The organism is Shewanella sp. SP1S1-7, assembly GCF_031932105.1.
Classification (GTDB): Bacteria; Pseudomonadota; Gammaproteobacteria; order Enterobacterales; family Shewanellaceae; genus Shewanella; species Shewanella baltica.
The window spans coordinates 1-57671 of record NZ_JAUOEU010000021.1 but is presented as its reverse complement, the minus strand read 5'-3'; the positions used below and the strand labels follow the sequence as shown (position 1 = coordinate 57671).

Here is a 57671-nt window from a genome sequence, read left to right as displayed (position 1 = left end):
CGCTTGCAACAGATGGCGGGTCGCGCCGTACAGCCCGATGCTTTTACCCACGGCAGTTCGGCGCAGCGGATGAAATGGTTTAAGACAGGGTTTGATTCGGGTAATCTCGCCAGTTGTAATACCTTTGCGACGAAGTGATTTTATTTGATATCTCAAATGCATACCGAACATAAATGCAAGGATAACTGAGTGGCCTTTAACGATACCTTTAGACTGAGCAGCCACGCGGTTATCACTAATGCGCAGGGGAAAGTGCTGTTGCTTAAGGCCAATTACGGTAACTTTGCTTGGGGCTTGCCCGGTGGCGCACTCGAGCCTGGTGAGACGATTCACGAGGCCTTGGTGCGCGAATGCCAAGAGGAATTAGGCTTAAGTGTGCGGGTTAACTATTTGAGCGGCGTGTATTATCACAGTGCCTATCAATCCCAAGCCTTTATCTTTCGTTGTGAACTGGTGTTGCCTGAGTTGCCTGATGGGCCTGAGGTGGCAAAAAATGGGGCAGAAGGTGAGCTACTGCCGATCCACTTAAGCCACGAACATTCAGAGTTTGCCTTCCTCGATATCGACACCCTTAGCGCGGTGCAGCAGCAAAGAATTAAAGATTGCCTCAATTTCAACGGCGTTGTGATGAGTGCAAAGTTTTAATGCTTTGCCAGTAAACCGCCGGCCGTTAATCGGCTTGGGTTTGCGCGAGCAAGGTTTCTAAGCAATGTTCCTTGATCCCGTAATAGGCTTTAATGTCAGCAATTTGCGCGAGGATTGCGGCGCTGTCTTTCTGATTATGTTGTGGCTTTTTAACGGCCAAAATCATCTTATTTTTATTGGTATGTTCTAGGCTGATAAATTCAAACACCTTAGTCGCATAACCATTGGCTTCCAAAAATAGCGCACGTAATGAATCCGTCACCATTTCAGCCTGTTGGCCCATGTGCACCCCATATTGCAGCATAGGTTTAAACAATTCTGGGCTGTGCATCTGCGGGCGAATTTGTTTATGGCAGCAAGGCGAGCACATGATGATGTCGGCATTGGCGCGAATACCATAATGAATCGCATAGTCAGTGGCGATATCGCAGGCGTGCAGGGCGATCATCACATCGGTTTGCTTAGGCGCATGGGTTCTCACATCGCCGCAGACAAATGACAGCCCTTGATGATCCAGCGTTGCCGCCGTTTCATTACATAAATCGGCCAAGGCTTGGCGTAATTCCACCCCAGTCACCTGAGCATCATTGTGAAGGCTGTGGCGCAGGTAATCATGGATTGCAAAGGTGAGATAACCTTTACCAGACCCAAAATCGACCACATTGATCGGTTGGTCATTCTTGTGGGGCGACGCTTCGAGCGCTTGGCTGAAAACCTCAATAAATTTATTGATTTGCTTCCATTTACGCGACATCGCAGGGATAAGATTATGCTGGCTGTCCGTCACGCCTAGCTTGGTCAGGAAGGGCCGTTCGATATCCACAAAACGTTTTTTCTCACGGTCATGTTCTAACGGCGCAGCGACGGTTTGTTTAACATTATGTGTGCTGATTTGGACTTTGCCTTTTTTGCTGATCTCAAGCTGAACTTCTGCCTCTGCCGTAGCTAAGTGGGCACTCTTAAAATCGCTACCGAGTAACAGTTTTATGCTGGCTAAGCCTTCGTCATAACTCAGGTTTTTAGTGATGTGATTCGTCTGGTGTTGATACACAAACGACAGCATAGGCTCATTTTGCAAACTAATCGGCCGAATCGTAATGCGCTGCAGGCTTTTATCTGCCCCTCGGTACTTACTCAACAATAGTTTGATCAGACTATTCTTCGCCAAGCTGTCAGCCAAAAGCTGGTAAAAATCATCAAAAGAATTAAGCGCTGAATGGGACATTATTGTTTCCGAAAAAGTAACCAAGAAAAACAGGGTGAGTATTCTAACCGCGATCCGCCGCTACCTAAAGTTATTCTCATTGAAAGGAGGGTTTGGGTCTAAAGCATTGCCCATGTCTGGCTATGTTATTGCCCCTACATCTTCAAGCTAAATACTAAGCCGTAAAGGATAAAGGTGCTTTGGATAGTGAACCAAGGCGCTCCCGTATCGCGATTGCCCGTTTTTGCGAGAGTAAGCGATTAAACAACAGGGTGAGATAAAGCTAAAAAAAGCGTCGGACTGCTTGCACTTACACAGTCCGACAAAGTGGAAGATCTATTTCGTTAAGGTTGAGTTGGTGTTAGCTCTACTTGCCAAAGGGAGAGGTTATTGGCGGTGTCAGTGATGCTGACTAATGCCCTTTGATTCCCTTGACAGGATTTGCCGAGCAAAGGACTAATGGTCATAGTTTGGGTGTTGCTGTAACTAAAGGTTGCTGTACCTGCGGTTGTTACTGAAAAATTGGTATTGATTTGAGTATTACTAGTCACCTCAGTTAAGTTCACATCACCTATGGTGTCGCCAATATCATTCTCTGCAAGATTTTGAACCAACATAGTGTAACGCGCGCCGCAACGATTATTACCGAAACTCGTTATACAGCGATTCTCTGTGTCGCTCGTGTATTCCAAGTCAAATTGCAGCGGTTTATTGACTATGTCAGCACTGATAAAGCCTGAAATATCTCGCACTGAGGTAATTCTACCTAGGCTTGTTCCTGCAGCCGAGCTTGGTTTATCCACAAGTTCTGAGACAAAGCCACCAATATAATCGAGTGAAAAAGTGCCGCCATCAGCACCATTTTCAACTGCGATCATTTCTCCCCAAGCAGTGGTCTTGATTGATGAAAATAGGTAGTTATCCGATGAATCAGCATCATAGAGTCCATTTGGGCCATCTGATTCGACTGTGGCAGTAAATTTATAGCCGCTAGCATCTTTGATATAACGGCCAAACTCACCAGACTGTGGCTGCGGTGATTTACCTTCGTAACTATCGGTATTTGCTGTATGGCTAATGGCATATTGTTGATTGGGCAGGAAAGTGACAAAACTTTCATTATCGGTTTCTGGATCCAGCACGTGCCAAGTACCAACCAGCGGATCGCTGCTATCTTCAATGCGTGTGAGGGTAATGTCTCCTTCAGTGTTATCGATAAAGCTCACCGTCAGTTTGTCTAAATTCACGGTCGCGTTATTGACTGTGCTTCCTTCATCATAAAATCCTCCAGAACCATCGGATTGCGCAATGATGCTGACACTAAAGCTGCCTGTTTGTGAATCCCAGGAGTAATGACCATATTCCACCGATGCAGCGCTTTGACCACCGTCACTTTCATGCTCGTGGATCATGATGTAGCTAGAATGGTCTTTAAATGTCAGCACAGTCCGTTGCCCTTCACCTTCGGTGAATAACCAGCTGCCTAAAAGTAAGTTACGATTTGAACTGTCAAAGTGTGTTAAGGCTTGAGTCTCGCTGATTAACGTCAAGCCTGAGTTCTTGGTCGTAAAGGCTGCATTGATGTTGGCATCGAAATCAGCACTGGTGATATCGAGCACGGTATCGGCTAACAGTTCGTGGCTTGTATCCCTCACTTGAATCCCATTTTCAACATCGCAATCCTTATCTAAGGTTTGTAATAGCTGCAGGATATTAACTTTGGTGACTTGGTTACCTGCGGCAATTTCTGTGGGTGTGATCAAGTTTGCTGCCGCCGTTGCAGGAAACATTATCGCACCCACGGAGAAGGTGACATGCTCACCTTTAAGGTATTGATATTCACCGATATCACTCGTGATTCCTGCTTCTTTGGTTTCGGTTTGGTAGTTAATGCCCGCGACTGGGCTGTCCCTCAGTATTCCGGTTAGCTCAGCATTGGGGTTATCTTCGCAGGTGACTAAAGTGGCGACCGCTGTTGTCGCATTTAAAGTGCCACTGCCATTAGTTACGCTGCAAGTTTGTGCCGCAGGTTGAGTGCTAACAGTAATCGCAAAGCTAATGCCTTCGTCTTGCATGGTGGGAAATGTAAAGGCCTTATCTGTGCCATCACTTTGAATCGACAGTGTTTCTACTGCTTGACCATTTTTTTGTAATTCGAGCTTAACTGTGTCAGAAAGCCCTTTCACATTGCCTTTGATAGCAAGCTGTGGAGTCGGGGGCGGTGTCGGTGTGACTTCATCATCGTCATTGTCGTCACCACCACAGGCAGTCAGTATTAGTCCTGCGAGTAGCGGAATAGCAAGGAGGTAGGTCGGCTTCATTATATCAATTCCTTTTATGAAACTTAGGTAGACGTATTGAGTTACGGAGCTAAATCCACAGGCGCTTTCATTGCTTTACTGCGGTTTATGCTGAGCAATCGATATACCGAAGGCATAGAACAGTTATCGATAGAAAAGGTATATAACGGCTATCTTAAATCTGTCTTTGAAATCTATTGATTAAATTTGAATGTTATAATTATCAATTAGTTACTCGATAGCTTTAGATGATGGCTAATCTGCTGAGTGCAGGGCTAGTGTGGGGACGACTCTAAATCAAAGGAGTCAATAAGCGGGGTCAAGTGTTGATATAAATCTTCTGCTTCGACGGCAATGTCATTAGCGCCATGATCGCGGGCTTTTTGCCTTAACGCTTCAGAGGGCATAATGGTATATAAGTAAATGGGAGTTGGTATGCCAAGTTCCCTGATCATCCGTATCATTTTTAGGCCCGCCAAAGGATCGGCTTCCCGTCCCATATCGGTAATAATGGCATCGTAGCGATAGAGACCTAGTAGCGTGAGGGCGTCTTGGGTTGTTTGTGTGGTGTACACCCCAATCTGTCGTTCTTCGAGGTATTGCCGTTCAGTTTGATTATTCTCAGGATGGTCATCCACCCAAAGGATCCTTGCTTTGACATTATTGGGTTCTGCTAACACTAAGGGATTGGCACGCTGAGTTTGCTGGTGGCTAGCCACTGCAAGCGTTATCGCAACGGACGCGATAAATAGCCACAGATAACGCAAGTTAACTCGTTTGTAGCTTGGCTGGGTTTGATTTGGGCTTTGTTGCTGATTACTGTCAGATTGCTGTGTTTTACTCGAGTCGAGATTGACTGTCGGGGTGTTGGTATTCAGGGGCGCTGTTGTTTGTGCATTATCGTTCTGTGAATTGAGGATGGCGGCAATATCATGGGATAAGCGGTAACCTCTGCCGTGGAGTGTTTGGATTATCGGAATTTCTAATCCTGCTGAAGCGAACAATTTACGAGTATCTGAAATTAGCCTAGCTACTGACCAACTGCTCACGATTGTGTTAGGCCAAATTTTTTCGAGTAAAAATGCTTGGTCACAGTGTGCCGGATAGGCTTCAATCAAGAGACTAATCAGTAGGATAACGCGTTCATCACAGTTAATGCGTTCACTATTGCAGTGCAGAGTGTGGTTTTGAACATCCAGCATAAACGTTCGAAAAGTGTAATGCATTCATGTCCTTTTGCGTTTCTAAGTCTAAGTCAGCTTAAAGTTGTTCTAAATGTTAATTATTTGTTGTGCCCTAATTCAAGCGAAACTTAGCTGTTTAGTCAACTTGATTTGTGCTTATGTGGCGGGCAAAACTCGTGGCGTGTCATGGTGAGTTCTTCTGTTATAATGCCCCCTCGATTTTTTGGAGGCGAGAATGGACGTATCTTCTTTACTAGACGGCCTGAATGATAAGCAGCGCGAGGCTGTCGCGGCACCGCAATCTAGTATGTTAGTGTTGGCGGGCGCAGGCAGTGGTAAAACTCGGGTGTTGACCCACCGCATTGCGTGGCTGATGCAGGTTGAACAGCAGAGTCCTTACTCGATTCTTGCGGTGACATTTACCAATAAAGCCGCGGCTGAGATGCGCGAGCGAGTTGAAAAAGTCGCTGGCACCAATATGGGCCGCATGTGGATTGGCACTTTCCACGGCTTGGCGCATCGCTTATTACGCACTCACTTCCAAGATGCGGGTTTACCGCAAAGCTTCCAAATCCTCGATTCTGACGATCAAGTGCGTTTGATCAAACGTATTCTTAAAAGCCTGAATTTGGATGAAAAACAATATCCTCCACGCCAAGCTCAGGGTTATATCAATGGTAAAAAAGACCAAGGATTACGCCCTAAACATATCGATGCGGGCGGTTTTCCGCTTGAGCAAAATCTGTTAAAAATCTATCAGGTTTACCAAGAGTCTTGTGATCGCGCTGGTTTAGTCGATTTTGCCGAAATTCTATTACGCGCCCATGAGTTATGGCTCAATAAGCCGCACTTGTTGGCCCATTATCAGGACAGATTTAAGCATATTTTGGTGGACGAGTTTCAAGATACCAACGCGATCCAATATGCGTGGATCCGTGTGCTCGCCGGTCAAACTGCCAATGTGATGATAGTCGGTGATGACGACCAATCGATTTACGGCTGGCGCGGCGCTCAGGTTGAAAACTTACATAGATTCTTAAAAGATTTCCCGAGTGCGACTACGATTCGTCTCGAGCAAAACTATCGCTCTAAGGGCAATATTCTTAAAGCTTCCAACGCCTTAATCGCTAATAACCCAGAACGTATGGGCAAAGAGTTGTGGACGGATGAAGCCGATGGCGATCCAATTTCGCTCTATTGCGCCTTTAATGAAATGGACGAGGCGCGCTTTATTGTCGGTCGAATTAATGATTGGCACGAAAAGGGTGGCAATCTCAGCGATTGTGCGATTTTATATCGTTCTAACGCTCAGTCGCGGGTATTGGAAGAAGCCTTATTACACAAAGGTTTAGCCTATCGTATCTACGGTGGTTTACGCTTCTTCGAGCGCCAAGAAATTAAAGATGCCATGGGTTACCTGCGGTTGATTAATAACAAAGACGACGATGCGGCGTTTGAGCGTGTGGTTAACACGCCGCCCCGTGGCATTGGCGATCGCACTTTGGATATTTTGCGCTCCACGGCGCGCCAGCATGAGTTAACCCTGTGGCAGGCGAGTGTGCGTTTGCTCGACGAGAAAGTGCTCGCGGGCCGCGCGGCGAATTCTGTGCGTGGTTTCATGGACTTAATCATGACGATGCGTGAAGACACCCAAGATATGGTGCTGTATCGCATGGCCGATACAGTGATCCAAGCTTCGGGTCTTAAGGCCATGTATGAAGCCGAAAAGGGTGAAAAAGCCCACGCTAGAATCGAAAACTTAGAAGAATTAGTTACAGCGGCGCGTACCTTCGAAATGCCAGAAGAGCTGGAGGACATGGGCGAACTTAATGGTTTTCTCTCCCACGCGGCGCTCGAAGCAGGCGAAGGCCAAGCCGATGCCTTTACCGATGCGGTGCAGCTAATGACGCTGCATTCTGCCAAAGGGCTAGAGTTCACTATGGTGTTCATGGCGGGGGTCGAAGAAGGGATCTTCCCGAGTAAAATGGCACTCGAAGAGGGCGATAGACTCGATGAAGAACGCCGCCTCTGCTATGTGGGCATGACCCGCGCGATGGAAAAACTCTACATTACCTATGCGGAATCGCGCCGTATTTATGGCCGAGAAGATTATGCCCGGCCATCGCGTTTTATCAAAGAGATCCCACCGCAATATGTGGATGAAATCCGCCTCAAGGCGCAGGTTTCAACCCCAATGGCGAATAATCGTTTTAGCACCCAAAAGTCAGCTGCCACAAACGATACCGGTTTTAACGTCGGCCAACGAGTCAATCACCCTAAATTTGGTGAAGGCAAGGTGACCAACTTTGAGGGCAGCGGTGCCCAAGGGCGCGTGCAAGTCAGCTTTACTGACTTTGGCAGCAAGTGGTTAGTCGTGGCTTACGCTCGTTTAGAAGCGCTGTGATTACTGCCATCATCGCGATAAATGTCAGCTTTTTGTGACACGCTTTTAGGGGATGAATTCGCATCGGGAGAAGCATGGGTATATGATGCTAAGCCTGAAAACGAGTGGAAACTTGAGGGTATTGGGAGTACCTAGTTAATGAATTTAAAGCAAAAGTGGGATGTGTATTCCCGTCTTACTCGAATCGACCGCCCCATAGGTACGCTATTATTGCTGTGGCCATGTTTGATGGCGCTAATGTTAGCTGCGGGTGGCATGCCGGATCTTAAGGTCTTGGTTATCTTCATTATTGGCGTAGTGATCATGCGTGCCTGTGGCTGCATTATTAACGACTATGCTGATCGCGATCTCGATTCTTTTGTTGAACGCACTCGATCACGCCCGCTAGCCAGTGGCGAAATCAGCACCAAAGAAGCGCTGATACTGTTCGTCATTTTAGGTTTATCCGCTTTTGGTTTAGTTTTATTACTCAATGGATTAGTCGTTAAATTATCCGTTGTCGGTATTATCCTCACTATTATTTATCCATTCACTAAACGCATCACCAACATGCCACAGATGTTTTTAGGCATAGTGTGGAGTTGGTCTATCCCTATGGCTTACGCCGCACAGACGGGTGAAGTACCCATCGAGGCTTGGTGGTTATTTGCCGCCAATTGGTGTTGGACTGTCGCCTACGATACCATGTATGCCATGGTCGATAGGGACGATGATCTCAAAGTGGGTATTAAATCTACTGCGATTTTGTTTGGTAAATATGATCGCCAAATCATAGGCTTATTTCAGCTTGCCGCCTTGGCTTGCTTTATCGCCGCAGGTTGGAGCGCCGACCGTGGTTTGCTGTATGGTTTAGGCATACTGACTTTTGTTGGCTTTAGCACTTACCAACAAATGCTGATCTTTGGTCGCGAGCGAGCCCCTTGTTTTAAAGCCTTCCTCAATAATAACTGGGCAGGTTTAGCCTTATTTGTTGGGTTGGGTGCGGATTATTTGATTTAACGAGCATCGTTTACGCTGGGCAGATCTTGATGGATCATCCATTGATTTTCCGGCGCTAATATCTGTTCTAAATCGATTTGGTGGATGTTGTCTTGGGAGATGACCTTGATAACTGGGCTCACTCTGCGGGGATAGGGCGAACCTTCGAGTGCGCGCACCGCCAGATCGATAGCAATTCGAGCCTGCAATACCGGTGAGTCGCTGACCGTTGCGAGTAGCTGCTTTTTCTGTACTAATTCTATAGTTTGCGCATTAGAGTAAAATGCGATGACTTTGCCGGTTTGATTCCGGCGTCCATCTAAAAAGCGCGCCGCGAACGTGGCCGCCACCGCATTGGCAATTACATAATCTACGCTTTGTTTTGCAAGTACTTTTCGCACCAAATCCGCTTGAACAAATAACTCCGTCGTACCGTAACCGCCTTCAATTGTGTCGAACTCTTGTTTAGCTGCCGCTTGTCTAAACCCTTGTTCCGCCGCCATCACCCAAGATGCACCCTTAGGCCCAGGAAACCACGCCACCTTAAGCTTAGGTGACTCCTGATTGATAGCTTCTCGCTGCTGCGCCGCAATATATTCTGTCGCCGCAACGGACATATCTTCAAAGCTGACTAAGGAGCGACTCGTGAGTTTGTCGGTCGCGATACCATTGACTAAATCGATAACCGGAATGCCAGCAGCGCTGAGTTGTTCAATATCCGCAATCAGTCCGTCAGCGGTATTGGCGGCAATAATATAAGCTTGAGCCTTGAGTGCATAACAATCATGGAGTTGCTGTTTTTGCTGCTCAATCTTGTCATATCCACCAGCATCATAAATGCCAAGCGTTACGCCTTGGCGCTCGGCTTCTTGTGATAATCCAAAAGCGACGCCCCACCAATATTGATCTTTCCCGTGGGGAAGTAAGGCGCAGATCCGCCATGCTTGATTGGCCTTAGTGAGTGGCGTGTAAAGGGTCTTTTGACCGTCGGCAATGACATCGGCGGGATACCAAGCTGCCTGCACTGCAAAGACGAAACAGCTAAGGATTAAGAGGAGGCATATCCTGAGGGAACGGGCGAAGAATGCAGTCAAGTGCATAGGCTCATCATGGTAAGTGAACAGTGAACTAAGCATAGAACAAGGATCCGTAGTTGCTTAATCATAGTTAAATAAAGCTAATTTATTGTTTAATAACAAGCGTAAAGCAGTACTGTTATGGTTTGGCCGCAAAGATATAAAATGACTTAAACGCCGTGGGGCAACGCATCCGCAGGCTTTACGCTTTGACTCGTTCACTGAATGTTTAAGTTTACATTTTACGTTGAAGGCTTAATGGCCGCAGGCTAGTTTTCGCCCTCGTGCTTGGTCTATAGTGCATGACTTATAGTGGCTTTCTATTGTCAACATCATGCTTGGGTAACAAGGAGTCGTTATGTTTATTCCGCCAGGATTTTCACGGGTTAGCCCGTATATGATTATCAACAATGCCGATAGTTTAGTGGCCTTTATGCGAAAAGCCTTTGATGCTAAAGCGCTACATATTTCCCATCGATTGGATGGCAAAATAGCCAATGCGCAGATGCAAATCGGCGACTGCCTATTTATGTTAAGCGAGGCGAGTGAAGCGTTTCCGCCAATGCCTGCATCCTACTATTTGTATGTGGAAGATGCCGATAAATCGGTGGCTCAGGCGCTCGCGGCTGAGGGCGAGTTAATCATGGAAGTGGCGGATAAACCCTATGGCGATCGCCAAGGTGGAGTGCGTGATCCCGTGGGTAATTTGTGGTGGATCTCCCAGCGTTTAGCCGCAGGGCCATATCAGGATTGATCGTCAAGTGATAACCAGTCAAAGGAGGTGATGTATGCCGTGCCAGTTAACCCGATTATTTGGAATCGAATTGCCAATTATTCAAGCGCCGATGGCGGGTGTTCAGGGCAGTGCCTTAGCGATAGCTGTGTCGCAAGCGGGTGCGTTGGGATCTTTGCCCTGCGCCATGTTATCCCTTGAAGCATTAGATGCCGCGTTGACACAGATCCGCGCCCAAACGACTAAGCCCATCAATGTAAACTTCTTTTGTCATCACGAGCCCGAACCGCAAGCGGCGAAACAAGCTGCATGGCTCAAGCAACTCGCGCCTTATTTTGCTGAGCTGGGTATCCATCCTGATACCCACGCTGCGGGAGCACAACGCGCGCCCTACACGAGTGCTCAGGCTGAAGTATTAGCCAAATTCAAACCTGAGGTTGTGAGTTTTCACTTTGGTTTACCCAATGAAGACTTGTTGCTGGAGATAAAATCTTGGGGATCTAAGATCATCTCGACGGCGACAACAGTAGAAGAGGCGCTCTGGTTAGAAGCGCGTGGCGTAGATGCCATTATTGCGCAGGGTTTAGAAGCTGGCGGCCATAGAGGACATTTCTTATCCGATGATTTGACTGAGCAGCTCGGCACTTTTAGTTTATTGCCGCAAATCATTGCTGCCGTTGATGTGCCCGTTATCGCAGCGGGTGGCATAGTCGATGCCAAAACCGTGCGCGCCGCCATGGCGATGGGCGCTTCGGCGGTGCAAGTTGGGACGGCCTATTTACTTTGCCCTGAATGCACCACCAGTGAGATCCATCGCGCCGCACTGCAAAGCGAGGCGGCGCAGCATACGGCTCTGACTAACTTATTTTCTGGTCGCCCCGCACGCGGCATAGTGAATCGTTTTATGGCTGAACTTGGACCTATCAATAACGCAGTACCGGATTTTCCGCTCGCCTCCAGTGCCGTCGCAGGATTGCGAAGCGCTGCCGAGCAACAAGGGTTCGGCGATTTTAGCCCACTTTGGTGCGGCCAAAATGCAACCGGCTGTCAGGCTATTCCCGCCGCAGAGCTAACAAGACAATTGGCGTTAGGCTTGATAGTTTAAGATGTTGTATTAATAGACGATTAATACTCATTGATACACTCACCAAGGCTTACATTTTATATGGCTAAATTAGCGGCTTGTTAGTTTATACTCACTGTTTAAAGGTTGGCTGCTGGGTTGACTGTCGCTCCCTTTAATTATGTATTTTCTGTGTAAATGGCTGCAAATCACTGGCCCCATAGTCGTGGATGCGAGTGATCTATCAATTTAAGGAAAACACTATGTTGTTACGTCAAATCATTGTTATGTGCCTTGCCGTCGTGAGTTTTGCTACGTTTGCGGGCGACAAAGCCTATCAAGATATCGCACTTAAAACCTATCCCGATCAGCAGCAAGTGACCTTAGGCAGCGTTGCGGGTAACAAGCCGATATACCTAAAGTTTTGGGCAACTTGGTGTCAGCCCTGTATGGAACAAATGCCGCATTTTGAAGCCCTGCAGAAGAAGTATCAGGACAAGATTAATATCGTCGCGGTGAACATCAATATTAATGAAGAGCAGCCTAAGATAGCTGATGTTATCGCGCGCTTCGGGCTTACTATGCCCGTGTGGTTGGATAATGAAGGTGAGTTGGGTGTGGCTTTAGGCTTGGTCGGCACGCCCTATAGTGTATTGATCAATCGTGGTGGTGATGTGGTTTACACTAGCCATGAGTCAGACGCTAATTTAGACAAATTTATCGATATGTTGGCGAATGGCCAAGAGTTGACCGCGCAGACAACAGAGGCGCCCAGTGCCGAGCAAACGGCTAAGTTACTCAAGCCTTGGGAACAAGGTGAGCATTTACTCTTTTTCACTGCAACTTGGTGTGATTGGTACTTGGCTGAGAGCCGTCCAGAAATGTCGAAAGAGTGTATTGCCGTCCAAAAAGGTTTAAATAATCTCGCGAAAAAAGTGCCGAATAAAGCGTGGCATGGTGTGGTCAATCACCTGTGGACAGACGATAAAGCACTCGAAGATTTTAAGCAGCTTTATCAGACTAAAATCGATTTTAGTATCGATGAGTTAGGCGTGTTATTTAATCATTTTAAAATCCGCAATATCCCGACGTTACTGTGGGTTAAGGACGGGAAAGTCATTCAGCGCATTACCGATTTTAGCCAGCCAGAGCAACTCGTTAAGCAACTCTCGGCGCAATAAGCTCATTTCAACTGTTAGGCCTTTGATAGATAGCAAAAGGCCTTTTTCTTAAAAGATTGAATCGATACACAACGCAATATTCGGTATTAAAGTGATTGCCCATGGGAAGCACAGCGCAATAAACTGACTCGCAGAACGGGTTGAACTCAAACGTTAACGGTTGGCACAATGCCGAGTGTTTTCCATATTATCGTTGGATTGTATTGTGGGGAGTGTTAGCACTATGACGCCGATTTTCAGTAATGCCGCGATTGGTCGTAGTTTGTTGATTTTGCTCTTATGTGCTGGCGTGTTCTTTTTTATCGACTTTTTAGTGCCTGCCTTAGCCGCCTTGATTGTGTGTTTTTCGAGTTGGCCTCTTTATCAAAAACTATTGGCAAAATGCGGTGGTCGTTCGGCGTTGGCGGCAACCATTGCCCTATGTTGTATTGTGCTCGGGTTGATTATCCCGCTGGTGTTTGTATTTTCCTATGCGTTACAAGAGATAAGAACTTGGGTTGATTGGTTGGTGTTTACTAACCAACATGGTTCGCCCGTGCCCTTGTGGATCAAAGATTTACCTTGGATGGGTGAATGGTTAACCCTGCAATGGCAGCAATTTATCGGTGAACCCCACGAGCTAGGCAAAATAATCAGTGCCATCAGTGGTCAGAACCTGAGTGGCATTTCTCGCTGGGTGCTGCAATTAGGCTGGAACACACTAGGCCTGCTACTGACCTTACTCTTTATGCTTATTACGTTGTTTTTCCTCTATAAAGATGGCGAGCAAGTGGCCAAACAGTTAGATATTGTCGGCGAGCGAGTATTGCCAGCCCGCTGGCATAGCTTCTCCCGAGTGGTGCCTGCGACGGTCAGTTCGACGGTGATCGGTATGACGCTTATCGCGATTGGTGAGGGCATAGTGCTGGGGATTGCCTATTGGATTGCGGGTGTGCCATCGGCCGTGGCTTTTGGGGTGTTAACCGCCTTTATGGCCTTGGTTCCCGGCGGCGCGCCAACCATGTTTACCTTGATTTCACTCTATCTTGTCGGCACGGGCGATATGACGGCGGGCGTCGGCTTGTTCCTTTGGGGCAGCATAGAGCTGTTTATTGTTGATAAAACCCTGCGCCCCAATCTTGTCGGCGGGCCGATTAAATTGCCTTTCTTACCGACTTTTTTCGGTTTGATCGGCGGCGTGAAAACCATGGGTTTTGTCGGATTGTTTGTCGGCCCAGTATTGATGGCCTTGCTGGTGGCAATTTGGCGGGAATGGTTAAGGGAAGAACCTGAAATTATACAAAGTGATAAACAGGCGGGAAGCTAAAAGCTAAGGTTTAGTCTGCCCTAAGGTATTTTTGCGCTCATCGGTGTAAAACCACCAAGGTTTAGCATCTTCGCCCACCATAAAACGGGTGATGGAGATAAATACATCGATCATGCACGGGTCGTGTGTTTTTCCGGTCAAACGATTGAGTGCTTGATATAGGTCGTAGGGATTTTGCCCCAGCAGTTGCTCAGGTTTATCTATACCAAGCAAACGTAAATCCGCCGCACAGGCTTTGCCAATATTCGGTAAATCAGTTAATTGCTTAACCTCGGCACGCACTACTTTCGCAGGATTCATACGGATTGCCTCGTTAAAACACACGCTGAAAAGTCATTACTGCTGGATAATCGCTTAGGTGAGATAATTACCTTGGCGAAATAAGAGCCTGTAAATAACAGGCTCTAAACAAAGTTACAAAACTTAGGCTTTAACCAGCTTAGTGAGATCCGCTGGGCGGTAGTATACCGATTTTAGTACCTTGCCTTGGCGAACCACTTTACCCGCCATTTCCACATCTTTAGCACATTTGGCTATGATGAAGTCGCCTTGTTGACTACCAACTATTTCAACACCTTGCTTAGCATAAAAGGCAACTGTCTCAGCCAGTTCTTGCTCGTTGCGGCACACTTTGCTCATATTGCTCGAATGCACTTCGTCCCAGCAGGCGATAAAGTCAATTTCACGGTTTTTTGCCACACACAGCAGTAAGTCAATCAGGTAGCTGATTTCGAGTCTGTCGGTCATGGCCTGTGCGCCTAAATGCACTAAACGCCCCATTAACACATACACAGAATCGACGATGGCATCGGCTTGCTCGATACGGCTATCGGCTTCTGCTAGCTCAGTTAACTCTTCAATAATCAGTGAAGTATGTAAAGTGTCGGCCTTGTCATCCAAAGAATCAACATCATTAACGGGTAAGTCGAAGGTGTTACGAAACTCACTGATATCACGATATAAGTGGTCATAAATAGGTTGAGTTAAGCTGGTGAGTTTCATCTGGATAGCCTTGGGATCAATAAACAATAAGTAGTTGGCGGCAATTTTAAAGAAATGCGCCGCAGAATACAAAGTTCAGGCTGCCTCAGTAGACTGGCTCAAAATGTTTGCATTAACTTTTTATCATAAAAAGTGGCTTTGTTTTACTTCTTCATTCAGTGCCAGTTACACTGCAAAACCTAATCATCACAAGATAAATACAATAATAAAAGAAAGAGGAGCCATTCATGTCGGACCGTCTTATTCCCGTGCTGTTACTGTCAACTTCAGTACTGGCTGGGCTCACTGCTTGCAGTGATAACACCACAGAAAACACCGTAAAAACCAGTGAAAACGCGCCAAAAAGTCAAGACGTTGCGGCTCAAATGCCGATTGGCATTAATGTCGCGGCTATGACGCCAACGGTAAAACCAGGGGATGATTTTTATATCTACGCCAATGGCGAGTGGATGAAAACGACTATGATCCCCGCCGATCGCTCCAGCACTGGCGCTTTCCTCGTTGCCTTTGAAGCAACCGAAAAGCATAAAACCAGTTTGATTGCCGATCTGGTGAAAGCGCAACATGCGGCGGGAAGCGACGAAGCGCGTATCGCCGATTTCTACAAGGCTTACACAGATACCGCCGCTATTGATGCCGCAGGAATGAAGCCTGCCGAGGCGGATATTGCCCGTTATGAGGCCATTGCGAGCAAGCAGGATTTATCTGCGGCATTAGGTGGAAATCTGCGCGCCGATGTCGATCCTCTCAACGCGACTGACTTTTATACCGAAAACCTATTTGGGATCTTCGTAACCCAAGGTTTAGCCACGCCGGGCGAAGTTTTGCCTTACTTTTTGCAGGGCGGTTTAGGCTTACCTGAGCGCGAATATTACCTGTCTGCGGATCCTAAAATGGTCGACATTCGCACCGCTTACCGCGCTTACATTGAAACCTTGCTCAAAGATGCGGGTGTGAGCGATGCCGCTGTCCGTGCCGAGCGTATTTTTACCCTTGAAAACAAGATTGCCGCAGCCCACGCCAGCCGTGAAGCAAGCGAAGATTTTACTCAGTCTTCGGGGGTATGGAGCCGTGCTGACTTTGATGCCAAAGCACCGGGTATCGACTGGACTGCCTTCCTCGCGGCAGCGCAATTGGGCAATCAGCCTAAATTTGCGGCTTACCATGCGACGGCGATTACGGGACTTTCTGCGCTGGTGGCCTCTGAGCCTTTAGAAGCCTGGAAAGATTGGCTCGTGTTCCACCATATCAACAGCCATGCTGATGTGTTGCCATCGGCAATCGACAACGCTTCGTTTGCCTTTAATGGCACTAAGCTTTCTGGCACGCCAGAACAGCGCGGCCGCGATAAACGTGCTTTAGCGGCACTTGATCAATACCTAGGTGATGCCGTAGGCCATGCCTATGCCGAGCAATATTTCCCTGCTTCGGCCAAGGCTGAAGTCAGCACTATGGTGGATAACATAGTGGCCGCTTTTGGTCAGCGAGTGGACAAACTCGATTGGATGGACCCTTCCACTAAGAAAGAAGCCCTAGCGAAAGTGGCGACTATGGCAGTGGGCGTGGGTTATCCCGACAAATGGCGCAACTACGACAGCTATGCTGTGACGGCGACCAATGCCTACGCGAATGCCATCAATGGTGAAAAAGTAGAGTACAGCCATCAGCTCGCCAAGATTGGCAAACCAATGGATAAAGGCGAGTGGTGGATGACACCGCAAGTGGTGAATGCGGTGAACTTGCCCGTGCAAAATGCGCTTAACTTCCCTGCGGGTATTTTACAGCCACCATTCTTCGATGCTAAGGCCGATGCCGCTTACAACTATGGTGCGATTGGTGCTGTGATTGGCCATGAAATCAGCCATAGCTTTGATAACAATGGTGCGGCATTTGACTCTACTGGCGCTATGCGTAACTGGTGGACGCCGGCTGACTTTGCGCAGTTTGCTAAGCAAGGCGATGCGTTAGCAGGGCAGTTTGATACCTATGCACCATTCCCTGATTTACACGTGAATGGCAAGCTGACCTTAGGTGAAAACATTGCCGATGTGGCGGGTTTAGCCGCGGCACTTGATGCGTACCATGCCTCGCTTAACGGTAAAGAAGCCCCAGTGATTGAAGGCTTTTCGGGCGATCAACGCTTCTTTATCGGCTTTGCGCAAACCTGGGCCACTAAGATGCGTGATGAAGCGCTGCGGGCTCGCGTAGCCACCGATGGCCATGCACCCGGCATGTACCGCGCGCTGACAGTGCGTAACTTAGATGCTTGGTATAGCGCATTCGATGTTAAGCCTGGCGACAAGCTGTATTTAGCGCCAGAAGATCGCGTTAAGATCTGGTAAGTTTACTGGGTTGATTTGAAAGCAAGGGGAACGCTAGCGTTCCCCTTTTTATTAACGATTTTGCAGGCGGTTATAATCCAGCCAACCACTTTCTATCGGGTGATTGTCGAAAAAGATCTGATTGAGTTTGTCACTAAAGGCCCAAAAGGTGGGATCGCTACGGCGTACAGCCGCAACATCGAGCAGTGCCTCATAGTCTTTTTCGGTTTGCATTTGCTCTACCGCCGCGACGATTTTAGGTAAGTCCTGTTCTTTCACCAGCCAGAAGGCTTCTGGGTAACTGCCCAATAAACCATGCACTAAGGTGACATCATCCTTTGCGGGTTCGCGGTTACTGGCCTCATTAAACAGGCTCGAAATATTACGATGGGCACTATTGCGAACTAAGGTAAAGACCTCAGCTTTACCTGCTTTTTCGGGCTCGACCATGATCATCGTCAGCTCAGATAACAGGGTCGCTTGGGTGCCTTTTAATCGACCTAAAGCCTGCAACAGTGCCTTGCTGTTGGCTTGCAAGTGACTGTTTTCTATTTGATATCTATTTGGCTGTACCTTAGCGACTTTCTGCCCGAGTTTTTGATACAGTTCGCCCTTGAGGTCATCGCTATAGTAGAGCACGCCCGTGGGCTGATTAAAGGTGTTGATATCCCCCGCGATAAACGCTGTGAGTTGAGTGCCAGCCCCTTGATACCAATCACTAAACTGTTTGCGCCTTTCCTCCTGCGGTAACAAAGTTAGGAAATTTGATTCCCCCTCCATGCGTAAAAAATCCATGTATAAGCGAGTTAATAGCTGGTGGCCGTAGTTACCATACACATCGAAACCTGCGACCAGCAAATAGTGGATACGCTCCAGTAAGGCATAATCGATAATCCAAGCGGTTTTGGGCGGCTCGCCAACTAAACCTTTGACTACAGTGGCATTATCAAAGTGGCGAAACACTGTCAGGCTAGCATTATCATTGTTGTCGTCGCCATCCCAGAGCCCGTCTATGGTGAGGTGTTGGCCGTTTTTAAACTTCTCATTCAAGAACTGATTACGCGCCCGCATGTACTTGCCTTGCTTGGCGGCATATTTCACCCAAGTTACGGCGAGTGTAGTGCTTTCTTCCTCCGCAGGCATACGTAGGTTTTCAATCTGGGACTGATAGAAGGTCCTAAAATCCGTGTCGTCCATATAATCTGGGGTAACAAAGTACACCCAGAATCTGTCGTTAATCACATTGAGCGCCACCTGACCACGGCACACTGGGCCTTTAATAAAGCCCATAATGGTGTCTTGGGCGCGGGTCAGCATAAAGCGATAGCGCGCACCGGCAGGAATTTGAATAAAGGCTTCGAAGGGATTGGCCGCAATGCTCGGCTGGTAGCTCGGCAGCTGAGTCACTGAGTAATCTGCATCGATAAACCATTGCTGCCAGTCGTGCAGCAAGCCGGTATTCAAGGCGTAGGGGATATGAGTTTTATCGACTATGGTCGCCCGATAAGGTCGAAAACGGTAATAGACACGTTCCACCTTAGGATCGTCGAAGGGACGACGGGAGGCGATAATATCCAGTGCTTGCCCCGGCGGTGTCCTCGAACGCACTAACTCGAAAAACAGAGGCTGGGCGTTCGGCTGATTTAAAGATTCAAAATATAAGTGGAAGGCAAACAAATGCTCGTAGATGTAGCGTGCGCTTAATTGGCTTTTTAAGCTGTCGCCGTTTAAGAATTGCTCCCAATGAGTGATTTCCGTTATAAATTCAGGGGCTAGCGATGGCGCGAACGGCAATGGCGCACCTTGTTCGAGCCAATGCATCAACACTTGATGTTCATTCGCATTCAACGCTGGTAAGCCATAGGGCATACCGGCAAACGGTTGGCTTTGCTCGTATTTGTCCATTTCCTCTAGGCTAGCGCATTGCTGAACTCTGTCGAGACTGAAATCAAAACGCTTATCTAAAATCTTATCTTCGGGCAGGGGATGCATTTGCTTAAGTGTGAGCATTCTGGCCAATACCGAGGCTTGGGTATTGGCTTCTGGAGTTTGATTACGCTCGTTCAACATGGGGTAAAACCCGCGTTGACGCCAAGCTTCTGGGGTAAAGGCATCGACAAATAAGCGATTGGGCGTGGCGGCGACTAAACGTGTGCCTTGATAGACTTTTTCCTTACTCGCTCCGCGTTCTATGCCTTCGCTTGAGGTCATTTTGAGCTGGCAGGGAGCATCGTAGCAGGCATGGCACACCACGCAGCGGCTATTGAGGATCGGTTCAACTTCTTTGTGCACAAATTCGGCCTGTTGAACAAATTGGTTGTTAAGCTGTGCATTCTCGACGCGCTTTTGCGGTGAGCTAGTGCCAAACAGACTATTGAAATCGATTTGCGCTACGCTGGCACAACCCGTCGCCAACAGCACTGTGGCCAATAACAACCTTTTCCATATTCTTTTTATCGCGTCCATTCACGACTCCTTTATTTGCCACCTAGCAGAGTTAGCCATTTAGCCTACTGATCAGCATCACTTTAACAGAAGAGTATATTGGATCTAAAATTTGCAGCCTGATTTTATCCTCGCTCTCGCTTAACTTATGCCGCAGAGTTTTGGCGACATCCAAGGAACTTAGGTAAGATAGCGACCATAAAAGTGTGCTAGTGATGGCTGTGTGAATCGCTCACGTCATGGTTGTGGTAATACCCATATGGCGATCACAATGTGGCAATAACAAAAGGATCAAGTATGACCGCTGATAACCGCTATTTTTACGAACCGAGCAAAGGCCATGGTCTTGCACACGATCCTTTAAATGCAATTGTGGGGCCTCGACCGATCGGCTGGATTTCATCACGCAATGCCGAGGGGCAACGCAATCTCGCCCCTTACAGCTTTTTTAATTGTTTCAATTACAAACCGCCCATCATTGGCTTTGCCAGCACAGGTTGGAAAGACAGTGTCGCCAATATCGTCGAAACAGGCGAATTTGTGTGGAACCTCACCACTCGCGGCTTAGCCGAGCAGATGAATCAAACCTCCGCCATGTTGCCACGCGGTCAAGATGAGTTTAGCTTTGCTGGACTCACTGCCAAGGCGGGCACGATTGTTAAGGCCGATTTAGTGGCTGAAAGTCCAGTGAATTTTGAATGTAAGTTGTCGCAATGTATTCAACTCACCGCTGCCAATGGCGACAAGATTGATACTTGGTTAGTACTAGGTGAAGTGGTGGCCGTGCATATTGCCAAGCATTTACTCAATGCCGAGGGGATTTATCAAACCGCCCTCGCCGAACCCGTATTACGTGCCGGCGGCCCATCGGCCTATTATGGGATCACCGAAGCGTTACGTTTCGATCTACATAGACCACAAGTGTAAGGGGGGGGCTCAGGCGCCGCAGGGCTGGGTGTTTAAACTTCGTTTGAGTTTTGGGCATTATTTTAGCTTTTAACTTTTTAAATCAAAATCTAAATCTAAGTCGTGGGGCTTCACATCTGATTTTTAACAAAGTGTCTTGCATAGGTAAGTTAATATTGTGATTCCGTCTGACGGGTATTAAAGTCAAGCGCACAACGCGCTTAAAAAATAGTAGAGCACATTTGAATATTCAACGAGTTAAAGCATTTGTATTGACGACTCAACTAGGCTCTGTCTCAGCCGCCGCTCGCGCACTGGGCAAACGTCAGCCGCAAGTGAGTCAGTGGATTGCCGAGCTAGAAGTCGACATAGGTGTGGATTTATTTGAGCGTAGTGCAAATCAAGTGGCACTCACTGCGGGAGGCGAGCATTTACTACCTAAGGCTATTTTAGCCTTGGCCCAATGGGAACAATTTACTCAATCGGCGACCCATTATGCCGAGCTTGGTAAAGGTCGGTTAGTGTTGGGGGTTGAAAATTACATTCCTTTAGAAGTCTTACGTTCGACAATTCAGCGCTATTTAATGCAGTTTCCAACGCTGGATTTTGTCTTAAAAGTGGATACTTTCGATGCATTACACAGTGCATTTCTATCCGATAATATCGACCTTTTACTGTTACATGAAACGGTTGAATTACATCAATCTCAATCGGGTTACTGCCGCCTTGGCGAATATCAAGAGGTAATGTTGATATCTGGACAGCATACATTAGCTTCACAGCAGGTAATCGACCCCGCACAATTAGCGCCCTATCGTGAATATATTTGGGCAGGAGGGCAGACTGAAAGTGATGATCTCGAAGTCGGCTTTAGTGGCCATTATTGCCAAATCCCCGATCTTGCTTTGTTAAAGTCCTTACTTGCCGAAGGGGATGGATATAGTTTTTTGCCGTTATCTTTAGCGCAGACAGAAATCGACAGTGGAAGATTAAAAGTTGTCCAATTGAGTAGTGAATTTGCGCCTATGAAGCGGCGGCTCGAAATGCGCTGGCATCATGGGTTTGAGGCCAGCACCTTAGGGTCTTCTTTGCTGACGTTAATAAAAGAGCAACTCAGCAAATAATTAGATTGATACGGGATTGCTATTGATCATTGAGATCGAACACTAGCTCCCCCTCTAACCACGTCATTAAAATTTGAGTGTCAGCAATTTGTTTTGCTGTGGCTTGGGTAATGTCTCGCTCTAATACAACAAAATCGGCAGATTTCCCTAGCGCGATAGAACCAGTAATGTCACTTATGCCCAAGGCGTTAGCGGGATTTATTGTATAGGCTGCAATAGCACTGTGAATATCAGCGATGCCTGCATTTTGCAGATAGACTGCGTTAGCAATACCAACGAGTGGATTGATATCATTCACATTCCAGTCACTACTTAAAGTTACATTCGCGCCAGTCTTGAAAATAGGGTTAATAGGTAATAAAGCATTAGCTCGTTGCTTACCGATAAAAGGGATCGCCCACTCATGATCCTGCGCGGCAATGTAATCGCTACCCAATTGGAAATCGGCATCGACTTTGAGTGAGGCAAAGCGCTTGATATCTTGGGGAGATACCATTTCTAAATGCGTCATGGCATAAGGGCGAGTAGCTCCCTGAGATCGTAAAGTTTCAATGGCATCTAAGGTGTTGCGTACCCCTGCATCACCTATTGCATGAATATGTGCCCCGTATCCAATTTTGTTGAGTTCAGTAAGCCACCACGCCATTTTACTGGCAGGAACATACTCGAGTCCCCTAGGAAGTTCGGGGGTGTAGCTCCAATCATAGGGGGCTAATGTACTGGCAGTACCGTTTATGATGATGCCATCACTGTAGATTTTGACCTGATTGATGAGCAGCAGACGTTGTTTATCATCAGAATGAATTTTTTTAAAGAAATCAAGCTGTGCTTGGGGTTCATCGGCAGGATAAATCCAAGGGCGTAGACTGACTCTGGCGGTTAATTCATCATGACTTTCGACGGCTAGCCATGTTTCTAACCAGTCACGTTTCCAATAGAGTCGTCCATCACCGATAGTCGTTATCCCGTGCTCGGCAGCAGCTGCCAGACCATTTAATAAACCTTGATAATTGGCTTGTTGTAGATTGGGTTGTGATTTCCATGCTTGTTCCATCACAAGATCGCCAGCATTATCGAATAAAATACCGAGAAGTTTACCGCTCTCTTCATCTTTGAGGATCTTGCCGCCTTGCGGATCGGCTGTATGAGCGCTTATCTTAGCTTTGGCTAATGCGAGGGAGTTGACCCACATAGAATGGGATGTTTGCTCCATAATAACGACAGGATTATCGGGGAAGATTTTGTCTAATATTGCCAAAGGAGTGGGGCCATTCTCTTGCATTACTACACTGAGTTGATGGCCATAGCCGAGTAACCACTCTCCCGTTTCCAACTGATTTTTACAGGCGGTTAATGTGCGGATATAGCCGTTGAGATTAGTGTCATCATCCAGTAAACAGTCGCTACCTATTTCACTCGCGGCTTCAAACACATGATTATGGTTATCAATAAAACCAGGTAATAAGTAATGACCTTTTAAATCGATGACTTTGGTTTGATTGCTCACGTGATCCATGGCGTTAATGCTATTCCCAATGTAGACAATTTTGCCATCCTTAATGGCTAAACTAGTCGCTTGATCATGGCCATAGACGTGGGTATTGGTGAGTAAAGTATCTGCAAGTTCGTCGTTTGCACAGGCAGATAGGGTGAATAATCCCGTTAAGGCTAAGCATTTAACGAGTTTGTGTGGCGTCTTAGTCTGTTTCATTTGTACTTGAATCCCATATTGCGTCAGCTATTGACTCATTATGGGATAATTCCACAATAGTGAAAGTTAGTGACTATCAAGAAAATGAGATACCCATGGGAAAAGACTGATAAGCCATATTTTTGTTGGTACAATGTGACTGATTACTATGGTTTTTTGTGAAAAAGAAAGAGCGGACAGGCATACATTTTATGTTAAAGGTTACGCCAATTTCCCTGCGAAAGTAAAAAGATAGGACAGGCAAAACTCTTTTGGGGTAAACAGCCGACACCGAGATTACAGTTGTTCACCTCCCACTGCGAAGTTGCTGAAGGGCGTTGAAGAAAATAGCGTGACGCAGACAGGACGTCTGCGTAGCTTTCGGGGGGAAGGGACGCCCCATCGGAAGCGTTAGCCATTTTCGAGTAAGCACGAAGCCAGTCACTAATGCATGTAACTTCGCTAGGGGCGTCTTGGAGCATCCAAGGAGGATAGGACGAGCAGTCCTCCTTGGTCGGGTGTGGGGTGAAGCCCCACGACTTTAATCCAAACGAAGTTTGGGTAAACTCAATTGACTGCCATCTGCAAGATAGAAAAACAAAACCCCAGTAAAAACTGGGGTTTATTATTTAAGCCTTAGCTGGCAAAGGTTAGCCAGCTAAGCTAACCAATTATCGCGTTATTTGATAAACGCGAACGCATCACCGTAGAGATGCGCTTCCTCTACACCAATCTCACGGAAGATTTCCCGTGCTGCACCCACCATGTCGAAACGGCCGGCGATGTAGATGTCGTAGCCATTTAAGCTGACAAAATCTTGCTTAATTTGCGCTAACAGATTGGCGGTTTTACCTTGCCAATTGGCTGGGGCTTCTTCGATCACTGGGACGAAGTTCAACCAAGGGTGGGCATTGTGCCATTGGCGGGCTATGGCTTCAAAATACATGGCATCTTGGGTGCGACAACCCCAATACAGGGTGGTTTTAACCTGTTGGCCAATGGCGATTTGGTGCTCGACGATACTCTTAATGTAAGAGAAACCAGTGCCGCCGGCGATTAACAGGCGAGGGCGTTGGCTTTCGTGACGCAGGTGGGCTTCGCCGCCTGGGGCTTCGATATCGATAGTGCTGCCATCAATGGCGCAGGCTTTCAGGCGCTCGACCACTTGCATTGGGTAGCTTTCACTGACAGCGGCGCCAATATGTAATTCGATCAGCTCGGCGTTTGGCGCTGATGCGATAGAGAAGGGACGTTTATCTTTTTCACCCATGACAACACATAAGTATTGCCCCGCTTGGAAATCGAAGGCGGTTTCTGGTCTTAACAATACTTGATATACGGCATCGTTAAATGGGTTAACTTTCTCTATCTTACAACGTATGGTTTTCATCAAACTTCCTTTGCACCTTTCTTCAACAGTATGTGTCTAGGTGTCGCTTTAGCGGCCTGTTATTGGCCTATTCTCTTGGCTTGAGCCGATACTTGAGTAATGGCTTAAGCTGAATTATAGGGTTGGGCTGTCGTCTATGCCTAACTCATCCCAGATTGAGTCGATCTTTTGTTTTACTTTTGGATCCATCACGATTGGCGTGCCCCATTCGCGGTTGGTTTCACCTTCCCACTTATTGGTGGCATCGAGTCCCATTTTTGAGCCTAAGCCCGCAACGGGTGAAGCAAAATCGAGGTAGTCGATCGGGGTGTTTTCGATCATCACAGTATCGCGTTTAGGGTCCATGCGGGTGGTGATCGCCCAGATCACATCCTGCCAGTCACGGCAGTTCACATCTTCATCCACTATGACAATAAACTTAGTGTACATAAATTGGCGCAGGAAAGACCAAGCGCCCATCATCACTCGTTTGGCATGTCCCGGATATTGTTTGCGAATTGAGATCACTGCCATGCGGTACGAACAACCCTCTGGTGGCAGATAAAAATCAACGATCTCAGGATATTGCTTACGCAAAATCGGCACAAACACTTCGTTTAATGCAACCCCCAGCATGGCAGGCTCATCCGGTGGACGGCCAGTGTAAGTGCTGTGGTAGATGGCATCTTTACGCTGAGTGATGTGGGTAACGGTAAATACTGGAAACTTATCGGTTTCGTTGTAGTAACCCGTGTGATCGCCGTAGGGCCCTTCTTCCGCCAGTTCCTCAGGATCGATATAACCTTCGAGGATGATTTCACTGGTGGCGGGCACTTCTAAATCGCAGCTTAATGCCTTACAGACTTCGGTACGTTCACCGCGCAGTAAACCGGCAAAAGCGTATTCGCTCATGGAATCGGGGACTGGGGTGACGGCGCCTAAAATGGTCACAGGATCGGCGCCGAGTGCGACCACAACCGGATAACGCTCACCGGGGAATTGTTGTTTAAAATCAGCAAAATCTAACGCGCCGCCACGGTGGGATAACCAACGCATGATCAGCTTGTTTTTACCCAGTAGTTGTTGGCGATAAATGCCTAAATTCTGACGACTCTTGCGCGGGCCTTTGGTGATGGTTAAGCCCCATGTCACCAGTGGTGCGACATCGCCCGGCCAGCAATGCTGAATAGGCAATTGGGTTAAGTCGACTTCATCGCCGGTTTTGATCACTTGTTGGCAAGGGGGATTGCGCACTGTCTTTGGCGGCATATTCAAGGCTTGCTTGAACATAGGGATCTTAGCGATCGCGTCTTTAAAGCCCCGTGGTGGTTCGGGTTCTTTTAAAAAGGCTAACAGTTCGCCCACTTCTCGCAACGCTAAGGGATCGTCTTTACCGAGCGCCATGGCCACACGTTTTGGCGTACCGAACAGGTTTACCAACACGGGCATGTGATGATCTTTGGGATTTTCAAATAATAGCGCAGGGCCCTTAGCGCGTAATACGCGATCGGCGATCTCTGTCATTTCTAAATGAGGATCAACTGGGTAGCTAATGCGTTTGAGTTCGCCATTGGCTTCCAGATGATCAATAAAGCTGCGTAAATCCTTAAAACTCATGTGGAAATAGCCTCTGCAATGAAAATCCGTGTGGCGCGCACTATAGCATTTTTCTGTTTTAGGGTTAACCAATTCAGTGATCTTCAAGCTTAGGAAGCGTAAAATGGATGCCAGTAAGTCACGATTGATCTCGCTTACGCCCTTTATTTCGAGGTTTATATGAATATCCCAGTAACGTTTACTCAAGGAAAGTGTGTTCAAAGTCAATCACATGGCGTGCATAAGCGGCCGCTAAAGTGCTTGGTTTTGTCGCTGGCGGTGGGGATATCGCTCTTGGGCGCGCTCAGTATGTCGACTGCGGCGGTTGCCGGAAATCGGGACCATTCGGAGCAAGGTGAGCGCCAAGGTCATCGTGATAGCCACAGCCGTGGAGAAAGTCATTACAACAATCGTCATGACAACCATTACGACAACCGCCATGTGCGCAACGATAATCGCCACTATCGTCCCTATTATCGACCTTATTACCGTCCCTATTACCCTTGGGGTTTAGGACTGGGTTTAGGGCTTGCAACAGGTTGGGGCTCTGGCTGGAATGTCGGTTATGGTGTGAGCAATCAATGGAACAATGATTGGGGCTGGAATACTTCGCGTGACGTTTACGCTCGAAATTACTGGAACTCGCCCTATTCGGGCATAGGCCTGTCGATTCCTATGGCCTACGACGATGAACCCGTGGCCATTTCTGCACCTGTACGAGTGACAACCAGTATGCAATATTCTGCGAGTGAAGGCCGTATGGTGTCGAGTATGCCTGTAAATATGGCCGGAAAAACGACTGGGCAACTGGTGTCGCAAACTAGTAATGCTGCAAGCAAAACAGCTGCAACTCCGCGTCCACGCGCAGCGCACAGTGTGTCTAGTTTGCCGAGCAATGCTAGGGTTGTGCAGCAGGATGGCCGTACACTTTATGAGTGGCAAGGCACGCTTTACGCCTACGACTGGAACAGTCAAACCTATCAAGAACAGTTAGTCCGATAGATTTACATTAGGTAAATGACTGAGAAATTGGAGCCCCTTAGTGGGCTCCAATTTATTTATCATCTTTTATTATCTATTTATCAGCTAGTTGTCGTTTTATAGCATAGCGGAGAAAAAGTTTGAAAACCGTTCAACATCAGGTTAAAAATCCATCTGTCCAAAATCAGCATAAGGGCGCCAGTACACTATGGGTGTTGCTCGCCTTAGCGCTTGGCACATTTGCCTTAGGTACCACAGAATTTGCTTCCATGACTCTAGTGCCCTATATCGCCAGCGATTTAGGCGTAGATGTCGCCCACGTGAGTTATGCCATTAGCGCCTATGCACTAGGGGTTGTGGTCGGCTCCCCCATTATCATGGTGCTGGCGGTTAGGGTCAGACGGCGAACACTCTTGATTGCTTTAGCTGCCTTAATGGCGGTGGCCAATGGCTTAAGTGCGTTAGCGCCATCATTGAATTGGTTAATCTTTTTTCGTTTTCTCAGTGGCTTGCCCCACGGTGCTTATTTCGGCGTGGCTATGTTGCTCGCCGCCTCTTTAGTACCGCCAGAAATGAAGGCCCGCGCCGTATCGCGGGTGATTATTGGCCTTACACTGGCGACGATTATCGGTGTGCCGTTTGCGACTTGGATGGGGCAAACTGTGGGCTGGCGCTCAGGCATTGGCATAGTGGCGATTTTGGCGACTATTACCGCTGTGATGGTGTATTTTTTAGCGCCTAATCAAGCCGTGGCCGCTGATGCGAGTCCAAGGAAAGAGCTACAAACCCTGAAAAATCGTGAAGTCTGGTTGACGCTCGGTATCGCGGCCATTGGCTTTGGCGGTATCTTCTGCGTGTATACCTATCTGGCCGAAACCTTAATCCAAGTGACACAAGTCGAGCCGTTTAAGATCCCGATCATGATGGCGGTATTTGGTATTGGCGCAACATTGGGCACCTTAGTTTGCGGCTGGGCGGCGGATAAGTCGGCCTTAGCGGCTGCGTTTTGGTCGTTAGTGTTAAGCACTGTGGTATTGGCGATTTACCCGAGTTTGACCGGACATTATTGGGCGCTGATGCCTGTAGTATTCTTTGTCGGTTGTGGCTTGGGACTTGCCACCATAGTGCAAGCAAGATTGATGGATGTGGCGCCCGATGGGCAGGCCATGACAGGTGCGTTAGTGCAATGTGCCTTTAATCTCGCCAATGCGATTGGTCCTTGGGTGGGCAGTTTAGTGATACTGTCAGGACAAGGGATTGCCGCGACAGGTTATGCGGCGTCTTTGTTGTCATTAGGAGGACTTGTGATGTGGTGGCTGACCCACAGGGAGAGTCGCCGCGCGGTGAGCTTAAACACAGCCAATTGCGCTGACTAGCAAGCGGATTACTCAGGTTCGAGGTGCTGCTATCCTGCGTCTCGAACCTGTTTTGTGCTCAATCTGCTAGCCTCCGTTTTGGCTAGAGCTAGGCTCTTTGTATGGTGATATCGGCGATATAACCATGCTGGGTGGCAACTAAGGCTTGTTTGAGCATACCTGCCGCTTCATCGGCGGACATAAAGCTTGAGGTATCTAATGTTTTACCACTACTTGGCCAAAAGCCTGTGTCCATACCGCCGGGATACACGGCAATCAACTTCATTGGGCTTTGTTTAAGCTCTAATCGCAGCGACTCGATAAATCCCCGCACTGCCCATTTTGCCGCGCAGTAAGTGGATTCTCCCGCTTTGGCGGCAAGCGCTGCGGTGGACATGACCACAACCACAGTGACCGCTTGATCTTTATAGCGTTTCACTAGCTCGCGCACTAACAAAATCGTTGAGGTGACATTGTTATTGAGCAGGCTGTGGATATCACTGGCAGTTTGGGTTTCAATCGCCCCAAAGTAGCCGCTGCCCGCACAGTGGATCACGGTTTTAGGGGCTTGAGTCAGGCCATCGAACAGGGCTTCTAGACTCGATTCACTTGCGAGATCGGCGGTGATCGCGGCGATAGGCTTGTTGGAGAAGGGCGTTAATGCATTGGCGACGGTTTGTAGACGCTCGGCATGGCGGCCTGTGAGTGTTAGCGGTTCATTTTCTTTGGCGTAGAGCGATGCTAGCGCTGCGCCTAAACCACTGCTGGCGCCGGTAATTAATATCATAGTGACCTCGGTTAATGCTGCCTTTGCTTGAAAACCGCAGCTTAAACTCAAGTGCGCTTCAATTCATGATAAGGCGAGCGGTTAGATTAAGGTAAATAGCGGTTGATCGAATGCCACTTCATCGCCGTCTTTGGCCCAAATAGCGCTGACCACGCCATCGCGCTCGGCTTGGATGGGATTCATCATTCTCATCGCTTCGATAATGCAGACAACTTCACCTTGGCTCACCTTTTGGCCGACTTTAACTAGCGGCACATCATCGAGTTCTGCCGCCGCGTAAAAAGTGCCGACCATAGGTGAGACTTGTACAAAACCTTCTGTACTTGGCGAAATGCCTGTTTGCTTTGCCTGTTCACTCAAAGGCGTGACGCGTGCTCTGGGTAGCGTTTGCTGTGATTGCATATTGGCTGGCATAGGGCTGTAACGGGTGATGCGAATTGATTCTTCACCTTCGGTGATCGCCAGTTCTGCTATGTCAGATTCTTGTACTAACTCAATGAGTTTTTTAATTTTACGAAGATCCATTGCCATTTATCTGCCCTTGCAAAGCACGCTATTGAATGGGATTACTGTGGCTGGTTGAGCCGTTTAATGGCCGCTGCCAGCGCAAACTCATAACCCTGTGAACCGAAACCGCAAATCACACCTATCGCCTTATCGGAAAAATAGGAATGGTGGCGAAAGGCTTCACGGGCGTGCACATTGGATAAATGCACTTCAAAGAACGGAATTGCGACGCCAAGTAAGGCATCACGCAGGGCGACGCTAGTGTGGGTAAAGGCGGCGGGGTTGATAATGATCATCTTGGCATCAGTCGCATGAATCGCGTTGATTAGCTCAAATTCGGCGTTGGACTGAATATGCTCAAGCTCAACTCCCGCCAATTTTGCCTGCTGGTTTAACTCCGCCACTATGTCGGCCAAGGTTTGATGACCGTAAACGCTGGGCTCGCGGCGACCTAAGAGGTTGAGATTGGGGCCATTGACGAGCAAAATTTTGTGACTCATTGCGCTTTCCTTTACGACATGCCTTGGGATTAAAGCTGGGAGGCATTTTTTAGTTTTGTTGATAGGCCACTAACTTAACCTGTTCAAATCGATTTTGCATTATCCGTTAGTCGATTGTGTGCGAGCTGATCATGTGCGAGCCGACTATGCCATTGAAATCCAGCGCCATTGTCGGCCGATTTCAACTGCGGCCTAACTTCTATCTAAGCTAGTAGCGCGACTAATTATTAAAGCTAATAGTCAGTCTTTTGCTGACGCATGGCTTTAGTGGCGCCTTTTTGTTTCTTGGACTCTAATCGCCGCGTTTGGCTGCCTTTGGTGGCGCGGGTAGGGATGCGTTTTTTCTGCACTTCACCGACACTGGCGACTAAGGCGATAAATTGCTCCAACGCCGTTTGGCGGTTGGCATCTTGGCTACGGCTCGCTTGGCATTTAATGATGATTTTGCCGCTTTTAGTGATGCGGTGATCGGCCTTGTTGAGCAAGCGTTCTTGGTAATACTCGGGTAATGATGAGCTTTTAATATCGAAAATTAGCTGCGCAGCGGTGGACACTTTATTTAAGTGCTGACCGCCTGCGCCACTCGAACGGATAAATTGCCACTCGATTTCATTTTCCTGAAGTTCCACACGGTTTGAGATTTTTATCATGGCAAACTTAGGCATTTTTCAGCATGGATTGAGAAGCCATCAATAATCACTTATGGCTTTTCAATAGATTTGTTATCATCGGGCGCATTCTTTGCCATTGCATTGGTCAAGGCCATTGCTTGCAAAAGTGTTCTCGATTCGGAGTGCCTCTATGTTATGCCAAATCCCCGATATTGCTAAGGGTGTTATCAGTCTTTTTGCCAGTGGCCGACTATCCTCCACCGATTATCGGACCCGTTTACAGCCGGCGATTAAGAGTTATCGTAAGGATTGGGGCCAAGTTTGCCTGTATATTGAGGCAGATGTGTTACTCGAGGGCTGGGAATTTGAGTCACTCACAGGTAGTGGTGAAGTCCAATTACCTAATTTTGAAGCCTTAGTATTTGTGGGCGGACCTGATTGGGTGGGAAATGCGGTGCGCTTACTTGGTCCTTTTATGCAGGGCGAAGTGGCATGGTTTCCCCTAGAACAGAAAACCAAAGCGATTGCTTGGATCACTAAGCGTTCGAATATCTAATGGTCTAATGTAGACCGTATTTACAAGGAATGAAGTATGTCTTTATTTAAATCACGCGCTTTTTCTAAGCAAAATGTTTCAAAAATCAGTGCCATTGCGTTGGTGCTGGCGTTTACCGCTGGGCTGAGTGCCTGCGCGCCAGAAGTCGGTAGTGATGCTTGGTGTAAGCAGATGAAAGATAAGCCGTCTGGTGATTGGACTGCTAATGAAGCCGCTGATTATGCTAAGCACTGCGTATTTAAATAAGTGTTGCGTGTTTAAATAAGCACTGAGTATTTAAGTCAGCGTTAGCCTTTAGAGATCACAGCTTGAAAGACTTTGCTTGCGAGCTGTGAACTTATGTTTATCATACGGGTCAGATGTTCCGTTATCCGTTATCCGTTATCCGTTATCCGTTATTTGCTATAGGTGATATTTGAATTCTACCGCTAAGCCATTTTTTAGTCGAATGGTGACCTTACTGATAGCCATTATCGTGCTGCAATTTGCTGGCGCGAATTTGGGTGCGCATCAGTTACATGCGGGCAATGGCGCGGAAGAAGCCGATAATCATCCCCATCTGCAATTTAGTGCCCAAGTGACCACTTTGGCCCAATGTGTCGATTGCATTTGCCCAAGCGAACAAGCCTTAGGCTTTGCTGATATTGATGCGAGTACAGATGTGTTAGGCAATAACGCGGGTGAAAATCATGCCAGCGAATTGCATTCCCACTTAGTGAAAACCACCGAATTACAAGATTTTGACCTGTGCCTCGATTGCCAATGCCATGGCGGCCATGTGGCGCTGTTATCTCCTGGGCTAAGCCAGCCTGTGCAAGCGTTAGAAAGCGTCTTTCTCGCTGCTAATGTATCCTATTTTCAGCCCGATAATTTACCTAAGTACCGTCCTCCAATAGCTTAATCCCCCAATATCCAGCTTATTCCTCGGTCTAAAGATCTTGATTCATCTTCTTGGATCTCAATCTATTTCGCCGCGCGATAAGCCTTTTATATTCATTCCCCAAATGCAATTTAACTGATGCTCAGCAGCGTGAGTTGTTGTGCCGGCCATCGGCCTTAGCCATGCGATGTGTTGGTTATGCATAGCTTAAGTTACGCATAGTGTTAGCTATGTATTGCTTGGCGGGATGATTCGATCGGCGCTTATTTGCCATGCTCAGAACGATAGGATTGCTTTGCATTGAGCTATTTCAAATGAAGCTCAAATCTAGCTGTCTCACATTGGGCGCAAAAGTCAGCCGATCCACATTCGATATTGTTAGGATTTGCGATGAACAAAACGACTCTCGCCCGTACCTTGGCTTGCCTGTTTCGATCGGGCTTGCTGAGCTGCGGATTAGTATTGGCTGCCGGATTGTTAGCCTTTGCCCTCGCGGCAGAAAATGACACTCTTGAAGTCTTCCTTGAAACCAATGCGCTTGAAACCAAAGCCCCTGAAGCCGAGGTGTTTAAAGCTCAATCACTGGGCTTACCCGCCAAAGAAACCGACACGCCATATGTCGCTTTTGGCCAATGGTTGCCCGCGTTACTCACACAGTTCAATCAGTTGCCTGAAGTGCAGGCGCAGCTTACACGGCAGCAACAAGCAGAGCTTGCCATTCAGGCGGCGGATCGCGCCGTGTATAACCCTGAGCTTGGGCTTAACTATCAAAATGCCGACACAGATTCTTACAGCTTAGGCCTGAGTCAAACCTTAGATTGGGGAGATAAGCGCAGCGTGGCGACAAAACGTGCCGAGCTTGAAGCGCAAATCCTGTTAGCAGATATAGGGTTAGAGCGTAACCAAATGTTGGCCGAACGCTTACTGGCGTTGGCAGAACAGGCGCAAAGTCGTAAGGCGCTGACCTTTGCCGAGCAGCAACTCAGGTTTACTAAGGCGCAGCTCGGTATTGCCAAGCAGCGGTTGGCGGCAGGAGATTTGTCTAACGTCGAGCTGCAATTGATGCAACTCGAGTTAGCAACCAATACCGCCGATTATGCCTTAGCCGAGCAGGTAGCTTTAGTGGCCGACGGCAAAGTGATTGAGTTGCTTGGGGATAATAATCTCGCCTTTAGTGAGTTCATCAAGGAGATCCATGTCTTCGTGACTCAGGCTAAGCAAGCGCCAGCGCCCGAGTTGGGCCCCTTAACATCCACTTTGCCGGCTCTGGCGAGTGCCTATCAGCAAGTGCTGCTGGCACGAGTCAATGCCATGCAAGTCAAGGCTGATACGTCAGCGGACCCGACCATTAGTCTAGGCGCTGAAAAGGAAGGTACGGACAATAAGCTCGGTGTCGGTATATCGATTCCCCTGCAAGTTCGCAATAACTACAGTGAGTTACAAGCAGTGGCCGATAAGGGCATCGCTATCGCGGAGCAAGGCTATCTTGCCCGTGAGCGAGTACTTACCGCTAAGCAGAAACACGTCCTCTATGCGTTACCGCGTTTGCTTGAGCGTTACCAAGACTGGCGCGAGTTAGTACAAGTGTCCGGTGCCAAAGCCGCTAAATCCTTAAGCCAACAATGGCAGGCGGGCGATGTGAGTACCAGCGAGTACTTGCAGAGTCGCCGTCAGTTGGCCGCCAGTTATTTGGTGGGCTTGAATCTAGAAACGGCCATTTATCAGAGCTGGTTAACGTGGATGGGCGAAAGCGGTCAGCTTATGCCCTTTTTGAATGGTACGGCTGAACAGATCAGCCAAGCACCTTCACAGATACCAAATGCCGCCGCGCGCACAGTAAACCCATGAGGTCACAATAATGAATTCAAATACTCACTACGAAAATGTCCTTCAACTGGATGCTGTCACGTCCCCTGAAAAGCGTCGGTTTAACCTATCAACAATCGCGCTCGCATTCTTAGTGCTGAGCACGTTGGTATTTAACGCTCAGCCTGTATTGGCTGGCGGTGATCACGCACCCGCGGCTAAGGAAAGCGGTGATTCGGTAACGCAAACGGCGCCGACGGATGAACACGGTGCACAGTCGCTTAAGTTGACCCAAGTGCAGCAAGCATTGGCGGGCATTAGCTTGTTACCCCTGTCGAGCGATAGCTTGAATATCGCCAATTTGAATCTGGATATCAGGGCGACGGCCACCTTAGTGGTGGATCGCGATAGAACTGCCACCCTTGCGCCACAGCTCGATGTGCGCGTGTTAGCGCGTCATGTGGTGCCGGGGCAAGAAGTCAAAAAAGGTGAGCCTTTACTGACCTTGGGCGGCGCAGCCGTTGCGCAGGCGCAGGCGGACTACATCAATGCTGCTGCTGAATGGAGCCGAGTTAAGCGCATGAGTGAAGGTGCGGTTAGCGTTAGTCGGCGGATGCAGGCTCAGGTGGATGCCGAACTTAAACGGGCAATTTTAGAGGCGATTAAGATGACGCCCGCGCAAATTCGCGCTCTGGAATCGACGCCCGAAGCCATCGGCAGTTATCAACTTTTAGCGCCGATTGACGGACGAGTGCAGCAAGATATCGCCATGTTAGGCCAAGTATTTAGTGCGGGCACGCCGTTAATGCAGCTGACCGATGAGTCCTATCTGTGGGTTGAGGCGCAGTTAACGCCCACCCAAACCGCGCATATCACTGTCGGCAGTGCGGCCTTAGTGCAAGTGGGGGATAAAACGCTGGCGGGCAAGATCATAGGCCGTTCCCATGAACTCGATAGCGTGACGCGCACCGAGCAAGTGCTGGTGAGTATGCCTAATCCTGATCATGTGCTGCATGCGGGGCAATTTGCCGAACTCTACTTTGCCAATACTGTCGCCAACTCTGCTGATAAGGCTGGTGGAATCGTGCTGCCCGATGCGGCGCTTACCCGCAGCGGCGATGGCGACTGGCAGATTTTTATTCAAGATGAAGATGGCTTCGAGTCCATTGAGGTAGAAGTGGTGCAGCGTCAGCGCGGCTTGAGTCTAGTGCGCGGCGCTGAGCTTGAAAAAGCCCAGCTGGCAAAGCTCAAGGTGGTGGTAGCTGGCGCATTTTTCTTGGCGTCCGAGCAGGCGAAAGCAGGCTTTGATATCCATAACCATTAATGTCGCCACTGAACGCTTGAGGAATTTTCTATGTTGCAAAAAGTGATCGAAGCCGCGATTAAAAATCGGCTGTTAGTGGTGTTGGCCTTGTTCGCCATGATAGTGGCAAGCGTGGTGATGCTGCCTAAATTGAATCTCGATGCCTTTCCCGATGTGACTAACGTGCAAGTGACTATCAATACTGCGGCCGAAGGGTTAGCCGCAGAAGAGGTGGAAAAACTTATCAGTTATCCGGTGGAATCGGCCATGTACGCCTTGCCGGCGGTGACAGAGGTACGTTCCTTGTCGCGTACCGGCTTGTCGATTGTGACTGTGGTATTTGCCGAAGGGACGGATATTTACTTCGCCCGTCAGCAAGTGTTTGAACAGTTGCAAGCGGCGCGGGAGATGATCCCAAGCGGTGTCGGTGTGCCGGAAATCGGCCCGAATACTTCGGGATTAGGGCAGATTTATCAGTATATTCTGCGCGCCGAACCTAACTCAGGTATCGATGCCGCCGAGCTGCGCAGTTTGAATGATTATCTTGTGAAACTCATCATGATGCCCGTTGGCGGCGTGACTGAAGTCTTGTCTTTTGGTGGCGATGTGCGCCAATACCAAGTGCAGGTCGACCCGAATAAACTGCGCGCCTATGGCTTGTCGATGGCGCAAGTTACCGAGGCATTAGAGAGCAATAACCGCAACGCTGGCGGTTGGTTTATGGACCAAGGCCAAGAGCAACTTGTGGTACGCGGTTACGGCATGTTGCCCGCAGGAGTACAAGGCTTAGCGGCGATCGCGCAGATCCCTCTTACGGAGGATAAAGGCACACCCGTGCGGGTGGGCGATATCGCTCAGGTGGATTTTGGCAGTGAAATCCGTGTCGGCGCTGTGACTATGACTCGCCGCGATGAATCTGGCAAAGTACAAAACCTCGGCGAAGTGGTGGCGGGGGTCGTGCTCAAACGCATGGGGGCAAACACTAAGGCGACGATTGACGATATCGGCGCGCGGGTGAGTCTTATCGAACAGGCTTTGCCCGATGGCGTGTCTTTTGAAGTGTTTTACGATCAAGCAGATCTGGTCGATAAGGCCGTGACCACAGTGCGCGATGCGTTGTTAATGGCCTTTGTGTTTATCGTAGTGATCTTGGCGCTGTTCCTCGTCAATATCCGTGCGACCTTGCTGGTGCTGCTGTCTATTCCTGTGTCTATCGGGCTCGCACTTATGGTGATGTCCTATTATGGCTTGTCGGCAAACCTGATGTCGCTCGGCGGTTTAGCCGTGGCCATTGGTATGTTGGTTGACGGTTCTGTGGTGATGGTAGAGAACATTTTCAAACATTTAACTCAACCAGACCGCCGCCACTTAGCCCAGGCGAGAAGCCGCGCGGATGGCGAAGTCGACCCATACCATAGCGATGAGGACGGCAGTGCTCACACCGTTGAAGCGGATAACAGCATGGCCGTGCGCATCATGCTCGCGGCGAAAGAGGTTTGCAGCCCAATCTTCTTCGCGACGGCGATCATCATAGTGGTATTTGCACCCTTATTTGCCCTCGAAGGCGTTGAAGGCAAGCTGTTCCAGCCGATGGCGGTCAGTATCATTCTGGCAATGATATCAGCGCTGCTGGTGGCCTTGATTGCCGTGCCAGCCCTTGCTGTGTATCTGTTTAAGCGCGGTGTGGTACTCAAACAAAGCGTGATCTTAGCGCCGCTGGATGCCGCTTATCGCAAGCTACTGACGGCAACACTTGCTAGGCCAAAGGTGGTGATGCTCAGTGCCTTATTGATGTTTGCTTTGAGTTTATTGTTACTGCCAAGGCTGGGCACCGAATTTGTGCCTGAGCTGGAGGAAGGCACGATTAACCTCAGGGTCACGCTGGCGCCAACCGCGAGTTTAGGCACGTCTTTGGCGGTCGCGCCCAAGCTTGAAGCCATTTTGCTGGAGTTTCCCGAGGTGGGATATGCCCTGAGCCGCATTGGTGCGCCTGAGCTTGGCGGCGATCCTGAGCCTGTGAGTAATATCGAGGTTTATATTGGACTTAAGCCAATATCTGAATGGCAATCGGCAAGCTCGCGCTTAGAGTTGCAACGTTTGATGGAGGAAAAACTCAGTGTGTTCCCCGGACTCTTGCTGACTTTCTCGCAGCCGATAGCAACTCGGGTAGATGAATTACTCTCGGGGGTAAAAGCCCAGTTAGCGATCAAAATTTTCGGCCCAGATTTAGCCGTGTTATCGGAGAGAGGCCAAGCGCTCACCGATCTTGTCGCGAAAATTCCCGGTGCCGTGGATGTGTCATTAGAGCAAGTGAGCGGCGAGGCGCAATTGGTTGTGCGGCCAAAGCGCGAGTTATTGGCGCGCTACGGGATTAGTGTCGATCAAGTGATGAGCCTTGTCAGCCAAGGCATTGGCGGCGCGAGTGCAGGTCAAGTGATCGACGGCAACGCCAGATACGACATCAATGTGCGTCTCGCGGCCGAGTTTCGCACAAGTCCTGATGCGATTAAGGACTTATTACTCAGCGGCACGAATGGCGCCACTGTTCGCTTAGGCGAAGTGGCTAGCGTCGAAGTGGAAATGGCGCCGCCGAATATTCGCCGTGACGACGTGCAGCGCCGAGTGGTAGTGCAGGCCAACGTGGCGGGGCGTGATATGGGCTCGGTTGTAAAAGATATTTATGCCCTAGTGCCAAAGGCGGATTTACCGGCGGGATATACAGTGATCATTGGCGGCCAGTATGAGAATCAGCAGCGAGCGCAGCAAAAGCTGATGCTAGTGGTGCCGATTTCTATCGCCTTGATTGCCTTGCTGTTGTACTTCTCCTTTGGGTCATTCAAGCAAGTGTTACTCATCATGGCGAACGTGCCCTTAGCCTTGATTGGCGGCATAGTGGCCCTGTATGTCAGTGGCACTTATTTGTCAGTGCCTAGCTCAATTGGTTTTATCACCTTATTTGGCGTGGCTGTGCTCAACGGTGTGGTGTTAGTGGATTCGATTAATCAGCGCAGGCAAAGCGGCGAAGCACTCTATGATTGTGTTTATGAGGGCACAGTTGGGCGTTTGCGCCCTGTGTTGATGACGGCACTGACCTCGGCCTTAGGCTTGATCCCGATTTTATTGTCATCGGGGGTTGGCAGTGAGATCCAAAAGCCGCTGGCAGTGGTGATTATTGGTGGCTTGTTTAGCTCGACGGCGCTGACCTTGCTAGTGTTGCCGACCTTATATCGTTGGCTATATCGCGGCGATAAGCGCATCGATGAGCTCGATTAACCTCAAGTAAGCCGTCATCGTGGGCAATAACTTGTTATATTTCGGGTTATTGCCCACATTGTAGACAGAGTTATCACATTGACTAAAAGTCTAAAAATCAGCGAGCTATCGCGCCGTGGTTGGGCTAATCTTAAAGTCGACATTTAAGGACGTTAATTTCTGGAGAGCGTTATGATCGCTGTAATTTTTGAAGTCATCCCGACACAAGAAGGGAAGGAAGAGTATCTGCACGTGGCGGCTGAAATGCGCCAATATTTAGAAGGCCGTAAGGGATTAATTTCGATCGAACGTTTTCAGAGTTTAACCGACGATGGCAAAGTACTGAGCCTGTCGTTTTGGGAAGACCAAGCTTCTATCACCCAATGGCGCAATCAGATGGCCCACAGTATTGCCGAGCAAACGGGTATAGTGCCGTGTTTGTTTAACTCTTACCGCATTCGAGTGGCTGAAGTGGTGCAAGATTACAGTGAAACTGTGCACATTGAAGCTGAGTAATCGCTTATCTGCTTTATGTGAAACATCGCCGATATAAAAACAAAACCCATCGAGTTCGATGGGTTTTTTATGATCTGCGTTTTAGCTTAGGCTTACTTTTCTTGCTGAGCTTTCAGTAGATCGCGGATCTCAGACAGCAGTTCTTGATCTTTAGTCGGTGCAGCGGGTGCTTTAGGCGCGACTTCTTCTTTGCGCTTTAAGCGATTGATTGCTTTGACGCCCATAAAAATAGCGAAGGCGATAATCGTAAAGTCGATAATGGTTTGAATGAATTTACCATAGGCAATCACCACAGAAGGTGCATCGCCTTGAGCTGCCTGCAGCACTATGCTCAAATCACTAAAATTCACTCCGCCTAAGATGATACCAATCGGTGGCATTATGATATCGGCCACAAAGGACGAGACTATCTTGCCGAATGCGGCACCTATGATGATACCAACGGCCATGTCGATCACATTGCCACGGGACGCAAAAGCCTTGAACTCTTTAATTAAGCTCATTAGGTTTCCTCCAAAATTGAGATTAAATGTTAAATTTTATTATGCAAACTGTATCAGGAAAACCTAAGGTCTTTTGCTGCCTGTTACCTTGCCAAGCTTATAGAGGCTTAAGGATTAAGGCAATTATGACATAGCGGATTTATCCCTATGGCTGCGATTTAAGCTTTACAAAGTTATAGTTGTTACTGTTTTGATCGTTTTATTTTTTCGATTTTGTTTATTCGCCCTGATCGGCTTGGCCGATAAAATCGGGCACTTCTAATACTTGCGATCCCCAACGTTTAAATAATGCGGAATAGATGAACTCGATAAAGACGCGGTATTTTCGGGGTAAGTAGGCACGCTGTGGATAGCTAAGCACGACCTTAGTTTGGACCATAGGATAGTCATCAAGCAGCGGGATTAAGTAGCCTTTTTCTAATGCCACTTGGGCAATGATGGAGGGCACCGCTGTGATCCCTAGCCCCGCAATGGCGGCCTCGCGGGCTAAAGTGACATTGTTTACTGTCAGTTGAGTCATGGGCTCGGAGACAATCCAAGTTTTGCCATCGAATAACTTCCATGCTCCTTCAATATGCGCCGACTGTAAGCGGATCGCTTTATGTTTGGCTAAATCCTGTGGCACTTTTGGGGTGCTGTGCTCGGCCAAATAAGCAGGGCTTGCCATTAACGATTTATGGGCGTTGACTAAGGCATAGCTTTGCAAGCGAGTGTCGCCAGAATCGGCAATTTGAAATAACAGATCGATACCTTCTTCTATGACATCAACCTTACGATTGGTGAGTTCGGCCTCTATGGTGATATCGGGGTAAAGCGTTAAAAACTGAGCAAAAATTGGCCCTAAAAACAATTGGCCTAATTCAATCGGGCAGACAATTTTTAGATTGCCTTTGATCAATTGCTGTTGGGCGCTGAGCTGATTTTCGGCGCTCTGTAGATCGGTGAGGATCTTATTGATCCTGTTGTAATAACTCGATCCCGCCTCGGTGAGTTTTAGGGCTCTGGTGGTGCGAAATAACAGTTGTGTACCGGTATCAGCTTCGAGTTCGGCTATCTTGCGACTGACCGTTGCCTTAGTGATCCCAAGGGCTTTGGCGGCACCCGTAAAGCTGCCTTGCTCGACCACTTGAGCGAAAATTTGCACGCGATTGAGATCCATCATTGTTACACCTGTGAAACAGTGGGTTGATTTTTTACTGGCTAATAAACTTAGTGAGACAGTAGTACACTAGATATCACTAATCAAGGAGTCATTTATGTCCAAAAGTAAACTCATTATCGCCGTTCCACTGTTACTCGCTGCGGTTGCGGGAGGCGGTTATTACTGGTGGACACAGGTACGTTTTATCGAAACCACTGATAACGCTTATGTTGAGGCCGATATTTCCCATATCAGCGTTAAAGTGCCCGGCTACGTCGTGTTAAGCGATGTGACCGATAACCAGCATGTGCAAAAGGGTGAGCTATTAGCTCAGCTCGAAGATAACCAATTTAGCGCCAAAGTGAGCCAAGCCGAAGCCTCACTGGCAAGTTCGAAGGCGGACTTGCAAACCTTAGCCGCTAAGGTTGAGTTACAACGGGCGTTAATCACCCAAGCCAGTGCCGGTGTCGTGGCGGCTGAGTCAGATAAAATACGTGCACAGCAACAATTGAGCCGCTCGAAAAAGCTTAAAGTCAGTAATTACAGCTCTCAAGATGATGTCGATCAACTGCAAGCGGGATTCGATTCTGCCGCCGCCCGTCTCGATGAAGCCAAAGCCGTGTTAGTGGCAAAGCAACGCGAGTTAGCGGTGTTTAATGCCCAATTAGATCAGGCGGGTTCTGTGGTAGAACAGGCTGATGCGACCTTAGAATTAGCGAAAATTCAATTAAATGATACCCGTGTGACCGCACCTTTTTCTGGGGTGATTGGTAAACGTGGCGCTATGGTGGGGCAGTACGTGCAGCCCGGCCAAGCACTTTATAGTTTGGTTCCGGATGGGGCAGTGTGGATCACGGCGAACTTTAAAGAGACCCAAATCCAACACATGCAACCAGGACAGTCGGTGCAGGTCAGTCTCGATGCGTTTCCCGACAAAACCTTTATAGGTGTTATCGATAGTCTGTCACCGGCGTCCGGAGCCAAATTCAGTCTACTGCCGGCGGAAAACGCCACAGGTAACTTCACTAAAATCGTGCAACGTATTCCCGTGCGTATTCGCTTAGATTTGTCTGAGGAAGAAGCACACATGCTACCGGGCTTAAGTGCAGTCGTAAAAGTGGATACGGCGTCGGGTCCGGCTACATCGGCAATCGCTGCAAATACAGGTCGTTAGTATGAGCGCAACTGGCTCTATCACTGCGTCTGCCGATATGGAGGCGCAGGGCATCAGTGTCCCTAACAAGCCTACTGATTATGAGCGTGGCAGTCGCCGCTCATGGATCGCCGTATTTGGTGGGTTGATCGGCGCCTTTATGGCGATCCTCGATATTCAAATCACCAATGCATCGATGAAGGAGATTCAAGGCAGCCTTGGGGCAACGCTCGAAGAGGGCAGTTGGATTTCAACCGCGTATCTGGTTGCCGAGATGATCGCTATTCCACTCTCTGGTTGGCTCAGCACGGGATTGTCGGTCAGGCGTTATCTGTTATGGACTACAGCAGCCTTTATCTTTGCTTCTGTGCTTTGCTCAATCGCGTGGAACTTAGAGGCCATGATCGCCTTTCGGGCGCTACAGGGCTTCTTTGGCGGCGCGCTGATCCCGCTGGCCTTTAGGCTTATTCTTGAGTTTTTACCCGATAACAAACGTGCCGTTGGCATGGCATTATTTGGCGTGACGGCGACCTTTGCGCCTTCAATCGGCCCGACCTTAGGCGGTTGGTTGACTGAGCAATTTAGCTGGCATTATCTGTTCTATATCAACGTGCCACCGGGCTTGTTGGTGATGGCGATGTTGGCCTACGGTTTAGAAAAGCAGCCGGTCGTTTGGGATAAGCTGAAGAATGTCGATCTGGCGGGCATAGTCACTATGGCGCTGGGCATGGGTTGCCTTGAAGTGGTGCTTGAAGAAGGTAACCGCAAGGACTGGTTTGGCTCGGAGCTCATTCGTAATCTGGCCATTATTGCCGCCGTGAATTTGGTGTTGTTTGTTTGGCTCCAGCTAAGGCGTAAAGAGCCGTTAGTCAATTTGCGCCTGCTCGGTAAGCGTGATTTTGTGCTCTCAACAGTTGCGTACTTTTTACTGGGGATGGCACTCTTTGGCGCGATTTATTTGATCCCGCTTTATCTATCGCAAGTCCATGATTACACACCGTTAGAAATTGGTGGTGTGATTATGTGGATGGGATTTCCGCAGCTATTAGTCTTGCCTTTAGTACCAAAATTAATGGAGCGCTTCGATAGTCGATATCTCGCCGCCTTTGGTTTTTTAATGTTCGCCATTAGCTATTACATGAATAGCCAGATGACCGCAGATTATGCCGGACCGCAGATGATCGCCTCGCAAGTGGTGCGTGCCTTAGGTCAGCCGTTTATTTTGGTGCCTATTGGTATGCTCGCGACTATGCATTTGAAACCCCATGAAAATGCTTCGGCGTCGACGGTATTAAACGTAATGCGTAATTTAGGCGGCGCCTTTGGTATTGCGCTGGTCGCGACCCTATCAGACACGCTGGCGCGCGGGCATTTGGCCCATATTAAGGAATCCTTACCCGCAGTGAGCACGCAAGCGCAGGACTATTTAGCCCAAAGCGCAAGCATGTTGCAGGCGGGTGGTTCAGATCCCTATACCGCGGCCGCGCAGGCGAAAGCTTTGCTGGGTAAAACCATGAGTCAGCAAGCCTATATTCAGGCCTATAACGATGTGTTTTACATCATGGGCGCTCTGCTACTTATCGCTGTATTTGCCGTGCTGTTGATCCGTAAACCGACTGGGCCTGTGGCCCACGATGCCATGGTCGAGTAATAACGTTTTTCGTTATCCTGTTGTCGCCATAGATTTCCCCAGATCTATTGGTTTGCGCAACAGCTTTGCGCCTTAGTCCTCGCGGATTAAGGCGCTTTTTTATGGTCTTTATGCTGTGGTAGACTCAAAGCTCTTTTTCGATGATTTACAGAGGGATAATCGTTTGCAGTGGCAAAATTTTACATTTAATCAATTAAATGCCAATACCCTATACGACATATTGAAGTTAAGAGTCGATGTGTTTGTGGTTGAGCAGACCTGCGCTTATCCTGAGCTTGACGATAAGGATAGGCACCCAGAAACCCAGCATTTAATTGGCTTATCGCCAGACGGAGAACTGCTTGCCTACGCGCGTATTTTACCGCCGGGCTTAAGTTATCCTGAGGCGAGTATCGGCCGCGTGGTGGTATCGCCAGCGGGACGGGGCAAAGGGCTAGCCATGCCTTTAATGCAGCACGCCATCGAATCGGCATTGACGACTTGGCCCGATGTGGGGATCCAAATTGGCGCTCAAGATTACCTTAAAGCTTTCTATCAAAAGCTCGGTTTTGTCGCCTGCTCTGAGATGTATTTAGAAGATGGAATTCCCCATTTAGATATGCGCTATCAGCCAGCGTAAGCGGCTATCAATATAAGCAATGCGTGTAAGCATCCAAATTAAGCCAATTAAGGAACCGAAATGACGACTGCAACGGACTATAAAATCAATCAACAACAAATTGCCTGCGTGGCAAGTTTTCTGGCTAAAGAGGGCAAAACTGAAGCGCTCATCGCCGCGCTTACGAGCCTTATTCCTGACACGCGCCGCGAAGCGGGTTGTATTCGTTACGAACTCAATGTGAGCCGTGATGAACCGCGCCGCGTGACGTTTGTAGAGAAGTTTGTTGATATCGCCGCCTTCGATGAGCATTGCGCTAAAGATGCGATTCAACATTATTTCCACCAAGTGATGCCCGAATTGGTAGAGTCATTTCATGTGGAAACTTATCACCAAATCATTGTTTAACCGTGAGACCAATTATTAGGAGCTTGCAGTGTTGATTAACTATATCGAGCCAGTATTTAGACCGCCATCTGAATGGAAGTCATTGATACTGCAAGTGACTAATGGTTGCAGTTGGAACCAGTGCAGCTTTTGCGACATGTATACCCAACCGCAAAAAGCCTTTAGGGCACAAAAGCTCGACAAGGTTGAGCAGGATATTTTGGCCGTTGCTCAGTCTGGCGTCCCCGTTTCTCGGGTATTTTTGGCCGATGGCGATGCCATGAGTTTGCCCTTTGCGCGCCTCGAAGCGATTTGTGAGCTGATCAACCGCCACTTGCCGCAGGTGACTCGCATCAGCAGTTATTGTTTGCCGCGCAATCTGAATAATAAAACCCCAGAGCAACTCGCACGTCTGCGCGAACTCGGGCTGTCTTTACTCTATGTGGGTTGCGAAAGTGGCGATGACGAAGTGCTCGCCAAAATCCAAAAGGGCGAAACCTTCGAATCATCCTTAGCGGCACTGCTTAAAATCCGTGCGGCGGGGATGAAGTCATCTGTGATGATCCTTAATGGTTTAGGCGGTGTCGCGCTATCCCATCAACATGCGGTTAATTCGGCCACGCTAATGAATGCCGCCCAGCCGGATTATTTATCCACATTGGTAGTCACTTTACCGCTAGGCACAGAGCGAATGGACGCGGTATTTGGCGGGCAATTTCAGTTGCCGGATCAAATGGGCTTGTTCCAAGAAATGCATACCTTGTTGGATCATTTGGAATTAGAGCAAACGATATTTAGATCCGATCATGCCTCTAATTACCTTGTGCTAAAAGGAGTATTAGGTAAGGACAAGGCCAAATTGCTGGCACAGGTTGCACTCGCCATCAATGCGCCGCGAAGCATTCCCTTAAGGCAAGAATGGCAGCGCGGACTCTGATTGTGTCATGTGTGAGTGATGAGTCGTTAAGCTTCCACTCGGAATTGTAAGCTCATTTTATTCGGGCTTCGTGGCTTAGGTGGTTTCGGGTTGGCATAAGGAGAGGGCCTCTTCTAACCAGTTGAAGAACGCCAATTCATTGTTGCCAAGCCTTTCCGTATGACTCAACAACACATAATGATGCCCTGATGGGATAAAGCCAAATGGCGCGATGAGCCTGCCGCTTGTTAGGTCGTCAACAATCAGGGGATACGAGCCTATGGCGCCTCCGAGTCCATCAACCGCTGCCTGCAGGCAGAAATAGAAATGTTCGAAGGATTTCGACTTGTTGGTTGAGAAGTTGTGCCCCGAACGCTGTGACCAATCCGACCATGCAGAGGGCCGAGAGTCGCTATGCAGCAGGACAATATCGTCCCAGTTTTGCTGAATTTGCCGCCAATATTCAGGCGAAAACACCGGTCCAACCCACTCATTAACTAAATTGTGCTTGCTGTATTCAGGGGGGATATGAAAATCGTCTCGCCGAATGGCTAAAGATAATCCGGATTCTGCCAGTTTGACTGGCCCGCCAGCCGTCGATAACCGAACGTCTATGCCTGTTAGTTGGAAAAAACTAGCTAGCCGCGGCATTAACCAGCGCATGGTGAGTGTGGGTTCACAGGAGACCTCAAGATAATGATGGCTCTCCCGAGTCAGCTGCTTTACCCCACTATCTAAGGTGTTAAAGGCTATATCTGTGTAGCGCTTGAGCAATTCTCCTTCTTGAGTGAGACACATCCCTCGGCCTTGCTTATAAAACAATATTTGCGATAAGTGGTTTTCCAAGAGTTTTATTTGCTTACTGACCGCGCCGTGAGTGATATGCAATTTCTCTGCGGCCTGGCTGTAACTCGAGGACTCGGCCGTAATGTGAAATACATAGAATGCTTTTAAATGTCTCATATGTGACTTTTTCTCACGGTTTTAGTGCCTTCTTTTCGATTATAACTTACCAGCGACTCGATACAATTACCGCTTGCTAATAAACCCTTAGGAGCGGAAATGGAGTTATTGAGTATTGTGATATTTGGGCTGCTGATTGTGGTTAGCCCAGGTGCCGATTTTGTGTTGGTCTTTAAAAATAGTGCCATGTATGGCAGAAAAGCGGGGATGTTGACGGCCCTTGGAATTGGCGCGGGAGTTTGTGTCCATATTAGCTATTCAATCATTGGGATCAGTCAGTTAATTGCCAACAATGCCGGATTATTTAGCCTAGTGAAATATGTGGGAGCAGCGTATTTAATCTATCTTGGGATCACAGGTTTATTGACTGCCAAGCTCACCTTAGATTATGGGACTCAGCTTGTTAAACCGGTAGAAAATCGAAAGTACATTATGCAAGGATTTTTATGTAATGTACTGAATCCTAAAACGATGATTTTCTTTTTAAGTGTATTTAGCCAGCTGATTTCATCCCATAGTGACGGCTTAGGATTCGTCATCAGCTATGGTGTTTATATCGCAGTGTTACACGGGATCTGGTTCTGCATCGTTGCATATTTAGTGACATCAGCCAAAGCCACTCGAGTATTGAAACGTTTTGGTCATAGGATTAATCAGGCCTGTGGTGTGGGTCTTATAACCTTTGGTGCGATATTATCAACTAACGCTTGAAGCTGATTTCTTCCCCCCTGAGGTGATAGGTTTTAGTCCAGTTTTTAACTCGGTCTAAAGTTGACTTAAACTCACAGTTAATTCGAATGGCCTCAGGGGAGGAAGATATATTCGCTAGGGTTCCCTTAAGCCAGCATCACATGTCTATTATGGATTGCTCAGAATGTTGAGCCAATTCATGCCACTGTGCTGGCTATCTCAAGGTTAATGGAAAGGTTAAGGAAAAAACCTAGCCAACCAATGGACGGCAAAATAAGGGCTAGCGAAACAGTGGGGCTAAAAAGGAGGGGGGATTGAGATAAGAGTGCTGTTGCTCCAAGCACTATAAGTGATATCTCCAATTTTTTATCAGGCTACAAAGTTTCACTTCAAGATCTGCTCAATCGGTCCTCTCCATCTAAATACTGCAAAAAATCACTTAACATATATGTTTTTTCATATATGCTTTATTCCATATGTAATCTGATCATTTTGGGAGCACTCGATGCAACCTGTCGCATTTTTTAAGGCACTTGCCGATGAGACTCGGCTTAAATGCCTACTGCTAATCCAGCGTGAAGGTGAATTATGTGTGTGTGAGCTGATGGCTGCGCTGTCTGAGAGTCAGCCTAAGGTCTCGCGCCACTTGGCTCAGTTGAAAAAGGCTGGGTTGTTGGTCGATAGACGCCAAGGTCAATGGGTGTTTTATCGGATCAATGCTGAGATCGCGCCTTGGTGCCAGCAGGTGCTTGGCCAAACCTGTGATGATAACGACAGCTTTTTGCAGGAGAACGTGCGTAATCTTTGTCAGATGGGCGGTCGACCCGATCGCCTTAAGGCTTGCTGCTAAGTTGAAAATAGGTGTGTGATATTTTCTATTAGGATAAGAGTTATTTGAGGCAGTTATGGGAATTTTTGAGCGTTATTTAAGTGTTTGGGTAGGGCTGAGTATTCTTGCTGGAGTTGTATTAGGGAATGTTGCACCTAGCGTATTTGCGGCCGTTGCTGCGCTAGAATTTGCTCATGTTAACTTAGTGATAGCCCTGTTTATCTGGATCATGATTTATCCCATGATGGTGCAAATTGATTTTTCCGCAGTGAAAAATGTCGGTAAGGCACCGAAAGGACTGGTGTTAACACTCATCATCAACTGGTTAGTCAAACCTTTTACTATGGCATTGTTAGGCTGGTTATTTTTAAAGTTAGTATTTGTCGATTTAGTTGACCCTCAAACTGCCAGTGAATATATCGCGGGAATGATACTGCTTGGAGTAGCTCCTTGTACTGCTATGGTGTTTGTGTGGAGCCAATTGACTAAAGGTGATCCTAATTACACGTTAGCGCAAGTCTCTGTAAACGATATCATTATGGTGTTTCTATTCGCGCCACTCTCTGCATTATTGTTAGGTGTGAGTGATATCCAAGTGCCGTGGGAAACCCTACTACTTTCCGTTGTACTTTATGTGTTATTGCCTTTGATTGCGGGTGTCGCGACTCGCAAGCGACTAGAGGCTCGCCATGATGCGAGTGCCGTGCCGCAGTTGCTGACAAAGCTGAAACCTTGGTCTGTGATCGGTTTATTAGCCACTGTCGTGTTGTTATTTGGCTTTCAGGCTGAAACGATTATCTCCCAGCCACAGAACATACTGTTAATCGCTATTCCTTTGATTATTCAAAGTTATGGCATTTTTATTTTAACCTATTGGTTGGCCTTAAAACTGAAACTAACCCATGCGATTGCCGCACCTGCGAGCATGATAGGTTCTTCTAACTTTTTTGAGCTGGCGGTCGCCGTAGCCATTTCATTATTTGGTCTGCACTCTGGAGCTGCCTTAGCGACTGTGGTTGGGGTGTTGGTTGAAGTGCCTGTGATGTTGTCGCTGGTGTATTTTGCTAATCGTACGCGGCACTGGTTTTAATCTTAAGTAATAGCATGATGTAAGTCGATATTTCATTAAGGATCAATATGTTCCAAATATTTACTGATTTTTCGACTTGGCTAGTGTATGGCGTATTTGGCCTAGAGGCGGGTTCGGCCTTGGGCGGAGCTGTGCATTTTTTTGTTGAAGATGTCAGTAAAATTTTCGTATTGCTGGTGGTGATGATTTATTTCATCGCCTTGCTGCGGGCTTCCTTAGATGTTGAGCGAGTTCGAGATTATTTAGCGGGTAAGAATAAGGGAGTAGGTTACTTACTGGGGTCGATTTTTGGCGCCATTACGCCTTTTTGTTCTTGCTCGAGTATCCCTGTCTTTTTAGGTTTTACCTCGGCGGGGATCCCCCTTGGGATCACTATGGCCTTTTTGATCACTTCACCTTTGATCAATGAAGTCGCCGTCCTGCTGCTCATGAGTTTACTCGGCTGGAAATTTACCTTGCTATATGTGGCTGTGGGCATGACAGTGGGTATGCTCGGTGGATTATTACTCGATGCGATTAAGGCCGAGCGTTGGTTGCAGTCCTTCGCCGCCGAAGCCCTCGTTCGTGGACGCCAGATGGCGGTATCTGATACCGTTTCTACCGCTGCGCGGGTCTTATCTTTTTCTGAACGGCATCAATTTGCCAAAGCTGAGGCGGTTGAGATTTTTGGCCGAGTCTGGAAGTGGGTCATTATCGGCGTGGGTCTTGGCGCTGCCTTGCACGGTTTTGTGCCTGAGGGTTGGGTTGAAACCCATTTAGGCCAAGGTCAATGGTGGTCTGTGCCTGCGGCAGTGTTAGTCGGTATTCCTCTATATTCGAACGCGACGGGCATCATTCCTGTGATGGAAAGTTTGCTGGCGAACGGTCTGCCAATTGGCACTACGCTAGCGTTTTGTATGAGCACAGTGGCTGCCAGTTTCCCCGAATTTATTTTACTCAAACAAGTGATGCAGTGGCGCCTGTTGGCGCTGCTGTTGGTTGTGCTATTGACGGCATTTACGTTAGTAGGTTGGATTTTTAATTTTGCAGCACCGTATCTTTAAGGAAATAACATGAAACAAGTCAAAGTATTAGGTAGTGGTTGCGCTAAATGTAGTAAAACTGCCGAGATGATTGCGGACATATCAGAAGAAATGGGCGTGGATGCGATTGTGAAAAAGGACACAGATCCTCAAACCCTGTTGAAATTTAAAGTGATGAAAACGCCTGCGGTCGTGATCGATGGTGAGTTAATCCACAGCGGTTCAGTACCGACCCGAGATGAAGTTGAAGGATGGCTAAGGGAGTAAATTAGCCGCCATTATCGTTGAGCAAGACTTGCTTTTGGCCTAGCAATAATCGTCGTTAACAAGATGCGCCATTGTCATCCACTAGGGTTGGCAATGGCGATGTTATCACTTAAGTAAAAAGTCCGTCTTATTTATAACATATTAAAAATTAACAATATAAATTTAAAATCAACATATTGGGATATCATCATGGCAATCAAAATCGGCATTAATGGCTTCGGCCGTATGGGGCGTTTAGCACTGCGCGCGGCATGGGACTGGGATGAGGTGGAGTTTGTGCAGATCAACGATCCCGCAGGTGATGCCCATACATTGGCACATTTACTCGAGTTTGATTCTGTCCATGGTCGCTGGCGTTATCCCGTGACGGCGAATGCCGATGAAATCCAGATCCAAGATAAAATCATTCGCACCACTCGTAATAAAGCCATCGCCGATACCGATTGGTCGGGATGCGATGTAGTGATTGAAGCCTCTGGCGTGATGAAAACCAAAGTATTACTGCAAGCTTATTTAGAGCAAGGTGTTAAGCGGGTGGTTGTCACTGCTCCCGTAAAAGAAGAGGGCGTGTTAAATGTGGTGATGGGCGTGAACCATCAACTATACGATCCTGCCATTCATCCCATAGTGACCGCCGCATCTTGCACTACTAACTGCCTTGCGCCTGTGGTGAAAGTGATCCACGAGCAGATCGGCATCAAGCACGGATCTATGACCACGATCCACGATATTACTAACACCCAAACTATTCTTGATGCACCGCATAAGGATTTACGCCGTGCCCGCGCCTGTGGTTTGAGTTTAATCCCAACCACCACGGGCAGCGCGACTGCGATTACCCATATTTTCCCTGAGCTTAAGGGCAAACTTAATGGTCATGCAGTGCGGGTGCCACTGGCTAATGCTTCGCTGACCGATTGTGTGTTCGAGCTTGAACGCGCCGTTACCGAAGCAGAAGTGAATGCGCTACTTAAAACCGCCGCCGAAGGTGAGCTTAAGGGCATTTTAGGTTATGAAGAGCGGCCGCTGGTGTCGGTGGATTACAAGACAGATCCGCGCTCAAGCATCATAGATGCGCTCTCGACCATGGTGATTAATGGCACTCAACTTAAACTCTATGTGTGGTACGACAATGAATGGGGCTACGCTAACCGTACGGCTGAGCTCGCCCGTTTAGTCGGCCAGCTTGATTTGCCGCGATAGGAGAGCTTAATGTCTGCCGCCAAGCACTTTGATCAACTAATGCAATTGCCCGCTGCTGTGCGGCAATATTTGCTGATCACCTTCAATTATTGGAGTTTTACCTTAACCGACGGCGCACTGCGGATGTTAGTGGTGCTGCATTTTCACGATCTGGGCTACAGTCCGCTGGCGATCGCTATGCTGTTTTTGTTCTACGAGATTTTTGGCGTAGTGACCAATCTGATTGGCGGCTATCTTGGTGCGCGTTTAGGGTTAAATCGCACCATGAACTTGGGCCTTGGCATGCAAGTGTTTGCCTTAGCCATGTTGTTAGTGCCGGCGGCGAGTTTACCTTTGTGGCTCGCGGGTGTGCCTTGGGTGATGGCTGCGCAGGCTTTATCTGGGATCGCTAAAGATCTCAATAAGATGAGTGCCAAAAGCGCGATAAAACTACTGGTGCCCAAAGGCGAGCAGGGCAAACTTTACCAGTGGGTTGCCCTGTTAACGGGTTCTAAAAATGCCCTCAAGGGCGCGGGATTTTTCCTCGGCGGCGCTCTGCTTGCCTTGCTCGGGTTTGAGCTAGCAATCGCCACTATGGCTATCATGCTTGGACTCGTCTGGTTACTCAGTCTAGTGATGCTGAAAAAGGATTTAGGTAAAGCCAAGAATAAACCCAAATTTACGGAGATTTTCTCTAAGAGTCGCAGCGTTAACATTCTCTCGGCGGCGCGATTATTCCTGTTTTCCGCCAGAGATGTGTGGTTTGTGGTGGCGTTGCCCGTGTATCTTGCTAGCCAATTAGGCTGGGATCATTGGGCAGTGGGCGGCTTTTTAGCTGTGTGGGTTATCGGTTACGGCATAGTGCAAACCTTAGCACCTAAGATCACGGGCAATCGCCAAGCCAAAAGTCAGCTGATTGATTCCCCCCCCGATGGTCGCAGCGCGTTAATTTGGGCCAGTATGTTGGCCTTTGTGCCAGCGCTGATTGCCAGTGCGATGCAGTTTAGTTTTTATCCCGAAGCCAGTTTGTTGCTGGGCTTAATGTTATTTGGTGCCCTGTTTGCGGTGAACTCATCGCTGCACAGTTACTTGATTGTGAGTTACGCCAGTGAAGATGCGGTGTCGCTGGATGTGGGTTTCTATTACATGGCCAATGCTATGGGGCGTTTAGTCGGCACTGTGCTGTCTGGCTTAGTGTATCAAGCCTATGGTTTAGCTGCCTGTTTGTGGATTTCGACCGCTTTTATCGGCATCACTGCTATGATTTCGATTAAGTTACCTCGGCAAGCTGTGGAATAAGTGCTAATGCAAACGTGGCTCAAGGCATCAACACATAACTACAAAGGGTTAATATTACCTGCGTGTCGGCGTTTTTGGCGCAGCCTGTGTATGAGTTTAGGCTTGTGCTTAAGTTTGTTAGCCTTACCTCTTTACGCCGCTCAAACGCAGCCCGCGTTAATTCCGACATTAACACCAGCAAGTGATTGGAAAAACTTAACTTACATTACCCAAGCTTTTAGTGAAATCGCCCTTAAAAATGAGTATGACGTGGCGAAACATAGGGTGCGTAAGTGGCGAATTCCGGTACGAGTATTTGTCGAACATCAAGTGGGCGACAGGGCGCTGCACACCCAATTAGTGCAGATGCACTTAGCGCATTTAGCCGAGATTACGGGTCACGATATTCAACTGGTGGATACGCTTTCTGAGGCGAATCTGTACTTAGTGTTTACCCGTCAATCCCGGTGGGAGAGTGAGGTTACGCGCTTAATGGGGCCAAGTTCGGCGAAAAATGTCCACGGCTCTGTTTGCATGGGTAAGTTTGCCCTTAACGCTAAGAATGAAATCGAACGTGCTTGGGTGATTATTCCCGTCGATCAGGCGCAAATGCACGGTAAGCTAGTGGCTTGCGTGGTCGAGGAAATTACTCAAGTGCTTGGGCTACCCAATGATTCTGAAAAAGTATTCCCCTCCATCTTTAACGATAAAACCCCGCAGGATTTACTCACAGGGCTCGATTTCATTCTGCTTAAACTGCTCTATAACCCGAGTATTCGCGCTGGTATGACGGCCGCTGAGGTCAAAGCGCTATTGCAGATATTACTCGAACAATGGCAGCGTGATGGCACCCTAATCCATGCCGATAAAACCGTGCGCCAAGGTCAGTTATACCCTTTATTAGGTTATTGATGCTTGAGTGTTACTGCGAAAGTTGACATTGCTCGCATGCGACCAATTAATCCTTTTTCTTTGAGTAATAAGGGCATAGTCTAGCTTTATACGAGGTAAAAACGTTGGAGGGACACCATGCGAATGACACTGCAGTTTTTAGAGGCGACAGAGGAAGTGACCGGCTCGTGCCATTTACTCTCGGTCGATCATGAACACTTATTGCTTGATTGTGGTTTGATCCAAGGTGGTAAAGCGGATGAACTGCGTAATCATGATCCCTTCGCCTTCGACCCTGAGTCTATTTCCGCTGTTGTGCTCAGCCATGCCCATATCGACCATTCAGGGCGTTTACCACTCTTAGTTAAAGCGGGTTTTGATGGGCCAATCTACACCCATAAAGCCACGGCAGAACTGTGCGCCATTATGCTCAAAGATGCGGCTATGCTGCAGACTCGCGACACCGAAAGGGTCAATAAAAAGCGCGCTAAACATGATCTTGAACCCTTAGAACCGCTATTCACCGTCGAAGATGCTGAACAGGCCATCACCCAATTTGTGCCGCTTGAATACGGCCAAGTAACTCGGGTCATTCCCCATGTGGATATTTGCCTCTCAGATGCGGGACATATTTTAGGTTCTGCCTTAGTCGAGCTGTGGTTAGGCGAGGGTAAGTCCCAGAAAAAAGTCGTTTTCAGTGGCGATCTTGGCCGTGCGGGGATGCCGATTTTACGCAATCCGACCTTAGTGGATACGGCGGATTTAGTGTTAATGGAAAGCACCTACGGCAACCGTTTTCACCGTAGTTGGACGGAAACCTTAGCCGAGTTGAAAGACATTTTTGCTAAGACAGTCAACGAGAGCCAAGGCAATATCTTGCTGCCAGCTTTCTCGGTTGGACGGGCGCAGGAGTTATTATATCTCTTTCATTTATATGCTAAAGAATGGGATCTCGGTCGCTGGAAAATCTGCCTAGATAGCCCCATGGCGATTGAGGCGACTCGCGTCTACGTCAATAATTATCCGCTGATGGATGAGGATTTTAAACGCTTTACCCGCCAACATCCTGGGCAGCATCCGCTGTTGTCGAATGTCGAATTTATCCAGACGACCGAAGAGTCGATGGCGCTGAATGAAGTGCATAAGGGATTGATCATTATTGCGGGGAGCGGCATGTGTAACGGTGGGCGTATTCGTAGCCACTTAGAGCACAATTTATGGCGTCCTGAATGCGATGTGATTATCTGTGGTTATCAAGCCCTTGGCACACCGGGACGTGCCTTGGTCGACGGTGTTGGGGAGCTGACTATCCACGGAAATAGCATCAAAGTCGCGGCAAAATTACACACAGTTGGCGGGCTTTCTGCCCATGCAGATCAAGCTGAGTTATTACGTTGGTATCGCCACTTTGAAGGCCAACCGCCGCTGATTTTAGTCCACGGAGAACCCGATGCGCAGCATGGATTGGTCGATGTGGTTAATCAAGATCCTAAGACTAAACCTCAGGCCACCGCGATTGCGACCCATGGCGACAGGTTAGATTTAACCGCGCTGCCACAGTTAGTGTGGAAACCAGCTTAAGTTAATTATCCTACATAGCGGCGTATTGCTCGAGAGACTCCCTGCATACTCAATGCGGGGATTTTTTATTTATGTTACAAATCAATATCTCACCGCTCGGCAACGACTCTGCGTGCCAATCCATTTCAGATAAATTCGCAGATGATTTAGATTTCCAATTGTTAACTATTCGTTGTAATCTGAGGTGCAACTGTTAGATTGGCTCCTTGATATGTCGTGTTCGTTAGGCCAAGTCCTAATCCGACGGCGTCAGTCAAACTATAACAATAACAAGCAATCACGAGGTTTGAATGGAAGCGATTACGGAGTTTGTTGGCCTGATTAATGGCTTTGTCTGGGGCACACCTATGTTGGTGATGATCTTAGGCGTTGGTTTGTTTCTTTCCCTCGGGCTGAGATTAATGCCCATTCTGAAGTTAGGCACAGGCTTTAAGTTACTCTGGTCTGGCCGTATTCCCGATAAAGATAAAAATGTGAAAGGGGATGTGAGTCCGTTTAATGCGTTGATGACTTCCCTTTCAGCCACCATTGGTACGGGTAATATTGCAGGTGTGGCGACGGCAATTTTTGTCGGTGGCCCAGGCGCGTTATTCTGGATGTGGTGCACCGCATTAGTTGGCATGGCGACTAAGTATTCTGAGGCTGTGCTGGCGGTTAAATTTCGCGAAGTAGACGATCAGGGTAACCATGTCGGTGGCCCTATGTATTACATTAAAAATGGTCTTGGCAAAAAGTGGGCTTGGTTGGGCACTCTATTTGCGATTTTTGGATCACTCGCTGGCTTTGGTATTGGCAACACGGTACAAGCCAACTCAGTCGCCGCAGCATTAAACAGTAACTTCGGCGTTCCGGCTTGGGTGTCTGGCGTGGTGATGATGCTGCTGGTCGGCGCGGTATTGATGGGGGGTATTAAGCGTATCGCTGAAGTTGCCGGTAAGTTAGTGCCATTTATGACGATTTTTTATATCACTGCTGGCCTAGGTGTGTTGGTGGTGCATATTCAAGACGTACCAGCTGCATTCGCCCTAATTATTCACAGCGCTTTTAATCCAGTGGCAGCCCAAGGTGGTTTTGCGGGCGCAGCTGTGTGGGCGGCGATTCGTTTTGGTGTGGCGCGCGGCGTATTCTCCAACGAAGCGGGTTTAGGTAGTGCGCCGATAGCCCATGCTGCGGCACAAACCAATAATCCCGTGGCGCAGGGGCTGGTGGCTATGCTCGGCACTTTTATCGATACTATCGTGGTTTGTTCGATTACAGGTTTGGCGATTGTGGTTTCTGGTTCTTGGACCTCGGGTGAAAATGGCGCCGCGCTGACGTCATACGCTTTCTCCCATGCCTTGCCTCTGGGTAATTATATCGTGGCTATCGCCTTGTCTATCTTTGCCTTCACCACCATTATTGGCTGGAGTTTCTACAGCGAAAAATGTGTGCAGTATCTCTTTGGTATTAAAGCGGTAAAACCTTTTAGGTTGCTATGGACCATAGCCGTGCCACTAGGCGCCGTTAGCTCGTTAGATTTTATTTGGTTATTGGCTGATACCTTAAACGCCATGATGGCCATTCCTAACTTAATCGCCTTGGCACTGTTAAGCCCTGTGGTCTTTGGGTTAACACGGGAATACTTCATTAAAAAGCGTGCCGATGAAGCTGCAAAATCAAGCTTGTAGATTATTTTAAAATACTAAGTATCTAGGGTCTGTTGATCTTTCGAGAGTGATTTTTAGACAGCATGGCAAGACGTTATAATTTGCTTCGCCAAAAGTAACCATAACCTCAAGCCATGCCAAGACTTATGCTAACCGATGCACGCTGGGAAAAGCTATTTCATTTAATGAAAAGCACAGGCCGTGTTTATGACAAACCTGAACATAGACAAACATTCGAAGGTATTCTTTACCGCCTTAGAACAGGTATCCCTTGGCGAGATTTACCTAAAGAGTTCGGTCAT

Annotated in this window: 53 protein-coding genes (1 of these 53 running past the window's edge); 36 read left to right on the top strand and 17 right to left on the bottom strand. The window is 48.1% G+C overall.

Annotation, left to right across the window (positions count from 1 at the left end; translation table 11 throughout):
- Together Q4Q49_RS15770 and Q4Q49_RS15765 are read left to right on the top strand one after the other, a co-directional pair.
- A protein-coding gene (locus Q4Q49_RS15770; RefSeq protein WP_311999799.1) for a neutral zinc metallopeptidase crosses the window boundary here: on the top strand, positions 1-138 show its 3' end. The gene continues 741 nt to the left of window position 1, outside the view; 138 of the gene's 879 nt are visible here — the last part of the coding sequence; its start codon lies beyond the left edge, outside the window; it ends in the stop codon at positions 136-138.
- A 51-nt stretch (positions 139-189) separates the two neighbouring features.
- Positions 190-645, top strand: a complete 456-nt coding sequence (locus tag Q4Q49_RS15765) for an NUDIX domain-containing protein (RefSeq protein ID WP_311999798.1) — start codon at positions 190-192, stop codon at positions 643-645.
- A 25-nt stretch (positions 646-670) separates the two neighbouring features.
- Here Q4Q49_RS15765 and Q4Q49_RS15760 read toward each other — a convergent pair whose 3' ends face one another.
- From Q4Q49_RS15760 to Q4Q49_RS15750, 3 genes are all read right to left on the bottom strand, one after another.
- Positions 671-1870 carry an SAM-dependent methyltransferase gene (locus Q4Q49_RS15760; RefSeq protein WP_311999797.1) on the bottom strand — a complete coding sequence of 400 codons (1200 nt, stop codon included), beginning with the start codon at positions 1868-1870 and terminating at the stop codon, positions 671-673.
- Between the two features lie 323 nt (positions 1871-2193).
- Positions 2194-4170, bottom strand: coding sequence for a hypothetical protein (locus Q4Q49_RS15755; RefSeq protein ID WP_311999796.1), 1977 nt, complete (start codon positions 4168-4170; stop codon positions 2194-2196).
- Positions 4171-4424: 254 nt separating this feature from the next.
- The gene (locus Q4Q49_RS15750; protein ID WP_311999795.1) at positions 4425-5375 is read right to left on the bottom strand and encodes a response regulator; all 951 of its coding nucleotides are present in this window, start codon (positions 5373-5375) and stop codon (positions 4425-4427) included.
- Between the two features lie 193 nt (positions 5376-5568).
- Here Q4Q49_RS15750 and uvrD point away from each other — a divergent pair, with 193 nt between their 5' ends.
- Together uvrD and ubiA are read left to right on the top strand one after the other, a co-directional pair.
- The gene (uvrD, locus tag Q4Q49_RS15745) at positions 5569-7737 is read left to right on the top strand and encodes a DNA helicase II (protein WP_259504428.1); all 2169 of its coding nucleotides are present in this window, start codon (positions 5569-5571) and stop codon (positions 7735-7737) included.
- 138 nt (positions 7738-7875) lie between these two features.
- On the top strand, positions 7876-8736 hold the full coding sequence (gene ubiA, locus Q4Q49_RS15740; RefSeq protein ID WP_311999794.1) for a 4-hydroxybenzoate octaprenyltransferase: 861 nt from the start codon (positions 7876-7878) through the stop codon (positions 8734-8736).
- On the opposite strand, the gene torT is transcribed toward ubiA, so the two are convergent.
- On the bottom strand, positions 8733-9851 hold the full coding sequence (torT, locus tag Q4Q49_RS15735; protein WP_311999793.1) for a TMAO reductase system periplasmic protein TorT: 1119 nt from the start codon (positions 9849-9851) through the stop codon (positions 8733-8735). The two genes, ubiA and torT, sit on opposite strands and share 4 nt — an antisense overlap.
- Before the next feature lie 298 nt (positions 9852-10149).
- Between torT and Q4Q49_RS15730 the strand changes: the two genes are divergently transcribed.
- The 4 genes from Q4Q49_RS15730 (at position 10150) to Q4Q49_RS15715 (ending at position 14074) form a co-directional block, all read left to right on the top strand.
- Positions 10150-10545 (top strand): VOC family protein, encoded by a 396-nt coding sequence (locus Q4Q49_RS15730; protein ID WP_311891016.1) that lies wholly within the window; start codon positions 10150-10152, stop codon positions 10543-10545.
- Between the two features lie 34 nt (positions 10546-10579).
- The gene (locus Q4Q49_RS15725; protein ID WP_311999792.1) at positions 10580-11629 is read left to right on the top strand and encodes a nitronate monooxygenase; all 1050 of its coding nucleotides are present in this window, start codon (positions 10580-10582) and stop codon (positions 11627-11629) included.
- A 221-nt stretch (positions 11630-11850) separates the two neighbouring features.
- Complete coding sequence (locus Q4Q49_RS15720; RefSeq protein WP_311999791.1) at positions 11851-12768, top strand: redoxin family protein; 918 nt, start codon at positions 11851-11853, stop codon at positions 12766-12768.
- A 223-nt stretch (positions 12769-12991) separates the two neighbouring features.
- Complete coding sequence (locus Q4Q49_RS15715; RefSeq protein WP_011845652.1) at positions 12992-14074, top strand: AI-2E family transporter; 1083 nt, start codon at positions 12992-12994, stop codon at positions 14072-14074.
- Between the two features lie 3 nt (positions 14075-14077).
- Here the strand turns inward: Q4Q49_RS15715 and Q4Q49_RS15710 are convergent, their stop codons facing one another.
- Positions 14078-14374 (bottom strand): helix-hairpin-helix domain-containing protein, encoded by a 297-nt coding sequence (locus Q4Q49_RS15710; RefSeq protein WP_107949415.1) that lies wholly within the window; start codon positions 14372-14374, stop codon positions 14078-14080.
- A gap of 123 nt (positions 14375-14497) precedes the next feature.
- On the bottom strand, positions 14498-15076 hold the full coding sequence (locus tag Q4Q49_RS15705; RefSeq protein WP_311999790.1) for a nucleoside triphosphate pyrophosphohydrolase family protein: 579 nt from the start codon (positions 15074-15076) through the stop codon (positions 14498-14500).
- Positions 15077-15303: 227 nt separating this feature from the next.
- Between Q4Q49_RS15705 and Q4Q49_RS15700 the strand changes: the two genes are divergently transcribed.
- Positions 15304-17418 (top strand): M13 family metallopeptidase, encoded by a 2115-nt coding sequence (locus tag Q4Q49_RS15700; RefSeq protein WP_311999789.1) that lies wholly within the window; start codon positions 15304-15306, stop codon positions 17416-17418.
- 51 nt (positions 17419-17469) lie between these two features.
- Here the strand turns inward: Q4Q49_RS15700 and Q4Q49_RS15695 are convergent, their stop codons facing one another.
- Entirely contained in the window at positions 17470-19863 is a 2394-nt protein-coding gene (locus Q4Q49_RS15695; RefSeq protein WP_311999788.1) for a fatty acid cis/trans isomerase, read from the bottom strand.
- A 276-nt stretch (positions 19864-20139) separates the two neighbouring features.
- On the opposite strand from Q4Q49_RS15695, the gene Q4Q49_RS15690 reads away from it, so the two are divergent.
- Positions 20140-20769 (top strand): flavin reductase family protein, encoded by a 630-nt coding sequence (locus Q4Q49_RS15690; protein WP_261271770.1) that lies wholly within the window; start codon positions 20140-20142, stop codon positions 20767-20769.
- 221 nt (positions 20770-20990) lie between these two features.
- Positions 20991-21872, top strand: coding sequence for a LysR family transcriptional regulator (locus tag Q4Q49_RS15685; protein WP_286991364.1), 882 nt, complete (start codon positions 20991-20993; stop codon positions 21870-21872).
- 19 nt (positions 21873-21891) lie between these two features.
- On the opposite strand, the gene Q4Q49_RS15680 is transcribed toward Q4Q49_RS15685, so the two are convergent.
- From Q4Q49_RS15680 to ubiD, 3 genes are all read right to left on the bottom strand, one after another.
- Positions 21892-23583 carry an amidohydrolase gene (locus tag Q4Q49_RS15680; protein WP_259482844.1) on the bottom strand — a complete coding sequence of 564 codons (1692 nt, stop codon included), beginning with the start codon at positions 23581-23583 and terminating at the stop codon, positions 21892-21894.
- 658 nt (positions 23584-24241) lie between these two features.
- Positions 24242-24952: an NAD(P)H-flavin reductase gene (gene fre / locus Q4Q49_RS15675; protein WP_311999787.1), complete on the bottom strand. Its 711-nt coding sequence runs from the start codon at positions 24950-24952 to the stop codon at positions 24242-24244.
- Positions 24953-25066: 114 nt separating this feature from the next.
- Positions 25067-26548: a 4-hydroxy-3-polyprenylbenzoate decarboxylase gene (gene ubiD, locus Q4Q49_RS15670; RefSeq protein WP_107949400.1), complete on the bottom strand. Its 1482-nt coding sequence runs from the start codon at positions 26546-26548 to the stop codon at positions 25067-25069.
- A gap of 159 nt (positions 26549-26707) precedes the next feature.
- Here ubiD and Q4Q49_RS15665 point away from each other — a divergent pair, with 159 nt between their 5' ends.
- Together Q4Q49_RS15665 and Q4Q49_RS15660 are read left to right on the top strand one after the other, a co-directional pair.
- Entirely contained in the window at positions 26708-27529 is an 822-nt protein-coding gene (locus Q4Q49_RS15665) for a hypothetical protein (protein ID WP_311999786.1), read from the top strand.
- A gap of 119 nt (positions 27530-27648) precedes the next feature.
- The gene (locus Q4Q49_RS15660) at positions 27649-28884 is read left to right on the top strand and encodes an MFS transporter (protein ID WP_311999785.1); all 1236 of its coding nucleotides are present in this window, start codon (positions 27649-27651) and stop codon (positions 28882-28884) included.
- A gap of 88 nt (positions 28885-28972) precedes the next feature.
- Here the strand turns inward: Q4Q49_RS15660 and Q4Q49_RS15655 are convergent, their stop codons facing one another.
- The 4 genes from Q4Q49_RS15655 to arfB all read right to left on the bottom strand — a co-directional run bounded on the left by Q4Q49_RS15655 (position 28973) and on the right by arfB (position 31322).
- Positions 28973-29650, bottom strand: a complete 678-nt coding sequence (locus tag Q4Q49_RS15655) for an SDR family NAD(P)-dependent oxidoreductase (protein WP_311999784.1) — start codon at positions 29648-29650, stop codon at positions 28973-28975.
- A gap of 81 nt (positions 29651-29731) precedes the next feature.
- A complete protein-coding gene (gene accB / locus Q4Q49_RS15650) occupies positions 29732-30181 on the bottom strand; it encodes an acetyl-CoA carboxylase biotin carboxyl carrier protein (RefSeq protein ID WP_311999783.1) in 450 nt (149 codons plus the stop codon).
- Between the two features lie 35 nt (positions 30182-30216).
- Positions 30217-30657: a type II 3-dehydroquinate dehydratase gene (gene aroQ, locus Q4Q49_RS15645; protein WP_063883660.1), complete on the bottom strand. Its 441-nt coding sequence runs from the start codon at positions 30655-30657 to the stop codon at positions 30217-30219.
- A 233-nt stretch (positions 30658-30890) separates the two neighbouring features.
- Entirely contained in the window at positions 30891-31322 is a 432-nt protein-coding gene (gene arfB / locus Q4Q49_RS15640) for an alternative ribosome rescue aminoacyl-tRNA hydrolase ArfB (protein WP_220591225.1), read from the bottom strand.
- A 136-nt stretch (positions 31323-31458) separates the two neighbouring features.
- Between arfB and Q4Q49_RS15635 the strand changes: the two genes are divergently transcribed.
- The 7 genes from Q4Q49_RS15635 to Q4Q49_RS15605 all read left to right on the top strand — a co-directional run bounded on the left by Q4Q49_RS15635 (position 31459) and on the right by Q4Q49_RS15605 (position 39581).
- A complete protein-coding gene (locus tag Q4Q49_RS15635; RefSeq protein WP_011845671.1) occupies positions 31459-31824 on the top strand; it encodes an STAS/SEC14 domain-containing protein in 366 nt (121 codons plus the stop codon).
- Between the two features lie 36 nt (positions 31825-31860).
- Positions 31861-32070 (top strand): DUF3012 domain-containing protein, encoded by a 210-nt coding sequence (locus Q4Q49_RS15630; protein WP_006079957.1) that lies wholly within the window; start codon positions 31861-31863, stop codon positions 32068-32070.
- Positions 32071-32272: 202 nt separating this feature from the next.
- Positions 32273-32725 carry a hypothetical protein gene (locus Q4Q49_RS15625; RefSeq protein ID WP_311999816.1) on the top strand — a complete coding sequence of 151 codons (453 nt, stop codon included), beginning with the start codon at positions 32273-32275 and terminating at the stop codon, positions 32723-32725.
- A 369-nt stretch (positions 32726-33094) separates the two neighbouring features.
- Positions 33095-34552: a TolC family protein gene (locus Q4Q49_RS15620; protein WP_311999782.1), complete on the top strand. Its 1458-nt coding sequence runs from the start codon at positions 33095-33097 to the stop codon at positions 34550-34552.
- 10 nt (positions 34553-34562) lie between these two features.
- Positions 34563-35834 (top strand): efflux RND transporter periplasmic adaptor subunit, encoded by a 1272-nt coding sequence (locus tag Q4Q49_RS15615; RefSeq protein WP_311999781.1) that lies wholly within the window; start codon positions 34563-34565, stop codon positions 35832-35834.
- Between the two features lie 30 nt (positions 35835-35864).
- Positions 35865-39086, top strand: a complete 3222-nt coding sequence (locus Q4Q49_RS15610) for a CusA/CzcA family heavy metal efflux RND transporter (protein ID WP_311999780.1) — start codon at positions 35865-35867, stop codon at positions 39084-39086.
- Between the two features lie 171 nt (positions 39087-39257).
- Positions 39258-39581 carry an antibiotic biosynthesis monooxygenase gene (locus Q4Q49_RS15605; protein ID WP_006079962.1) on the top strand — a complete coding sequence of 108 codons (324 nt, stop codon included), beginning with the start codon at positions 39258-39260 and terminating at the stop codon, positions 39579-39581.
- 92 nt (positions 39582-39673) lie between these two features.
- Here Q4Q49_RS15605 and mscL read toward each other — a convergent pair whose 3' ends face one another.
- Together mscL and Q4Q49_RS15595 are read right to left on the bottom strand one after the other, a co-directional pair.
- Complete coding sequence (gene mscL / locus Q4Q49_RS15600; RefSeq protein WP_006084265.1) at positions 39674-40084, bottom strand: large-conductance mechanosensitive channel protein MscL; 411 nt, start codon at positions 40082-40084, stop codon at positions 39674-39676.
- Positions 40085-40301: 217 nt separating this feature from the next.
- On the bottom strand, positions 40302-41246 hold the full coding sequence (locus Q4Q49_RS15595) for a LysR family transcriptional regulator (RefSeq protein WP_311999779.1): 945 nt from the start codon (positions 41244-41246) through the stop codon (positions 40302-40304).
- Positions 41247-41340: 94 nt separating this feature from the next.
- On the opposite strand from Q4Q49_RS15595, the gene Q4Q49_RS15590 reads away from it, so the two are divergent.
- The 5 genes from Q4Q49_RS15590 (at position 41341) to Q4Q49_RS15570 (ending at position 45951) form a co-directional block, all read left to right on the top strand.
- The gene (locus tag Q4Q49_RS15590; protein WP_006079965.1) at positions 41341-42399 is read left to right on the top strand and encodes an HlyD family secretion protein; all 1059 of its coding nucleotides are present in this window, start codon (positions 41341-41343) and stop codon (positions 42397-42399) included.
- 1 nt (position 42400) lies between these two features.
- Positions 42401-44029 carry a DHA2 family efflux MFS transporter permease subunit gene (locus Q4Q49_RS15585; protein ID WP_311999778.1) on the top strand — a complete coding sequence of 543 codons (1629 nt, stop codon included), beginning with the start codon at positions 42401-42403 and terminating at the stop codon, positions 44027-44029.
- Between the two features lie 163 nt (positions 44030-44192).
- A complete protein-coding gene (locus Q4Q49_RS15580; RefSeq protein WP_311999777.1) occupies positions 44193-44648 on the top strand; it encodes a GNAT family N-acetyltransferase in 456 nt (151 codons plus the stop codon).
- A 60-nt stretch (positions 44649-44708) separates the two neighbouring features.
- The gene (locus Q4Q49_RS15575) at positions 44709-45035 is read left to right on the top strand and encodes a putative quinol monooxygenase (RefSeq protein ID WP_311890991.1); all 327 of its coding nucleotides are present in this window, start codon (positions 44709-44711) and stop codon (positions 45033-45035) included.
- 28 nt (positions 45036-45063) lie between these two features.
- Positions 45064-45951, top strand: a complete 888-nt coding sequence (locus tag Q4Q49_RS15570) for a radical SAM protein (protein WP_071940011.1) — start codon at positions 45064-45066, stop codon at positions 45949-45951.
- 75 nt (positions 45952-46026) lie between these two features.
- On the opposite strand, the gene Q4Q49_RS15565 is transcribed toward Q4Q49_RS15570, so the two are convergent.
- On the bottom strand, positions 46027-46893 hold the full coding sequence (locus tag Q4Q49_RS15565) for a LysR family transcriptional regulator (protein ID WP_261271782.1): 867 nt from the start codon (positions 46891-46893) through the stop codon (positions 46027-46029).
- Between the two features lie 99 nt (positions 46894-46992).
- Here Q4Q49_RS15565 and Q4Q49_RS15560 point away from each other — a divergent pair, with 99 nt between their 5' ends.
- The 11 genes from Q4Q49_RS15560 to Q4Q49_RS15510 all read left to right on the top strand — a co-directional run.
- Complete coding sequence (locus Q4Q49_RS15560; RefSeq protein WP_261271783.1) at positions 46993-47604, top strand: LysE family translocator; 612 nt, start codon at positions 46993-46995, stop codon at positions 47602-47604.
- A 484-nt stretch (positions 47605-48088) separates the two neighbouring features.
- Positions 48089-48433 carry a metalloregulator ArsR/SmtB family transcription factor gene (locus tag Q4Q49_RS15555; protein WP_012090298.1) on the top strand — a complete coding sequence of 115 codons (345 nt, stop codon included), beginning with the start codon at positions 48089-48091 and terminating at the stop codon, positions 48431-48433.
- Between the two features lie 55 nt (positions 48434-48488).
- Complete coding sequence (gene arsB, locus Q4Q49_RS15550; protein WP_311999775.1) at positions 48489-49502, top strand: ACR3 family arsenite efflux transporter; 1014 nt, start codon at positions 48489-48491, stop codon at positions 49500-49502.
- Between the two features lie 47 nt (positions 49503-49549).
- Positions 49550-50545 (top strand): permease, encoded by a 996-nt coding sequence (locus tag Q4Q49_RS15545; RefSeq protein ID WP_311898539.1) that lies wholly within the window; start codon positions 49550-49552, stop codon positions 50543-50545.
- Positions 50546-50554: 9 nt separating this feature from the next.
- Complete coding sequence (locus tag Q4Q49_RS15540) at positions 50555-50791, top strand: thioredoxin family protein (RefSeq protein WP_311898540.1); 237 nt, start codon at positions 50555-50557, stop codon at positions 50789-50791.
- A gap of 189 nt (positions 50792-50980) precedes the next feature.
- On the top strand, positions 50981-51994 hold the full coding sequence (locus Q4Q49_RS15535) for an ArsJ-associated glyceraldehyde-3-phosphate dehydrogenase (protein WP_311999774.1): 1014 nt from the start codon (positions 50981-50983) through the stop codon (positions 51992-51994).
- A gap of 9 nt (positions 51995-52003) precedes the next feature.
- Positions 52004-53272 (top strand): organoarsenical effux MFS transporter ArsJ, encoded by a 1269-nt coding sequence (gene arsJ / locus Q4Q49_RS15530; protein ID WP_311999773.1) that lies wholly within the window; start codon positions 52004-52006, stop codon positions 53270-53272.
- A 6-nt stretch (positions 53273-53278) separates the two neighbouring features.
- Positions 53279-54163 carry a DUF2927 domain-containing protein gene (locus Q4Q49_RS15525; RefSeq protein WP_311999772.1) on the top strand — a complete coding sequence of 295 codons (885 nt, stop codon included), beginning with the start codon at positions 53279-53281 and terminating at the stop codon, positions 54161-54163.
- Positions 54164-54280: 117 nt separating this feature from the next.
- Positions 54281-55723 carry an MBL fold metallo-hydrolase gene (locus Q4Q49_RS15520; RefSeq protein ID WP_311999771.1) on the top strand — a complete coding sequence of 481 codons (1443 nt, stop codon included), beginning with the start codon at positions 54281-54283 and terminating at the stop codon, positions 55721-55723.
- A gap of 290 nt (positions 55724-56013) precedes the next feature.
- Positions 56014-57390 carry a sodium:alanine symporter family protein gene (locus Q4Q49_RS15515; protein WP_311999770.1) on the top strand — a complete coding sequence of 459 codons (1377 nt, stop codon included), beginning with the start codon at positions 56014-56016 and terminating at the stop codon, positions 57388-57390.
- Positions 57391-57503: 113 nt separating this feature from the next.
- The coding region (locus Q4Q49_RS15510) for a transposase (RefSeq protein WP_311999815.1) at positions 57504-57671 on the top strand (168 nt) is incomplete at its 3' end.

Bases quoted from the DNA above. Each gene is read 5' to 3' on its own strand.
- mscL (WP_006084265.1), bottom strand. From the start codon at position 40,084: ATGAGCTTAATTAAAGAGTTCAAGGCTTTTGCGTCCCGTGGCAATGTG.
- Q4Q49_RS15515 (WP_311999770.1), top strand. From the start codon at position 56,014: ATGGAAGCGATTACGGAGTTTGTTGGCCTGATTAATGGCTTTGTCTGG.
- Q4Q49_RS15605 (WP_006079962.1), top strand. From the start codon at position 39,258: ATGATCGCTGTAATTTTTGAAGTCATCCCGACACAAGAAGGGAAGGAA.
- Q4Q49_RS15540 (WP_311898540.1), top strand. From the start codon at position 50,555: ATGAAACAAGTCAAAGTATTAGGTAGTGGTTGCGCTAAATGTAGTAAA.
- Q4Q49_RS15720 (WP_311999791.1), top strand. From the start codon at position 11,851: ATGTTGTTACGTCAAATCATTGTTATGTGCCTTGCCGTCGTGAGTTTT.
- Q4Q49_RS15560 (WP_261271783.1), top strand. From the start codon at position 46,993: ATGGAGTTATTGAGTATTGTGATATTTGGGCTGCTGATTGTGGTTAGC.
- Q4Q49_RS15575 (WP_311890991.1), top strand. From the start codon at position 44,709: ATGACGACTGCAACGGACTATAAAATCAATCAACAACAAATTGCCTGC.
- Q4Q49_RS15565 (WP_261271782.1), bottom strand. From the start codon at position 46,893: ATGAGACATTTAAAAGCATTCTATGTATTTCACATTACGGCCGAGTCC.
- Q4Q49_RS15545 (WP_311898539.1), top strand. From the start codon at position 49,550: ATGTTCCAAATATTTACTGATTTTTCGACTTGGCTAGTGTATGGCGTA.
- Q4Q49_RS15555 (WP_012090298.1), top strand. From the start codon at position 48,089: ATGCAACCTGTCGCATTTTTTAAGGCACTTGCCGATGAGACTCGGCTT.
- arfB (WP_220591225.1), bottom strand. From the start codon at position 31,322: ATGCCTAAGTTTGCCATGATAAAAATCTCAAACCGTGTGGAACTTCAG.
- arsB (WP_311999775.1), top strand. From the start codon at position 48,489: ATGGGAATTTTTGAGCGTTATTTAAGTGTTTGGGTAGGGCTGAGTATT.
- Q4Q49_RS15705 (WP_311999790.1), bottom strand. From the start codon at position 15,076: ATGAAACTCACCAGCTTAACTCAACCTATTTATGACCACTTATATCGT.
- Q4Q49_RS15595 (WP_311999779.1), bottom strand. From the start codon at position 41,246: ATGATGGATCTCAATCGCGTGCAAATTTTCGCTCAAGTGGTCGAGCAA.
- Q4Q49_RS15535 (WP_311999774.1), top strand. From the start codon at position 50,981: ATGGCAATCAAAATCGGCATTAATGGCTTCGGCCGTATGGGGCGTTTA.
- Q4Q49_RS15520 (WP_311999771.1), top strand. From the start codon at position 54,281: ATGCGAATGACACTGCAGTTTTTAGAGGCGACAGAGGAAGTGACCGGC.
- Q4Q49_RS15625 (WP_311999816.1), top strand. From the start codon at position 32,273: ATGGTGACCTTACTGATAGCCATTATCGTGCTGCAATTTGCTGGCGCG.
- Q4Q49_RS15695 (WP_311999788.1), bottom strand. From the start codon at position 19,863: ATGGACGCGATAAAAAGAATATGGAAAAGGTTGTTATTGGCCACAGTG.
- Q4Q49_RS15690 (WP_261271770.1), top strand. From the start codon at position 20,140: ATGACCGCTGATAACCGCTATTTTTACGAACCGAGCAAAGGCCATGGT.
- uvrD (WP_259504428.1), top strand. From the start codon at position 5,569: ATGGACGTATCTTCTTTACTAGACGGCCTGAATGATAAGCAGCGCGAG.
- Q4Q49_RS15585 (WP_311999778.1), top strand. From the start codon at position 42,401: ATGAGCGCAACTGGCTCTATCACTGCGTCTGCCGATATGGAGGCGCAG.
- accB (WP_311999783.1), bottom strand. From the start codon at position 30,181: ATGGCAATGGATCTTCGTAAAATTAAAAAACTCATTGAGTTAGTACAA.
- Q4Q49_RS15700 (WP_311999789.1), top strand. From the start codon at position 15,304: ATGTCGGACCGTCTTATTCCCGTGCTGTTACTGTCAACTTCAGTACTG.
- aroQ (WP_063883660.1), bottom strand. From the start codon at position 30,657: ATGAGTCACAAAATTTTGCTCGTCAATGGCCCCAATCTCAACCTCTTA.
- Q4Q49_RS15760 (WP_311999797.1), bottom strand. From the start codon at position 1,870: ATGTCCCATTCAGCGCTTAATTCTTTTGATGATTTTTACCAGCTTTTG.
- Q4Q49_RS15755 (WP_311999796.1), bottom strand. From the start codon at position 4,170: ATGAAGCCGACCTACCTCCTTGCTATTCCGCTACTCGCAGGACTAATA.
- ubiD (WP_107949400.1), bottom strand. From the start codon at position 26,548: ATGAGTTTTAAGGATTTACGCAGCTTTATTGATCATCTGGAAGCCAAT.
- Q4Q49_RS15620 (WP_311999782.1), top strand. From the start codon at position 33,095: ATGAACAAAACGACTCTCGCCCGTACCTTGGCTTGCCTGTTTCGATCG.
- Q4Q49_RS15610 (WP_311999780.1), top strand. From the start codon at position 35,865: ATGTTGCAAAAAGTGATCGAAGCCGCGATTAAAAATCGGCTGTTAGTG.
- Q4Q49_RS15590 (WP_006079965.1), top strand. From the start codon at position 41,341: ATGTCCAAAAGTAAACTCATTATCGCCGTTCCACTGTTACTCGCTGCG.
- Q4Q49_RS15710 (WP_107949415.1), bottom strand. From the start codon at position 14,374: ATGAATCCTGCGAAAGTAGTGCGTGCCGAGGTTAAGCAATTAACTGAT.
- ubiA (WP_311999794.1), top strand. From the start codon at position 7,876: ATGAATTTAAAGCAAAAGTGGGATGTGTATTCCCGTCTTACTCGAATC.
- Q4Q49_RS15615 (WP_311999781.1), top strand. From the start codon at position 34,563: ATGAATTCAAATACTCACTACGAAAATGTCCTTCAACTGGATGCTGTC.
- Q4Q49_RS15725 (WP_311999792.1), top strand. From the start codon at position 10,580: ATGCCGTGCCAGTTAACCCGATTATTTGGAATCGAATTGCCAATTATT.
- Q4Q49_RS15655 (WP_311999784.1), bottom strand. From the start codon at position 29,650: ATGATATTAATTACCGGCGCCAGCAGTGGTTTAGGCGCAGCGCTAGCA.
- Q4Q49_RS15525 (WP_311999772.1), top strand. From the start codon at position 53,279: ATGCAAACGTGGCTCAAGGCATCAACACATAACTACAAAGGGTTAATA.
- Q4Q49_RS15635 (WP_011845671.1), top strand. From the start codon at position 31,459: ATGTTATGCCAAATCCCCGATATTGCTAAGGGTGTTATCAGTCTTTTT.
- fre (WP_311999787.1), bottom strand. From the start codon at position 24,952: ATGAAAACCATACGTTGTAAGATAGAGAAAGTTAACCCATTTAACGAT.
- Q4Q49_RS15630 (WP_006079957.1), top strand. From the start codon at position 31,861: ATGTCTTTATTTAAATCACGCGCTTTTTCTAAGCAAAATGTTTCAAAA.
- arsJ (WP_311999773.1), top strand. From the start codon at position 52,004: ATGTCTGCCGCCAAGCACTTTGATCAACTAATGCAATTGCCCGCTGCT.
- Q4Q49_RS15665 (WP_311999786.1), top strand. From the start codon at position 26,708: ATGAATATCCCAGTAACGTTTACTCAAGGAAAGTGTGTTCAAAGTCAA.
- Q4Q49_RS15750 (WP_311999795.1), bottom strand. From the start codon at position 5,375: ATGCATTACACTTTTCGAACGTTTATGCTGGATGTTCAAAACCACACT.
- Q4Q49_RS15680 (WP_259482844.1), bottom strand. From the start codon at position 23,583: ATGAAACAGACTAAGACGCCACACAAACTCGTTAAATGCTTAGCCTTA.
- torT (WP_311999793.1), bottom strand. From the start codon at position 9,851: ATGCTTAGTTCACTGTTCACTTACCATGATGAGCCTATGCACTTGACT.
- Q4Q49_RS15715 (WP_011845652.1), top strand. From the start codon at position 12,992: ATGACGCCGATTTTCAGTAATGCCGCGATTGGTCGTAGTTTGTTGATT.
- Q4Q49_RS15730 (WP_311891016.1), top strand. From the start codon at position 10,150: ATGTTTATTCCGCCAGGATTTTCACGGGTTAGCCCGTATATGATTATC.